This is a genomic window from Bifidobacterium goeldii (assembly GCF_003951095.1).
GTDB lineage: Bacteria > Actinomycetota > Actinomycetes > Actinomycetales > Bifidobacteriaceae > Bifidobacterium > Bifidobacterium goeldii.
Window position 1 is genome coordinate 173,015 of record NZ_QXGL01000004.1, and the last position, 57,671, is coordinate 230,685.

Below are 57,671 nucleotides of genomic sequence, written 5' to 3' on the forward strand. Positions count from 1 at the left end.
ACATTGCGGCATATGCTACGTGCCGCGCTTTGGGATGCTGCTCGCGGATAGTTTCCACGAACGCGAGCGCATCATCGAGCGTGCCTACATGGCAAGCGTCGGCAATGAACTCTGACTTCTTCTCGACGAGCGTGTCATGCGCTGGAGCGTCAGGCGGATCGAGGATGGTCTTCATGTGCCGCAAGTCTAATGCGTGGACGATACGATTGCGCCGGATGTAATAATCGCGGTTGTTTTTTGTAGACCACAGACACAACTACGTAGCCAGTACGATGAGGTGATACGAACACCGCGAGCAGTCCACCGTCTCACATAGCGGACAGACACGCCGACGATTATGCACCATATACCCCCATAACCACGTTTCCACTCGATGTGATCGATAATGTCGTGGCGCAATTAGCCTTCCAAGGGTAGAATTGCCACGGAGACGGACGGACAATGGCGTACCTCCGGCTCCCTTGCTTAACTCTTACGCTGTACGTTGCAAGGGGGCCTCGCCATCAGCCCAGCATTATGAGTGTGTGCAGCTCTAGCAACCGTATTGCAATACAAAAAAGGTTTTGAGCGAACGCTCAAAACCCTTGTCGGCGGAGTCAGAGGGATTCGAACCCTCGAGCCGCGGAAAGCGACTAACACCTTAGCAGGGTGCCCCTATCGGCCACTCAGGCATGACTCCACGTTGCACACAACCGAAGCTGTATTGCGCAACAGCATGTTATCTTACCATCCGCCCCCGGACTACGCGACACGCGACACACGCGTACGCTATTTCGCTGGATTCGTATCCCCTGAGAACGTAATCACCACAGCCACAATCACCAGCGCAACACCAATCAAATCCCACACTGTTGGAATCTCACCAAACAGCAAGCCAATAAACACCGCAACCGCAGGATTAATCGATTGCATCACCGAGAACGCGCCAGAAGTTGTGCGGCGCATAATCACCTGGTCAATCACATACGGCATAAACGATGCAAATACTGCCACCACCAGCAGCAAACCCACCAGCTTCAACGCGCCAGCCGGCCCAACCGCCCATGTAGCTCCAGCTTTCGGCGCAATCGTATGACGCACAGCAGGCACCGCCAATACGAGCGATTGCAACACCCAACCAGCCAGCATGCCAACGCTGAGATTATCCAGCGAATTGCCACGCGCTGCCACGCGCCTGCCCATCACAATGTACACGCCCCACATTGAGCCGCCGATAAGAATCGCAATCAGGCCAATCAAAAAACGGCTACCGGTCGGAGCTGCCAGCGACATGCCAGCCAACAACAGCACGCCAGCCGCGGCCACAGCAATACCCAGTCGTTCACGCCACGATCGCCCAGCAATCACCGCGACTGTCAGCGGCCCCACGAATTCGATCGCTACCGCAATACCGACGTTCATATTGCTAATCGCCACGTAAAACATCGTGTTCATCAGCATAATCGACACACCGCATGCCACTACTACAACCCAATCGCGCACAGTATGCGGCAATCCAGCACGCTTATCAGCCCGCCACGGCCGGCGCCATGCAATGAGCAGCAATGCGGTAAACCCTACGCGATACCAAACCGCGTACAACGGATCCAACTGAGTGAACGCCAATTTGGCGACCAACGTGGCCGCATACATGAATATTGCCTCGCCCACAACAATGAGGAACACCGGCACACGATTGAGAACATCAAGCACAACTTTCTTCACACTCGCCACGCTAGCACCCATGTTCGGCCGTGAACGCACTGCGGCGCGGCGCAAACCGACTTGTACGCGCACCCGCACGAACATCATGATGCGCGTTTACGATGGTGGTATGAGCACCGCACCAAGACTGGCCGCCGCCAAACGCGATTGGGGGCATGATGAGACCGGTTGCACGGTGCTGCATATTGATATGGACGCGTTTTATGCGTCGCTAGAAGTCGCGCGTCACCCTGAACTGAAAGGCAAACCGGTTATTATCGGCACTGGCCCGCGTTCGGTAGTATCAGCGGCCAGCTATGAGGCCCGCCGCTACGGTATTAACTCAGCAATGCCCAGTGCGCGTGCACATCAGTTATGCCCTAACGGCGTATTTCTGCCGGTTGACATGACTTATTACCGCATGATGTCGCAGCGGATTTTTCGCGAGGTGTTCTCACAAATCACCAATCGTATTGAGAAAGTCTCGGTAGACGAATGCTATATGGACGTGTCTGGAGCACTCCTGCACTGGGATCGGCCGAGTGCGATCGGCGCGTGGATTCGCGCGGAGGTTGCTAGCCGCTATCATGTGACCTGCTCAGTTGGTATTGCCGCAAACAAACTCGTCGCAAAAATGGCGTCAACAAACGCAAAACCAGATGGCATGCTGTTAATTCCACTCGACCGTCATGCTGAGTTTGTACAAATGATGCCATTGCGCGGCATTCCTGGCATCGGGCCCGCACTGGAAAAACGCCTGCTTGCGTGGGGTGCCAATTCGGTAGCTGACTTGGCTGCGATGGATGAGGCATCACTGACTCGTGCTTGTGGTTCAGCAACGCTCGCACACGGATTATACTTAGCCTCGCGTGGGCAAGATACACGCGCAGTAACGCCATATACGCCTGAAAAATCGATTGGTGCAGAACGTACATTTTCGCAAGATACGCGCGATATGCGGCGTGTATGCGGATTGCTGCGATGGGCGTGCGATGATGTCGCATCATCGTTGCGGCGCAGAGGTTTACTTGCGCGTACCGTTACCGTAAAACTGCGGTTCGCTGACCTGACGTATATGACCAAAGCGCACACGATGGAACGCCCAGTGGATACTGCGAGCGCCCTGTATCCGCAATGTGTGACGCTGTTGCGCGCCATGCTCGGGGTTGCGCCGTCTGCCAGTGAGGATAGCGCGTTGCCGCGTGAGATTCGACTTGCTGGTATGAGCGCAAGCGGACTCGTGGAAGCTGCCGGCGCGGTGATTCAGCCTACGCTTGACGATTTGCTCGAGGAGACTGGCGCTTCTTCAGGTACTCAAGCGAGCACCCCAGCTGGCACTCATGCAGGCACTCAGGCAGGAGCAGCCGCCGCCCCTGCTCCTGCTACGAAAGCAACCCGCTTGCGCGAAGCTGAACAGGCGTTAGATGCAGTGCGCAGAAAATATGGCCATAAAGCCGCGAGTCTTGGATTGTGACCGGCGGCTGTATGGAACCTGCGGCTCTAACCAATGCGCACGCAGATTGTTAATGGGCTAAGCGCTCAGCAGCGTCGGCAATGGCCTGATCGGAGGCTGTCGCCGAGAAGCGCAGATATTCGGGCGCGCCGTAGAATTCACCGGGGCTTGCGATAATACCGATTTCAGCGAGCGCTGCCATATCTTTCCAGCAGTCGCCGGACTTGGCGCGAACCCACACGTAGAGTGCACCATCAGGCATGTTCGTTGCGTATCCGTAAGCGCGCAGAGCACTGACGAGTACACCAAGACGTTCACGATACCGATCATGCTGAGTGCGAGTAGCCTGCCGATCGCGCAAGCCTGCCGCCATTGCTGCTTGGACTGGGCCAGGGATTATTTGCCCGATCTGCTTACGATAGTCAGCCATCGGGTGGATCAACGCTGCATCGCCTGCAATAAACGCGGTGCGATACCCCGCCATATTGCTCTGCTTGCTCAGCGAATACAGAACCAACACGCCATCGGCTGTTCCACCGCATACGCGAGCGTCGAGCGCGCATGGCGCTGGGGTTGCCGGCGCATTCCAAGTCATCAGCGCATAGCATTCGTCAGATAGCACGACAGCGCCAATGTCGCGCGCAGCAGCGACGATACCGGCCATTTGTTCCACTGACAGCATGTCACCGGTCGGATTGCATGGCGAATTCACCCACACAGCCTTGACGCCTGGCATATTGCGCCATGAATCAACGTCGGCAACATCGGCAACTTTGAGCACGCGCGCGCCGGCTAGCTGCGTACCAATTTCATACGTCGGATAGGAGATCGCTGGCTGCACAATCACATCACCTTCGCCAAAGTGCAATAGCGAAGCCATCAGCGCAACCGCTTCTTTTGAACCGACCGTTGGCACAACAGCAGCATTGATTGCAGCAAGATCAACGCCACGCGAATCGCAGAACCATTCAGCAATCGCCGCTTGCAGGTCAGCAGTGCCAACGGTAGTTGGGTATCCGTATGCGTTCGGATCGTTCGCAGCGTTGGCAAGCGCGCTGCGTACCGACTCAGGGACCGGATCAACCGGGGAGCCAACTGACAGGTCGATCATGCCGCCGAACGCAGCTTTAGCAGTGCGCTTATAGCTCGCGATACGCGACCAGTCATATGGTGAGGCAAACGTGTGGAAACCCATGAATGCTCCTTGTGTTCCTGTAATGCGACTCAATACGACAATGGCCGCCGCGTGTGGCGACGGCCATGAGTTCAAGCGTCAAACTTGAATTGACTCACTGGTTTTGTGGGGGCAGTGCAGCTACCTGCTCAGGATCCTTACCGATCGGACCGTGTGCAGAAGCGCCGCCGAAATCGCCAACTTCAGCGAAGAAGTTAGCAGCAGCGTCCTTGTACCACGCCCACTCATCCGGCAGATCATCCTCGTAGAAGATGGCCTCGGTGGGGCACACCGGCTCGCATGCGCCGCAGTCGACGCACTCGTTCGGATTGATGTACAGCGAACGGGAACCCTCGTAAATGCAGTCAACGGGGCACTCGTCCACGCAAGCCTTGTCCTTGACATCCACGCAAGGCTGAGCAACAACGTATGGCATGGTGTTCTCCTTACTTTGAGCTCATTCAAGCCTAGTCCACAGTTCGGACGCGTGCCGCGCGCTCTCGTTCGCTGTACAGGCGGCTGATGTCGCTATGCTTTAACGGCGCTGTTGGCTTTGGCGAGCTCGTCGTCCAGCTCTTTATCCAGCTCGCCGGTACCGAGGCGTGCGTGGCGGTAGCTGTAGCCGAAGTACACGCAGAAGCCGACGATCAGCCACACGACGAAACGAATCCACGTGAGCACCGACAGGTTAAGCATGAGCCACAGGTTAGCCAGTGCGATCAGGATCGGCACCCACGGGTTGCCGGGCATCTTGAACGCGCGCGGCAGCTCCGGGCGCTTCTTGCGCATAATCGGCACAGACAATGCCACGAGCGTGAACGCGGACAGCGTGCCGATGTTCACCATGTCGCTCAGCACGCCGATGTCGAACAATGCGGCGACGAGTGCGACCACGACGCCCACGCAGATCTGCAGTGCGGCCGGCGTGCCGTGCTTGCCGGTCTTCGAGAGCCCTCGCGGCAGCAAGCCATCGCGGCTCATGGCGAACACCACGCGCGTCAAGCCCAGCAGCAGCACCATAACCACGGTGGCCAAGCCCAGCACGATACCGAAGCTGATGATTTTCGCGGCCCAGTTTGCGCCGACCAGCTCGAACGCGGTAGCCAGTGACGGGCTATCTTGTGCAGCGAGATCCTTGTAGGAGACCATGCCAGTGGTGACGATTGCGACGAGCATGTACATGACGATGATGAGCGCCATGCCTACGCCAATGCCGAGCGGCACGTTCTTCTTCGGGTTGATCGTTTCCTCAGATGCGGTGGCGACCACGTCGAAGCCGATGAAGGCGAAGAACACGAGCGCCGCGCCAGACAGGATGCCCGGCACACCGTAAATGCTCGGCGTCATGCCGGTGAAGAACTGCCACAGCGGCTGGGTCATTTCGCCCGTAACCATTGAGCCAGCGACAGCGGATGCTGGTTCGCTCGGCGGAACGAACGGCGTGAAGTTCGAGGCTTTCACGTAGAAGAAGCCCACAATCACTACGAAGAACACGATCGCGATCTTGAGTACGGTCATCGCGCCGTCAACGCGCGCGCCAATCTTCGTACCAAATACGAGCAACGTAGTGAAGAATGCGACGATAATAATCGGCGCAATATCAATATGGAATGAACCAAAGGTCAGGTTCGTGTTGAGTCCCCAGCCCATGAGGCGCATGAAATCGTTGAGATATACGCCCCAGTATTTCGAGATGACTGAGCCGGCCATCAACATTTCAAGAATCAAATCCCAGCCGATCACCCATGCCATGATCTCGCCGACCGTGGTGTAGGTGAACGTGTAGGCGGAGCCTGCAACCGGGATCATGGATGCGAATTCGGCGTAGCACATGACGGCCGCGCCGCACACGATGCCGGCGATCAAGAAGCTGATGATTACCGCGGGGCCAGCATGGAATGCAGCTGCCTGCGCACCAACGGAGAAGATGCCGGCGCCGACCGCGACGGCCACGCCCATGATGGACAAATCCCACCACGTAAGGTTGCGTTTGAGTGAGCGTCCCTCTTCGCCAGTCTCGGCGATGGTCTGCTCAACTGATTTTGTTCGGAATATGTGCATGGACATAGGCTTCGTCTTCTCTTGATTCGGCTGATTATCAACCATCGAGCATAGGCGAAGCGTGTTACATCACGCAAGAGAGCGAGACACGGACCGAGACAGGCACATGTTGTACTGCGATTCGCACCTCGCTCTTGTGATGGTATTGACGCTGCTGCAGCGGCAATTGTTAGCGCAAATCGATGCCAATAACTACCGGTTCAGGAATCAGTCGAACACCAAACGCCTGTTCAACACCGTCTTGTACCGTTTTGGCAAGAGCAGCCACGTCAGCAGCGCTCGCTCCCCCGCGGTTGGTCAGCGCGAGCGTGTGCAAAGTAGACAGTCCAGCACGCGCATCTGCCGTGACTGTAAATCCCTTGTGGAAGCCTGCATGATCGATGAGCCACGCAGCAGAAGTTTTTACCCCTAGCGTGCCGTCTGGCAAAGTTGCATCGAAGCGCGGCGCATCTGCTGGCAGCGTGGCAGCAGCTTCAAGCGTCAGAATTGGATTCATGAAGAAGCTGCCGCAGCTGTGGCGATTGTAGTCAGGTGTGAGTGCTGCTAGTTCTTCGCGCTCATCACTGGGCGTTGAGGATGCGCTAGCCGCGTTCTGCTGTGCAGCCTGCGCGCGCTGTGCAATCGCAACCTGGTCAGTGCGCTTAGTACCAGCCATTGCAGGCGTGGCATAACGACCAGCGTCCTCAAGCATGCCTTTCGCTGCGCGCACTTTCAATACAGCATTGCGAATTGTCTGTGTTTCCATGCGATCGCCAACTTCAACGCCCAGCGCTTTTGCCAGCTGACCGTAGCCGACAGTGCCGGTAGCACTGTGGCGCAGCGCAAAAGTAACGGAGAGCACTACGTAACGCGGGGTTGGGAAGAAGTCTGCGGCTGGCGTTGCCGGTGCCGTGTACATGCTGGCTTTGAGTTTGCTCATGCGGTAGCCGAAGCCCATGTCAGCTGCGGCGATCTCAAGCGTTTTTTTATCTTTGCGATCCCATACTTCAACAGTTTCGACAGTTGAAGCGACTTCCTGACCGTATGCGCCAATGTTTTGCACTACCGATGCGCCAACGGTTCCTGGAATACCAGAAAGGCCTTCAACACCTTCGAGACCGAGCTCGACGGTGAATGCGACGAAATCATCCCAATTGCAGCCGGCTTCCGCGTTGATGTGAACAGTGCGTTCGCCATTTTCAACCGGTGCAGCTTCATCCGGTACGGTGATACGGCGGCGCGCATCGCGAATGACTACGCCATTGAATGGTTCATCAGCAACGAGCATATTGGAACCGCCACCGATCACGCATAAAGGCAAGCCTTTTGCATCCGCGTCTTCAACGGCTTCAATAACGCCAACGCGTGAGGTAGGTTCGAGAAAACGTGCAATATGGCCGCCAACGCCAATAGTGGTGATATCCGCAAAAGAAGTCATGATTGTCAGCATAAACAAAAAACCCGACCGAATTGGTCGGGTTTACAAGCTTTAATTGATCCGGCTCAGCGGGTCTCGCGGTGCACGGTCTGCTTGCCGCAGCGGGGGCAGAACTTCTTGAGCTCAAGACGATCCGGCGTGTTGCGACGGTTCTTCGTCGTGATGTAGTTACGCTCCTTGCACTCGGTGCATGCCAGCGTGATGCCCGGACGGATGTCGGCGCTCTTGCTTGCCATTGGGTTCACCTCTTGTGTTCGTTGACTGCCGACTTCCTGTCGGCGTTTGTAGCGAGAAAGAGACTCGAACTCTTGACCTTACGATTATGAGTCGTACGCTCTAGCCAGCTGAGCTATCCCGCCAGAGAGCCCCGAGTGAGAATTGGACTCACGACCTCTTCCTTACCAAGGAAGTGCTCTACCACTGAGCTATCGGGGCGTGGCGGATAGTGGATTCGAACCACTGAAGCACGAGGCGACTGATTTACAGTCAGTTCCCTTTGACCGCTTGGGAAATCCGCCGTGTTACCTCAAGCGACCTAAGCCGTAATTGGCAACTCGAATAATATGCCATGAGTTGAGCGACTTCGCAAGTTCGGTGCTGTTACGGCGTGTCTCGTTGCAATTCTTGGGTTTTGTGGTGGTGAGCGTGCAGGTGACCTCCGATCGATCTTTGTTCTTTTGCTGTTTTTGCTGCTGATTATGCTGCTACATACGCCGTCTTAGCGACGCGGGGAACAGACGACGGCGCAGACGAACGAATGGCGGTTGCATGGTTCCGATTCGCGCAAACAGCGCGTGTACTGTAGCTAGGTCATCGCCGAGCTTGTTTGCCGGAGCACCATCCAATGCGCCGAAGGAGATTGCAACAATTTGATCTGCGATACGGCAAATGATCTGGTATACAGCGTCTCTTGCCCTATCCCCCGTGGGATCGGGAGCACTATCAGCTGCGATGTCACTGGCAGAGTTCTCGTCGGCTGCACTATCAGGCAGCTCATCGGAGATATGCGTGAGATCATCGTTCAAAGCAATAGCGTCCCTGTCCGGCTTGCTCAACGCATCGGCGATAATCCATGCGATAGCGCGTTCAGTGTCTGAACTGTTCCATCGCACGCCATAATCCCATGCGGTATCGCAAAGTTCTTGCCACGCTGCGAACCATGCGCGCGTAGTATTCGCTGAGTTATCTTCGGGCGTATTGTCTTCTGCTGCCGCCGTAGCGATCGCGGTTAGTCGACGGCGACGCCGACGTTGACGAATCAGCGAAGGCGTGGCGAGCAACGCGCATAATATCGCTGCTGCGAGTACGAGCCACATAAGCACTTGCGCCCATAGTGGCAAAGCAACCGCAGCAACGGATGTATTCGCACCATTGGTTTGCTGGCGTTTGCTGGTGTCATTACCAGTTTCAGTGTTGCTTTGATCTTCGTTCTGCGTGGTATCAGACTGAGTTTGATCTTGCTGCGTATCGTTATTCTGCGCGGAATCTTGCTGCTGCGGAGAAGAATCGCTGTTTTGATCCTGCGTAGCGTTGCTGTCCGTATTCGCTGCTGTTTGGCTCTCAGCACTGCCGTTATCGACGCTGGCGGGTGTCACATCGAATGGAATCCAGCCGATTCCGCTGATATATGCTTCAACCCACGAATGCAATTGCTTGGCCGCAACATCATATTCACCGTCAGCATTGGCCGCCCCAACGCCCTTGTTGTAGCCGAGCACCATGCGCGTGGGCACACCCATTGCACGGCCGAGCACGGCGAGCGCTGAGGCGTAGTGCGCACAGTAGCCCGCCTTCGATTCGAGGAACCGCCCGATCATCTCCATGTTGTCGCGTCCGTTGCCGTCCGGCGCGTCAAGCGAATAGGTGAACCCGTTGTCTTCGTTAGTGAAGTAGTCGACCAGCCATCGCATCGCGGCAACCTGATCCTCGTATCCGCTGCCGGTGACGTTCACGCCGGCAGCCTTGGCCTGTGCGACGATGTCGGTAACCTCCTTCGGCAGCTCGTCGGGCAGGGCGAGGTAACGGCTGCGCACGGCTTTGTCGTTTTGGGCGACGCTTTGGGTCAACTCATCGGCCACTTCGGTATAGCCGAAACTGTTGACCATCGAGCTCACCGACAGTCCTCCGGCGCTCAATCCGAGTGCGTTGCAGACGCTCGACATGTCCTGCGTGGCCGCATCGAGATAGGTGTTCATGCCGTAGGCGGCCATATCGCCGTTCGCATTCTGCTCGGCGGCGATGCCGGAGTACACCGCTTCCGGGTTTTCGACGGACAGGATCAGCGTGCTGTTGCCTTGCTTGTCGGCGGCGACGCCGTACATGTCGTCGTCGCTCAACGCAACGCGTTTTTTGAAATCGTCCGAGAATGATCCCAAATCGTATGCGGTGTTTGCTTTGCCGTCCTTATCGGTATAGATTCCGTCGACCTGCGCGGTGCCAACCTCTTCGCCGTTACTGTCGACGAAGCGGTAACCATCGATCAGCTGAAGGGGGATCATCAGCCAGTTGCCGTGGATATCGCCGGCGCCGTTGTGAGCCAGTTGTTTGCGCAGCTTGGTGCGATCGTTCCACTGTTCGGTAGTAGCCTGCGCCTGCTGGATAAGCGTTTCACGCATCGTTTCGATATTGCTGATTTGTTGGAATCCAGCATCACTGGAGATTGGGTCGAGGTATATGCCTTGCGAGCCGTATTGCATGTCCGGCGTGGTGGTATCGGTGCGGTTATACACCGTGCCATCCTCGTATTGAATCCACCCGGAGGTGGCGCCAGTTACGTTATAGGGAATGCCTGCTACCGGCAGGAAGCGCGAGCTCAATGTGCCGATAATAGCCCGCATAGACGCTCCATAAGTACTGTCTGAAGAATAGCCGGCAGAATAGCCGTCTGGCATGATGCCCATCAGACTCATGTAGGCAACCATCGGGTTGGCTGTCATGCTGTCAATATATTGGCGCCATGATGAGGCACTGAAACGACCATATTGCCTACCGCTGCTGTTGTTATCGTCCGCATTGCGCCCGAGTTGGATGCCAGAGCCGTAGAATCCGCCATCTTTAGCAAGGTCCTCGTCGAAACTCCATGTATCACCGTCGAACCCGTCCAGCGTAGTCATGCGCAAATATCGGCGTTCTCGCGACTCGTAGCTCATCACAATCGAATCAGATCCGCCTTCCAGCGAACGTTTGAGATCCACCATTGGATTAATGGTGTTAGCTGAGAGCAGTCCTTTCGATTCGCCAATCGATAATGGCACTGCATACGCGAAGCTCACAGCAGCAGGTGTTAATGCCAACACCATTGCAGTGACGACTACTGAGGCAGTCACTGGTACTACTGGCAATATGCGTTCTGTATGAATTGCCCATAGTGATAGCAGGAATGCGACGATCAATACACCGATTTGCCACCACTGCGATTGCGTACCAACTAGTGCAAAACTTGCTGCAAGCGTGGCGAGCGGGAGCAATGCGAGTATCGGCGTAATACGACGCCACACCAGCAAGCAACGCATCACAATCGCTACAACCGCAACAACCGCTACCAGTAGTACGTCGCCCAACGCATTCACCTTCACTGGCGGCAGTTGAACAATAAGCGCATCAAAACTGCGAGAGAACACCAAATCGAGGTAATCCCATACGGATGGCAACACTACTGTTCCATTCGCAACCCCATCAGATGATGCCGTTTGCGCATCTGGAATATGAAACAGCCATACGCCAGTAAGTTCATGAATACGAATAATGGTGAGCACCGCACATGTCATCAATATCCCACAGATGACTCCCACCATGCGTATGACTTCGCGCTTGGGCGTTTTAGGTGGAATATTCGCTTCAACGCTAATACCCGCGAGCGCAGCAGCCGCAAACCAGAGCCACCAGTTAACAGAAATAATGCTGGTTAATGCTTGTAATGTCACGCCGAAGAACACCAATAAGCACAACGTGTTCAACACGCACGATAGTGGAACAGCAGTTTTTGCGTATGCCGCATTGCGATACGGTTTGGCGTCCACAACAGGCTGATGGAATACTGCATCATGGAATACGCGATTTTGCGCTGAACTGGCATTCACCGTACGCTGCACACGCAGTCGATCGCCAACTGTGCTCGCACGTAATGCTTGCGCGTACGAGCTGTGTGGATTTGGCGTAAGTAACAGTACGCTTACGACGCCTTGTTGTTCTGCAGCCAGTTGCGAAACCGCATCCGCGCGGCTAGATGCCGAAGACCACGCCGACGACACTGACGAAGACGCTGACGCTGACGAAGACGATTGCGTGGCAGCAACAACACTGGTGAGTTTCACTGCTGTACTCGCTGCAGCAGCATCGTGCTCGTCTTTGCCATGCGCAGTGTCGGCAGTATCAGTCGGTGTGATTGGTCGGCATGCGGCAAGCAATCGCATCGCATCGGTTGTGTCGTAGCCAATGCGCACACCGTCTGTTACGACTATTCGCCGCTCTCCGCCATTGGTGGGCTGACGCAATAGTGACCATGCGGCGAGTACTTCAGCGTTAACATCCTCATCGCTTATCACGTTTGTGCCTGCTACCTCGTTTGCCTCACTCGACAACGTGCGCAGATCATCGCTGAGCGCTGGGTCATTGTCGTCATTGCGCGTATCAAGCACGATAATGACGGTGGATCGCACGTCGCGTCCGGTTTCGCGAGTCATCAGCGTCCCGCGATGCGCAGTTTGCTTCCATGAGATCAGTTTGGGTGGGTCTCCGGGCTGATAGGCGCGTACACTGCCAGCGTTTTCAGTTTGTGATTGCCCTTGTAGCCGCTCATCAATGGCTCTCATGCCATTCGATGAGTCGTCAGCCTGTTCTGGCAGAACGATCGCTTCACCATCGTCAGTAAATACTCGTCGTAGTGCAAACAAGTTAAACGGTTCATGCCATCGCGCCACGACAGACAAGCAGCGATACCATCCGCGGCATTGCGGCAATGCTCCACTGAGACGGTCAACAACCCGCCCATCTTGATCCAACTGTTCAAACTGCCGGCGGAATTGCACGCTCGCCGGCAGTAGGATGCGTTGAATCCGCGAAGCAACAGCAATCGGCGCTACGAAATCTACTCTGCTGCCACGCTGCTGATGATACGCACGTAACCGCCCCAACAGTCGTATACACGCGCCGCGAATGCCATGCGCTATCGATTGATCAGTATTATCTCTGCTGCTGGTACGGCTCTCATTGCGTTCAGGCGTTACCCATTCGCTATGTTGCGCAAGCGCATTCGGGCGCATCAGCGCCCACTGTGCAATTGCTAACAGTAACGCCACGCCCCAAATAATTGTTAGGGTAAGCGCCGCAGCCATAAGCGCACGATCATCAAGCAGCAAGCCCGCATACCAAGCAATCGCAGCAAACACTGCAACAGTGATGCCACCTACTGTAGGTCGAATACAACCATGGCGAATCCAATAACGATGCGCCGCGTCTCGCCTATCAGTCACACGCATAATCCTGTTATGCCAGCGCACAGCAGGCGCAGCAGATTGCCGAACAGCTGTCTTGCTCTTCGCTGTATGTACTCTGCGCGTATGCCTTGCTGGTGACATGATCGTCTACTATCTCACCGCAGATGCGCGCGCTGCATCTGCTCGCGGCACTGGTGTACGGTCAACGATGTCGTCAATCACTGCTCGCGCATGTTCCATTGACGATAAACCGTATCCTGTCTCGCTGAGTACCAGTCGATGTGCCAACACTGGCACGGCCACCGCTTGCACATCGTCAGCCATTACAAACCCGCGCCCCTCAGCTAATGCTCTCGCGCGAGCCAAAGCTGCAATATTGAGGCTGCCTCGCGGAGAAGCACCATATCGCACACCATCATGATCGCGAGTCGCCGTCACCAAGGCGACGATGTAATCCGCCAGCGGGCTAGCCAACATCACTTTGCGGCATTCAGCGCGCAGCCATCGAATCTGTTCAATCGTGCACACTTGGCGCAGTGTTGCCAATGGTTCAAACGTGTGCTCGCCAGTAAGCATTGCCGCTTCCGCAGACGCACTTGGATAGCCAAAACTCATACACGTCATAAAACGATCCAATTGTGCTTCCGGCAGCGGATACGTGCCTTCAAGCTCAATCGGGTTCTGCGTGGCAACAACAAAATACGGGTCAGGCAAGTCGTACGTATTGCCGTCAACGCTAATGCGCCGCTCCCCCATTGCTTCAAGCATGGCAGACTGTGCTTTCGGATTAGCACGATTCACCTCATCAGCAATCACAATATTGGCAAACAGTGGGCCTGGGTGAAAATCAAAACAGCCCGTAGCCTGTGAGTACACACTCACACCCGTCAGGTCGCTTGGCAGCAAATCCGGCGTGAACTGAATACGATGCGAAGAGCCGCCAATCGCAATACTCAGTGCACGAGCCAGTGTGGTTTTACCCACGCCTGGCACGTCTTCAAGCAGCAGATGACCACCTGCAACGAATGTGGCAACAGCCAGCTCAATCACATCGCGCGAACATGACAGGACTGCCGCAAGAGCATCCACAATCGTGGTAATAGATTCTTCCGGGCGGGCATGATCAGTGCTAAAGGTATGAGCATTCGCGATGTCGTCCATCATGTCCCCCTGCATTTGCGACTCTGCAACTATTGCCAGTATACCGCGATGGGATTACCCATTCTGCTATGCGCTTGAACATGAAACGGCGTGTTGCCTACGGTACCGCCTACTGCGCGGCGTGTACTACTGTACGTTTTCACCATGTTGCACACCATACAGTTGTGCAACATACACGAAGGCCTCCAGCTCTTATGAGCCAGAGGCCTTCGTACGCAATCAATCAGTCGACAAGACTGACATCAGCCAAGAATGGCGAGCACGTCACGAGAGGAAACGATCAGGTAGTCCTCACCCTCGTAGTGCACTTCAGTGCCGCCGTACTTGGAGTACAGCACCTTGTCGCCAACCTTGACATCCATCGGGATGCGCTCGCCCTTGTCGTCGCGACGGCCCGGGCCAACAGCCAGCACTTCACCCTGCTGCGGCTTCTCCTTGGCGTTGTCCGGAATGAACAGACCGGAAGCGGTCTGGGTTTCGGCAGCGGCCTGCTTGACGATGATCTTATCTTCCAACGGTGTGAGCTTGATCGACACTGTGGATCACCTCGTGTTTCTAGATATCATTCGAATGGTTCCGCGCCGGGACATTGCTGTTCAGAGGCTGACGATCACTTCGGGCGACATCCCTTCGCGCTGGTACACATCGTAGCGCGATTATTAGCACTCTGCCAACTCGAGTGCTAACGCTGTGAGAGAAAACCGCTACACCGAGCCTCTTGTCAGGCGGAACGCCGTGCGAGGATCGCTTCCAAACCGGTACCCAACGAGTCAGAAGTTGCTGCCGGCGCGTCCACTGAGGATGCCATTTCGGTCTCGTGGAATGCAGCCGTATCGTTGACCATCTCATTCGAGGCCATCAATGCAGCACCAGTCGCATCCGCGCTGTTCTCATCAGACGCCTCAGCAGCATCCTGTGCTTCACTCTGTGCTTCCGCTGGTACAGCTTCAGCCTGATCTGCCGCAACCGTCGACGTATCATGCGCCACCGCATCATCAGCAGTATCCACAGCTGCCGGTTCAGCAACCGGCACAGCCTTAGCTACCTGCTTCGTTGACTTGATTTCCAAGCTTTCCGGTTCAGCAGCACGATGTTCAACACCATTGCGCGGCGCGCCCAGCGAGAAGGAAATAAGATCCTGCGAAGCTGCCACTTCAAAAGCGTCCAAAGCCGCAGCCGGGTGCACCTGATGCAGTTCAGTAGTCAAATCACCAGTACGCTCAGCGCCGTCAACCACTACCACTTCAGCAGAAGCATCAGCACTATCCGCAGCATTCACCGCAGAACCGGCGGAATCACCCGCTGCCACATCAACGGTCTGCTGCGGCATGGCATCCGCAGGCTGCTGGGCTACAGCCGAGACTTCAGCAGAATCGCGGGCCCCTTCAGCATCCACAATCTGCGGCTCACTTGCAGAGGCAGCCTCAGTTTCAGCTCGAGCTGCAGCCTCCTGCTGTGCACGTTCATTCCTGCGCGCTTCGCGTGCTGCGAGTGCACGCTGTTGTTCCATTTCAGCTCGGCGCAAAGCCTGGCGGATCTCCCGCCCTTCCATCACATCGGTTTTGACTCCGGTAGCATCGGCATGGTCGCTTTCTGCAGGGGCAGCAGACGCTGTCTGACTCACCTGAGGGCGTCGCGTAGCCGAGGCGGCGGCCGCATCACGCTGTGCGCGCGTACGCAAACGTCGTGCTCGAGCAACTTCCTGCTCCCAAGCACGCGCATGACGAGACGCACGAACGCCGAATGCCAACACCAGCGCCAATGCAGCACCAGGAATCAGCGCAAACAGCGCGCTAAAATGCAACGTTACTGCCAGCACCACAACCAGCAGCGTAACCGCCAATAATGCACCCACTAGAATCCTGCGACGACGGAACGCTGCGCGACGCAGCTGGCGAATATGCGCCACCTTCGAAGGCGAAAGCTTCGCCGTGTCCGTCTGCACCGGCTGCATAATTGCCCCTTTCGACCGCGGCGTACGCTCGTCGGAGAATCGCGTACCACTCGACGCATCTACCAGATGCAGCGATGATGAATACCGATCCTCGCGGTGCTCGACCACTCGTTTCATGCCGTTGACCGTTCGCCTGGGCAACCAGCCAACTGCGATAATCACCAGAATCACCAGCACGATGATGGTGCTTAGTGACTCATAATCCATGTCCTTAAGAATAGGAGACACCCCTAACCATTGCACTGATTACGGCATGGCGTGTCGAGCCATAAAACGCCGTGTGAATCCACCATCAGCATCTTCTGCGAGCAGACTGTACGTTTCATGATCACGCCAGCGCCCGTTAACAAACATATAACGGTGTCGAATGCCTTCATATCGCGCACCAACTTTGAGCGCCACACTGCGTGAACGCTCATTTTCTGGCAGCAGTGCAATCTCAAGCCGATGCAGGTGCAGTCCGTTTGGATCGAGCATTGCCCAGTCGGCAAGTAAACACACTGCCATCGGCGCAAAACCATGACCTGCCTGGCATTGATCCACCCAGTAGCCGATGATGCCAGTGCGCATTGAGCCAAGATTGATTGCTCCTAGCGAGATTTGGCCGACAATGCGCGAGCGATGTTCCATCACAAACACAACGCCGCGCCCCTCTTGCTCATTGCGACGTTGGCGTTGCATCCACTGGTTGTACGACAAGCCTGGGCCGTGCATTGGGTCGCCGGATTCCCAGGGGCGCAACCAATCATCATTGCGCCATCGCACTTCATTCCATTCCTCTTCATCGTCTGGAGTAATTGGACGCAATGCAAGCGGGCACTCAGGCATAGCAATGCGGCGCGGGACGCGGATGGCGTTCGCGCTCGACGATGTTAGCGCTGCTCGCAGTGATTGGAAAACAGACACTCCCCCATTGTGCCATTGCGGCACATGTTGGATACCTTGCCGTGTTAGAACGTGACTATGACGTTTTTTTCCGCGCAAGAACACGATCCAGAGCATGACCAGCATCTCAGTGATACTGTCGCCTCCCGCAAGCGCCCACTGCGTAAAGCGGCTATAGCACGGCGTAAAGCAGTACCTGCCGATGATCGCGCAACTGCCGCGGCTGCGCTGGCAAACGCAGCACAATCATTAATCGACGAATTACTGCACGCCGCCTGCGAAAGCGAACAAGACGATGCTGCGCCAAACTGTGCGCCTACAGTTGCTGCGTATGTGTCAATGGGCAGCGAAATTGCGATGGATGGACTGCTGCGCGTACTGCTGGACGCCGGTTGCCGTGTGCTTGTGCCGCGCCTGGGAACTGGACTTGATGTTGGCTGGAGCGAGCTCAATGACATGGATACGCTGCGCGATGTGCCAGCTGTACCAGCGGGCAACGTGAGCGGGGCGAATGCCGAGCCGCAGCAAAGCACTGCTTCTGCTGTTGGCACGCATGTTTCGCACCGCCCGCAGGAACCCGATACTGAAGTGTTGGGGCCGCAAGCACTGGCACAAGCTGACTTGGTGATTGTGCCCGCTTTGGCAGTGGATGCGCTCGGCGTACGACTTGGCCGTGGCGGCGGCTGGTATGACCGCGCGCTGGCGTTCCGCAGAGACGGTGTACGCGTAATTGCCGTGTGCTGGCCGTGGGAGACGCTATGTGACCCGCTGCCACGAGAAGATCATGATGTTCCAGTGGATGGCGTACTTACGCCAGAAGGATATTCGCCGAGGCCACTGTGTCAGGGCAATGACTAGGATATGAACGGACTTGAATGCGTATGCCACTTTGTATGCGCGAATGCCAAGAGACTATAGCTTTGTTGGAGGAACCGTTGCCTACCTATCATTACCGCTGCAAGAACTGCGGATACGATTTCACTGAGCACCAGTCGTTTGATGACGCCCCGATTACTGTGTGCCCTGAGTGCCACGAGGAGCAGGTGCGTAAGGTGTACTCGGCCGTGCCGATCGAGTTCAAGGGTCATGGCTTCTACCGTACGGATGGAGGCAGTGGCTCGTCCACCAAGTGAGACGATCCCGCGGAATATTCACTGTAGGGTTGGGGTTGCATCTGCGTGCTGTGATTCACATATGCGCATATGTGACACGCCCATATTGTGGATAACTCCTGAGCCTTCGACCACATACCCCGTTTCAGCTTGCACCGCTGTACTATCTGAGGTCACCATAGCGATATGGTGACCTTTTCTTTATCTAACCTCACTTGGCGAGGCACACTCCGCCAACGGCGTGGATTGGCGTTGGCGAGGCGCCTTGCGATCGCTTGCTGCGCTGGAACGGCGGTATTTGCGGCATTGCAATGCATTGTGGCCGGTGTTGGCACGCAACCAGTTGTGGTGGCGGCACGCGCTATTGAACGTGGGGCTGCGCTCACTGGCAGCGATGTTCGCATCGTAGAGATTCCTGCTTCTGCCATATGGTCTGGCTCATTATCTCGCGTTGATCAAGCTTCTGGGCAGATTGCACAAGTGCCGTTGGCACGTGGGCAACCCGTATTGGCATCGATGATTGCCCTGCAACCGGTGATACCAGATGGATATACGACGATTGACGTGAGCTTAGCAAGCTCATCCGGCGAACTGATTGCTGGCGACATTGTCGATTTAGTAACTAATCTCGATTGTTCCACTGCGGATAGTGAATCTGCTGACAGTGATGATAGCGGTGCCGACAGCGATGCTGCTGATGACGCTGATACTACGAGTCCAGCCGAGTCAGGCAGCACGCAAAACACCAATACTGACGATGACAATGCCAGCAATGACGCTGGCAATAACGCAAGTAGTACTACCGGCAATGAAGCCGCACAACAAATGGAACTCACTGGGCAGGAAGGAGAACAACAAACAGCCATTGAACCTAACAATCACACACTGAATCCATCAACTGAGCCCAGTGGATCAGAAGCAGGGCAAGCTGTACAGCCTCAGGTAACGCAATCTCCAGCAGCGCGTTCTTCAGCAACGCATACTCAATTAGCATCGCCTACAACGGTGCCAGTGGCGAACAGTGATGACACGGTGCCGACTGCACGTCAACCGTGCACGCTGGCATCAGCAGCGCTTGCTATGGCTGCTCCTCGTCACAATGACCTTACTGGCGGCACTGTATTATCGCTTGCTATGCCTCCCGAGGATGCGTTAGCAGTTATGGCCGCTCAAGAAACCAACGCCATCATGGCCGTCACCGTCGCTCGCTGAACATGCCCACTGGGTTGTGTTCAGCGCCGCTCGCTGAACACTGCCCAGTGAGGCGGCAGTTCGCCGAGGATGCGTTGGTCGTCGTCAGCGTCGCGCTGTTGTTCGGTGCGCATATCGCTTGGCTCGAGTTTGACGCCATCAGCGTCGAACCGTTCAGTGCCAGTCATTACTACACGGCGATGGCGGCGCGGCGTGCGGCGGGTTGCAGAGTACGGTCGTGTTTCAGCAGTGTGCGCGGCAGCAGTGTCACCACCTTCAGCAGTGGCACTGCTACTCGCCATATTGCTAGCGTTTTCGGTATCGCTCATTGCTGGAATCACCGGCCTTCACCGTAGATTTCGCTAATGCGCGAGACGATTTGGTCGACTTCTTTATCCGGGTTGACGAAGGCGCCAACGCTCCACACGGTCATTACTGACCAGCCGAGTGAAGACAGGTCTTGCATCATCACACGGTGGCGTTCACGAGTGGATTGCACGCTCATGAATTGCGAATCATCGGTAAGCACAGCAAGGGCATACGGCTTGTCTCCCACCCCGACAACCAGTGGGATGCGCAGTCCCTTGTCGAAACCATATTCGACAGCCACGTTGAGTCCGCGAGCGCGAATACGTTCCGCAAGGTCGTTGAAGAGCACGTTCTGCGAACGCTCAACGAGTTCTGGACGTACCACAGTGTCGTCAACTTGCTCAACCCAACGCAACATGGTCTTGAGCAGCTTGGGGCCAGGCTGGTGCAGGCGTTCGTCGTCCAAGTCGTCGGAACCGAATGCGGACACGATGTCGAGATGACGATCAGCGAGTGCAAGCGCGTCGAGCAGCATGCCTCGGCCGCCTTCGCTTTCGAGCAGGCCGAACTGTTGGAGCAGACGACCGTGCACGGTTTTGGCATAGCACAGCGAAAGGATGACATCCGTTGCTTGAGCGCCGGCAACTTCGTTAATGCTGATAAGGCGAACGTGGCGTAGGAATTTGCCCATTGCCTCGTTGCGTACTGCCAGTGATTTGAGTTCAGCACCAAGGCGAGCGCGGAAGACTTCCGTCAAGGTGACAACGCCAAGCGTGTAACTGATTGGTACGACGCTGAATCCGGCGGCGCGTTCGGTAATGAGGCGAACGACTTCGTCGATTTCCTGCTGACTGCTTTCTACCAGTCCGGTAGCCATTACTGGAGTACCGTTAGCGTCTTCGACCTTGTGGAAGTGGACTTTGCCTTGCGAACCGTCAGTAGTGACGTCGTAGCTGATCTCGCCGTAGCCGTGCGATTCGAGGAATGCGGATAGGCGTGGTGAGCGGCGTACCGAATGCGTGCGCACGTGTACGCATGGCAGCAGCTCGATCAGTGCGGCAACGCTTGGTGAGGTTACGGTATCTTTGTGCGCGAGCACGACGACTTGGCGTGCACGGCACACGATGGTGAGTAGTTGGATGGCAGGCAAGTGTGCTGCAGCATCGATAATTACCACGTCGGTCAGCGTTGATGGCTCAGTTAGCGCGGCAAGTGTTGCAGGTGTTGCTACGATAATCGGCTTTGCAGCAGCAAGGATTTCGGGATGGTCCTTGCGAATACGGCTCAGCGGAATACGCGTTTTGCTAGCCAGTGCAGTGTGCAGCTGGTTCGCTTCCTGCGTGCGTGAGAACAGCATGTCACATAGGCGACGCATAGACTCTTGTGCGACCATCGGGCCGATCGAACGCACATGTTCGACATCCACTTGTGCGAAACGGTCTGCGGCAGTTTGCAATGCTGAACCGTCTTGGTTGGAGATGATCGCAGAAGCGCGCACAATGTTCTCAAAAACGGTAGTCCACCATGCAAGTTGCAGCTCACCGTCTACTGCGTCAACAGCTACGCGACGCGTATGCAGATCGTCAACAAGCTCGTTAAGTCCCGCAGTAGCAAATTCCTGTTCCAAACGGCAGCGTTCCGGCAACGTGTCGAGCGCAATATGGTCGTCAAACAGTGCTTTGAGACGCTCTTCAACTTTGACAAAGTCGAGCGTTTCCAGATTGCCACCCTGCACCGTGGTTGCCAACACTGCGTCGAGTGCGGTCAGATCACGGGCGAGTTCCTCTTGCGTGGCGATAATATCGTCCAGCTTAGGCGGCAACACTGGCCAGCCACCATGCGGCACAAACATGCGCCACTGGGCAGCCTGCTTAGCAACGACTTGCAGCGCATCATGCAGGTTTTCAACCTGTGCGCCCACGCGCAGCAGGCTCTTCGCTTCCTTAACGTGACGGCGACGCTCCCAGAAGCCAATCGTCGTGCCTTCAGCCTTGCGATCAGCTTTGGATTTGCTTGCTTCGATCATTGAATCAATGTCACGCTCGAAGATCTCCGGCTGGAACACGTCCAATACGCGGCGCAGATTCTTGAGCACCATGACTTGGCGCCCCCACTCTTGCGCAGTGTTAGGGATCGGGAAGCCGCATGCTTGTACGGTGGAGGCAACCTGTTCGCGAGTGAGCGGCAGCAGTTTGCGCAGCAGATCAACCACGCGCTGGTATACGGTTACAGCTTCCTCTTCGGAGGTAATGGAAGCTTTGAACCATGCAGTATCTTCAGGGCCAAGCGTGTATTCGCCAAGTTCGCCAGCACGGCGCAACTTACCAGACCATTCTTCGAGGTTGCCATTTAACGCGCGAGCAGCCTGCTGGCTTAACCGCACACGCGTTGCCGGATGTGTTGGCAATGTGGCAATGCTCGCCAAGTTTTGAATGGTTTGGTAGGCGGAAACACCCCATTGCTTGTCAACAGAATGCAAATCGCCCAAATAGCGCGTCAGTCGCGAACGAACGCCAACAAGCTCGTCTGCAAGCTGATCAAAACGAGAGCTTGCAACGCCCGGCTGGAAACTGACAGCGGCGATAAGCTGACGATCAATATTAGCGTTGCCCCGCTCATCAGCCACGTCCAAGACTTGGCCGGAAAGCTCATTAGCATTGATCGCCTGGCGGAAACGTCGCTTTTGATCAGCCACGCACGGCACATACAGCACACTGCGACCGTTCATCACACAGCGTGAAGCAATAGCGGCAGCCTGATCGGCAGTATCACGGCCGGACGTAACGTCTACAGCCACCGAGTGGCCGGCAGCAGCGATTTCAGCAGCATAACGAACCGTGTTGTCGACATCACCGACTTCAAATTCACTGTGCGGGTCAGCATCAAACGGACTGTACGCGGGCGTATTGCCATCTTTGAGCGCAGCCGCAGCATCTGTATTGCCTGCGAGCGCATCAAGCACAGTGTTACCAGTCGGGCCGTCTTTGAGTTGGTCGATAATATGCTGGCTTTCCGCCAAAATCAGCGAATCAGGCGACATAAAGCAGCCGAGCATAATCTGACGTTCAATAGCGAAATCAGGGAATGCTTCAGATGCGAGCCGACCAATCGCCGCGAATACAGCGGATGTTTCTGGCGTGCCGCTCTCATAGTTGGCGCCATTGAACAGCTCATGCTCGTCGATAGCAACATGCTGGCCATGCATCGCGGAAACAAACGCCGGATTCAAGCGCACGTGCCCGATAAAGCGGATTGTCGCAGCAGTCCCATCATCGCTGCCAGGCTGAACGGCAACCGGATACAGCAGTACCGGCATGGAATTATCCGTCCACGTGGCTACGCCAACAATGAGCGACAATTCTGCCACGCCGCTAATACGCAGTTTCGCTGCCTGATCGTCCAGTACGCGTTCAAGTCGACGATTGGCAGCGCGCAGCATGCCATTGTCGCGGAAGAGCAGATCCAGCGACGCGTGACCGCCTGCGAACAGTTGCGCAATACCAGACGGATGCGCGTGAGTCAGGTCGAGTTTGGCGCCAAGCTGGTTAATGTCTTCCAATGGCGACGGCACAAGACCACTGCGATATTGCTCATGCCACTGCCGCATGCGCTCAAGCGAACCGTTCGCCTGCTGAGTGCTCTCGCTCATGAATTCGACTCACTTCCCTACCGCATTGCGGTAATCCCTGTATCCCGCATTTCGTTCAAGTGCTGCATCAATGTCCGCGTTGCCTTGTGCTGCAAGCCAAGCGTACAAATCATCGTACAGCGATGGATTCATGGCTAAGAATGGCAGCAACTGCGGGTGGCGGGCGATTTCAAACTGTTCAGTAAAGTCCGAGGTGCGCTTAGCATCATCGGAGGTGAATCCGCCTGCTTCAATACGCTGTTCGCTGCGGCGGAACTCCCCCTTGGAAACACGTTCGAACACTGACCCTGGTTCGAATATTGGCTTGAATGTTTCGGTTTCATCCGGCTGTACAGACGGCTCAGCGAATCGACGATGTTCTTCGGGAATATCGGCGCGTTCTGCGGCAGCAGTCTGCCCAGCAACCTGCTCGCCGATCAGTGACTGTGCAGTGGTGCTCGCAGCAGATTCGACTGCAGTGTTTGTGTCGCCCGTATTGGCGATATCAGAGTGACCGGCTTGTACGTCGACCGTGACTGTCTGCTCATCGACGGCGGTCGTATTGCCTGACGCAGTAACGTTTTCTTCAACAGCTGTTTCGACAGTTTCAACTGTTTCGGCGCCCGCCACATCATGTTGTGCAGCTTCACCTTGCGCCGGCGCTGCGCTTTCTACTTGTGGCTCGGTAGATGCCTGCTCGGCACTTGCATCATTTGCATCGCCCGTATCAGCCGATGTAGCAACACTTTCCTCAACGTGTGCTTGAGTCGGCACTTCTGCTGGCTCTTCAGCAGACTCAGTAGGTTCAGCCGACGACGGCTCACCGTCAGCATCGTCAGCCAACGCGTCAGCGAACAGATCGCGCGGTGATGCTGGTTTAGGCGTCTCGCCTGGCACATGAATCGGCATTGAGTCAGGCATCGAATCCTCATCATCGTCTGCACCGGCTAAGCCGTTCAGTCCATGCAATCCATTATTCAGATCGCGCACACGGCGGCGCACAGTGTCTGCGCTGAACGCGGCAGTCGGCTCGCCAGCACGCAAATCAAGAATGTCATCTACTGACATTTCAGCAGCATCAGGCTCCTGCTGTTCCTGCTTCACCGTGTCAAGCGCATAACCGAACAGGTCCGGCACGGTGAACGTCTCGCTGACCGGCTTAGCAACGCGAATAAAGTCAACTGGCACATCACCGAACTGCATACGAATCGGCGAGGTTGGCAGCAGAAAATCAGACTGCACTGGCAGTCGCATCAAGTCGCCATTGCCGCGCACCACGTAAGAACCGTTGGTGGAACCGAGATCACGGAGAGTGCCGCTGCCTGCTCCACTGACAGTAAACAGCGCGTGCCGCTTTGACATGGAACGGGTGCCATCGCTCACTTCGAGACGCTGATGACCGTCGTCAGGCAAAGGGCGCAGCGGCTTACGACCGATTTCAATACTTTCGCCCGGCTTCACGCTTATCTGGTCGACGCCGTTGATCCTAATCGTCCACTGCTGCGTCGTCCGCTGTTCACCGTTCACGTGCCGCTCTTCCTTTCACGTCTCCCGTACGTTCGCACACTATCAGCCATTGTGTCATGGTTCCCTGTGTTTTCACGCATTACAGGCTTACGAATTGCAACATTATCGCATTGCCCCGCGCGTCGCACGCTGTAACGCGTTCCGCAAGTCACTTACGTATCACGTACTAGCCACCTAGTGGGCAGATAAGTAGGCGTGTACACCTTGCTGATACGTGTGCACCTTGCTGATATAACGCGAGAACCCCGCGCCGCAGAACGGCAACGGGGTTCTCGAACAGCTTCGAACGCTGGTAATGTGCGGGCTTCACTCCCGCGATCATTACTTGAGCTCGACGGTGGCGCCAGCCTCTTCCAGCTGAGCCTTAGCCTTCTCGGCGTCTTCCTTCTTAGCCTTCTCGAGGATGGCCTTCGGAGCGCCGTCCACCAGAGCCTTGGCCTCAGCCAGGCCAGCGTTGGTGATGGCCTTGACAGCCTTGATGACCTGGATCTTCTTGTCGCCGACAGCGGTCAGCACGACGTCGAACTCGGTCTTCTCTTCTTCCTCAGCGCCAGCGCCAGCAGCCGGAGCGGCAACAGCGACAGCAGCCGGGGCAGCAGCCTCGACGTCGAACTTCTCTTCGAAGGCCTTCACGAACTCAGAGAGCTCGACGAGGGTCATTTCACCGAAAGCTTCCAGGAGCTCTTCGTTGGTGTACTTAGCCATGATGGCTTCCTTTCATTCTGGCAGCGGTATGCAATCTCGCACGTGCCCGCTACCTCAATGTGTGTTTGTTTTCCGAATGAGTTCATGCGGCAAGCCGCATGGGGATCAAGCTGCCTTTTCCTGCTTCTCGCGCAGAGCGTCGATCGTACGCACAGCCTTGGTCGGCAGGGCGGTGAACAGGTACGCGGCCTTGGCGGTCGTGGCCTTGAGGTCGCCAGCGAACTTGGACAGCAGCTGCGGGCGAGACATCATGTCCGCCAGCTTCTTTGCACCCTCGCCATCGTAGACGGTGCCATCAGCATAGCCGCCGGAGATAACAAGAGCCTTGTTGGTCTTGGCAAAGTCACGCAGCGTCTTTGCAGCCTCAATGAAGTCGCCCTTCACGAAGGTGATGGCGGTCGGGCCCTTGAGCAGGTCGTCAAGACCCTCAATGCCCGCTTCCTTGGCAGCAATACGCGCCAGCGTGTTCTTAGCCACAGTGTAGGAAGTATCGCGGCCTAGCTTTTCGCGCAGTTCGGAAACCTGCGGAACGGTAAGCCCGCGGTACTCGGTCAGGTAGACAGCGTCAGCGTTACGGAACTGCTCCGTAAGCTGAGCGACCACCGCTTCCTTTTCGGGCCTCTTCATGGCGTTCCTTCCTAGATCGGCCGTTGATCTTTCAGCTGGAACAGCATGCCAAACAGAGCAATAAAAAAGCCCTGCACACAGGCAGAGCAACACACACCGCGTTTGTCTTATCGACTTGCGGCAACCCGCGACGGGGCACATATTTCTCAACCTGCGCTGGCTTGGCGAACCAAACTTCGTGAGGCATACGCCTCCAACCAACGGTCTGTGGTTTACGAATGAATAAAATACGCCCGGGCACTGACTTTCGTCAATCCCGGGCGTGTCGCACACGATATATCCCAGCCTCACGCGATCACGTGGACTAGAAGATCAAAGCTGTAACAATCACAGCTCGTAATCCTTGTCCTTGCTTTCCTTGATCAGGAACAGAGCAACCAGTGCCAGCGCAGCCATCACAGCCATGTACCAGCCGACGGACATAACGCCGTGGGTCTCCACCAACCAAGTAGCCAGAGACGGAGCGAATGCGCCACCAAAGATTGCAGCGAGGTTGTAGCTCAAGCCAGCGCCAGAGTAACGCACGTTAGTCGGGAACAGCTCAGGCAGGTATGCGCCGCACGGTCCGAACAAACCACCCATGAACACGAAGCCCACGCACAGGAAGAGCATGATCGTCACCGGGTTGTGCTGCAGCAGAGCCGGAGCAAAGAAGCTGAAGATCAGCGTGCCTGCAGTGAAGACGATCAGCGTCTTCTTACGGCCGTATTTATCAGCAGCAAGGCAGCCAACCACGATGAACGCGGCGAAGAAGAACACGGAGATCATCTGCATACCCAAGTACTGCGGCTGCGTGAAGTTCAGGCCAGCCACACCATAGCTAAGGGACCAAGTGCCGAGGATGTAGAACAGCGTGTAAGTGATACCCATGGCAACCGTGCCCAGCAGCACTTCCTTCCAGTACGGAAGCAGATCAGCGAGCGGGTGCTTGGAAGTGCGCTTTTCAGCAGCAGCCTTCGCGAAGATCGGGGTTTCACTCATGCGAGCACGCACGTACAGGCCGATGATCACCAGCACTGCAGAAAGCAGGAACGGGATACGCCAACCGAAAGCGATCATCTGCTCCTTGCTGAAGCTCGTGGTCAGCAGCAGGTTGATGCCGTATGCGCAGAAGAAGCCGATCGGAGCGCCGAGGTTCGGGAAGGAGCCGAACAGTGCGCGCTTGTTAGCCGGAGCGTTTTCGGTAGCGACCAGTGCCGCACCGGACCACTCACCAGCCAAGCCCACGCCCTGGCAGGCGCGGCAGATGCACAGGATCACAACAGACCATGCGCCGATCTGCTCATAGCCAGGCAGCAGGCCAACGACGAACGTGGAGATACCCATCGTCATCAGCGCGATCACCAGCGTCTTCTTGCGGCCCATCTTGTCACCGAAATGACCGAACAGCAGCGAGCCGAACGGGCGAGCCAGGAACGAAACAGCGAACGTGACGAATGCCATCAGCGTGGCGAGTGCCGGGTTCGACTTAGCGACGGAAGTGAAGAAGATCGTGCCGAAGTAGCTTGCGGCAGCGATCGAATAGCAGTAGTTATCGTAAAACTCGATGGCTGTACCGACCATCGACGCGGCGATGATTTCCGCCACGGAATCTTTTTTAGCGTGTTCAGTAGTAGACGCGACAGCAGTAGCCGACATGGCGTCTTCCCTCTCTATTGATTTCACTTACTCAGGTTTGTGTTATCGCCGAATACGGGCTAACCGTGGTATGCCATAAGCCCATTCGACGATCAGCGGAAGATGCGTCACGCGCTTGCTTTTGGCTCAGCGGTGACGCACACCGCTGTGCCTAAGTCCGATAGTGTGGTCTTCCAAGGATGGAAAGGGAAGAAAAATGTCACATAGTGAACGCTGATGTCGCAATACCTCGTAATACGTAATACCAATACAAACGCGGTCTCGCTGATTGCTCAACGAGACCGCGTGTACATATGCAAACCGCGTAATCGCGTTCAGCGCAGCTGTATTACTGCAGGAACGCCATCAGGATGAAGTCGAGTATGAACAGGGTAGCCACGGTCCAAATGATCGGGTGCACCTTGTTCGGCTTCTTCTTGCAGGTCATCACGATGCAGTAGGTAATGAAGCCGCCGGCGATGCCGTAGGAGATGGAGTAAGAGAACGCCATAAACACAGCAGCGAAGAAGGCCGGGATTGCTTCTTCGATGTCGCTCCATTCGATTTCCTTCAAGCTGGCAGCCATCATGCAGCCAACGATCACCAGCACGCCAGCAGTCGCAGCGGACGGCACAGCGGAGATGACGGGCGCGAGGAAAGCGGACAGTGCGAAGCAGATCGCCACGACCACGGAGGTCAGGCCAGTGCGACCGCCCGCAGCGATACCAGCAGAAGACTCGACGTAGGTGGTGGTGTTCGACGTACCGCAGATAGCACCGATCGAAGTAGCGATGGAGTCAGCGAACAGAGCGCGGTCCATCTTGGAGGAGAAGCCGTGGCCGTTCTCGAGCGCCTTCTCGTCTTCTTCAGAGAAGATGCCTGTGCGGCGACCGGTACCAATGAACGTGCCGATCGTGTCGAACGTGTCGGACATGGAGAACGCGAAGATCGTCACCAGCACCAGCGGAATACGCGCCGGGTTGGAGAACAGTGCCGGGAAGCCTTGCGCAGTGAAGATCGCACCGAAAGTTTGCGGCAGCTGTGCGAAGGTTTCGGAGACGGAGACGGACTGGCCAAGGTTGGTGACACCGAACGGGATGCCGACCACCGTGGTAACGGCGATAGCGATGAGCAGGCCAGCCTTAACCTTGAGAATGGTGAGCACGATAGCCAGCAGCAAGCCGATGAGGAACACCCACAGCACCGGCTTGTTCATCGTGGCAAGACCAGGCGTTGCAGTGGTAGCAAGACCCTTGCCGGCAGCCTTGGTGTCGCCGGGAGTGAAGGTGATGAAGCCGACGTTGAGCATGCCCACGTAGGCCACGAACAGACCGATACCGCCGCCGATTGCGTGCTGCAGCACGAGCGGAATCGATTCGATGATCATCTTACGAATAGAAGTCACGGTGATCACAATGTTGATCAAACCGCACAGGAACACCATGCACAGGGTCTCCTGCCAAGTAAAGCCCAAACCGAAGCACACTGTGTACGTGAAGAACGCGTTGAGGCCCATGCCTGCAGCCTGCGCGTACGGCACGTTGGCGAACAAGCCCATGACGAGCGTGCCGATGATAGCCGCGATGATCGTGGCGAGGAACACGCCACCCCACGGCATATCGGTTTTGCTCAGGATCTGAGGGTTAACGACGATGATGTAGCTCATCGCAAAGAATGTGGTCAGACCAGCGGTAATCTCGGTGGACACGCTGGTGTTGTTCTCCTTGAGATGGAAGAACTTCTCCATATGGTTCCCTGCTCTCTATCTTTCTAGGTTGTTAGGGGTTGTATAGCGCTCTGTTCAGCACATCTGCAGCCCCGGCGAGAATCGCAACTCGCCTGCGCTCAGTTTTGCCAAGCGGACTCACCATAGCACCCGTAGAAGTCATGGAGATTATCGGGGGTAACACGATCACCATCAGCATTCACTACGAGTCATGCTCGACACACAAGTTATCAACATATCCACACGTTGTAGCAAAACTTCACTCTGCACCAGCCATATTGACTATCGTGTTCATATGGATCAGCTCACGCTCACCGGTACTCTTGCCGAACGCAAACGCGACGTCACCCAGCGTTGCGCACAAGCCTCTGCTCGAGTGGGAGGTAACCCAATACTTTTCGGCATGACTACTGCGCTCGAGCTGCAAGAGATTGCACTACCTACTCGCTATTCCGCGTCTGATACGGTTCTTCACACCGTGGCCAGTACCCCGTCGCGACGAATTGTGACGGTTGATGGCACACTGTGCGCACACGTGTGGAAGCCAATTTCGACAGATGCTACTGCGGTGGTGTATATCAACCGAACCGTTTGCGCTTTGCACCCATTCCATGTTTGGGCTCAGCTTGCACGGCATCTGGCGCTGGACGAGCTGATCACGTTAGGAGATTCAGTACTCTCAGCATGTGCACAGCCTCCATCTGTTTTAGCTGAATTTATCAATAAAATCCGTGGTTTTGCGGGCCGAACTGCATGTTTGCAAGCTTTACCGCACATACGCGCGGGCGTGGCCTCACCTATGGAATCCCGAGCACGTCTTGCAGTAACACAGCATGGGATTCCTAATCCTGAGATCAACTACATCGTGCGTGGTGAAAAGTTTGCATCCGGCGCAAATATGACCCTAGATTTAGCTTGGCCACATTGCCGTGTAGCTGTGGAATACGATGGAGATCATCATCGCACCGATAAGACACAATGGCGTAGAGATCAAGAGAAACGTGAACGTTTACGCAGTCATGGATGGATTGTCATCATTATTACTGCGGATGATCTCTGCGATAACGCGCATCGAGCAGAATTCGCATTCCGCGTAGCGCGATATCTCATAGAACGTGGCGCTCAATTCCAATTTCACCCAGTCGCTACACCTTTAGAGTCGAAGGTCCCACATTCTCGACTGATTACGCTATAAATCGCAAATATTGTGAACGCGCAGTATTGATAGTGCAGCACATGACTATGCATTCATGTGATCTCATCAGCACGCTCTTTATGGTGCATCGCATGCGATGGACATCAAGCGTTTGACATCCATCGCGTGTACGCACCACTGCGCATCATCCACGCACGCGATGGAATTTTGATGCGATTTACCATCGCGTGCAGAAGCATATTCGCATGAGATGGAGTTTTTAGTGCGATATACCATCGTGTGCCCACATAATCATGAAGATTTCCTGCACAGGATGGAATTGAGGCAGAAAATGCCGTCGCGTGCGAATCAGCTTTCGCATGCGATGGAAAATAACACTGCATTTACCATCTCATGCCCTCAATTACGGGGCACAAGATGGTATAAACACGTTGATTTTCCATCCTGTGCGAATTCTCTCTGCACGAGATGGAAAATCAACAGAAAATGCCATCGCGTGCAGAGATTAGCAATAAAAAAAGCCCCGCGGGGGCGGGGCTTGATTGCTTGACGGCACAAGCCGTCGCGCGGATAGAGGAGCTTCGCGCTGCCATATTGCCCGACTTTCGTCGGGACCTCGCCTACGGACAGTCCACTGGGCTGTCCGCTTAACGGCTCGGCAGCTACGTCGCTGATCGGTATGCAAAGACCCCGCCAAAGCGGGGCCTTTGCATACCGATCAGCCAAAACGACCGGAGATGTAGCGCTCGGCTTCGGCGTTTTGCGGGTTGTTGAACATCGTCGTGGTGTCGGCGAAGTACTCAAGGTGGCCAGGCTCACCAACGGCCTTCAGGTTGAAGAAGGCGGTGTAGTCGGCGATACGAGCAGCCTGCTGCATGTTGTGGGTGACGATCACGATCGTGTAATCGCCCTTGAGCTCGTTGATCAGATCCTCGACGGCCAGCGTCGAAATCGGGTCCAGAGCGGAGCACGGCTCATCCATCAGCAGCACCTGCGGGTGCACAGCAACAGCACGCGCAATGCACAGACGCTGCTGCTGACCACCAGACAGGTCAATGCCCGGGTTGTCAAGACGATCCTTCACCTCGTCCCACAGGTTGGCACCCTTCAGCGCCCACTCAACCAGGTCATCAGCGTCAGACTTGGAAATGTGGCGGTTGTTCAGGCGAACACCAGCGAGCACGTTCTCACGAATCGACATCGTCGGGAACGGGTTCGGGCGCTGGAACACCATGCCAACGTCGCGGCGCACGGAGACCGGGTCCACGTCCTTGTCGTACAGGTTCTTGCCTTCGAGCAGCACTTCACCCTTGACGTGAGCGCCAGGAATGATCTCATGCATACGGTCGAGGGTGCGCAGCACGGTGGACTTACCGCAGCCAGACGGTCCAATGAACGCGGTGACCTTGTTGGGTTCGATGTTGATGTTGACATCTTCAACGGCAAGGAAGTTACCGTAGTAGATGTTCAGATGATTGACGTCAATGCGTTGTCCCATGTGAATTTCCTTTGTTTACTAAAGCTCTAAGCTTGTCAGCAATACGAGCCACAAGCGCTTACCGGTCGGACTTGACGGCGAAGACCTTCGCCACCCAGCGGCCGATGAGGTTGAGGATGAGAACGATGAGGATCAGCACCAGTGCGGCAGCCCAAGAACGTTCCATCGGAATGTCCGGCACGCAAGTACCGTTCGCACCTGGAGGGCAGTTGGCGGAAAGCTTCGAGTACTCCTGGTAGACGAACACAGGCAGCGTGGTCATCTGGCCGGAGAACAGGTTCACGTTCGTGGAAGCGATGTAACCGGCGGTCATGAGCAGCGGAGCAGTTTCACCAATAACACGTGCGATAGCAAGGATCACACCAGAAACAATACCCGGCAGAGCGGTACGCAGCACAATCTTGGTGATCGTGCGCTGCTTGGACACACCCAGTGCGTAGGAAGCTTCACGCAGATCGTTCGGCACAACCTTGAGCATTTCCTCACTGGTTTTCACCACAGTCGGGATCATGAGCAGCGACAAAGCCACAGAACCTTCGAAACCGTTGATGGTACCAGGGCCAGCGACGATGGTGAACATCGAGAATGCGAACAAACCAGCGACGATGGACGGAATACCACTCATCACGTCGACCAGAAGGCTGACAGACTTGGCGAGCTTGCTGCGACGATCAGCGTATTCAACAAGGTACACAGCGCACATCAAACCAATCGGCACAGAGATAATCATTGCACCCAACGTGATTTCCAGCGTACCGATGATGGCGTGAAGCACACCACCGTAGCCGCCAGACGGGGTTTGGTTACCACCGACCACGCCGGTCATGTTATAGCTCAAGAAGTTCAAGTTCAGACGCTTGAAGCCGTTGACGATGGTCGCCCACAACACAGAGACCAACGGGATGCAGGCGATGATGAAGGCCAGAATAATCAGACCGTTCATGAACCGATCCTTGCCCTTACGCGATGCAGCGTAGGAGCGGGTGGTCTTGAACTTGTCAAAGTCAATATCCGGCAGGTTCTTGCCAGTCTTTTTCACAGTTGCGGATGCGTTAGATGCACTCATCATGCGCTCGCTTTCTCAGTGATCTTACGGGCGATGAAGTTCACGAGGAACGTGATCACGAACAGCACAAGACCAGTTCCAATCAGCGTGGACACACCCAGCTCGTTAGCTTCCGGGTACTGAGCCGCAATGTTGGCTGCAATGGTCTGGTTTTGCGAAGCCTGCAGCAGCTTGAACGAGTACGTCAAGCCTGGCGACAGGATCATCAACACGGCCATCGTCTCACCAAGTGCACGGCCCAAGCCCAGCATGGAAGCGGAGATAATACCGGACTTGCCGAACGGCAGCACTGCGAGCTTAATCATTTCCCACTTCGTAGCGCCCAAGCCAATGGCTGCTTCTTCTTGCAGGCGCGGAGTCTGCAGGAAGATATCACGCGACACAGAGGTGATAATCGGCAGGATCATGACTGCTAGCACTACAGCGACCGTAGCAACGGTACGTGCAGGAGAGGCAGCCGGGCCTTCGAAGATCGGGATCCAACCTAAGTACTTTGCTACCCAGTTCCAGAACGGTCCGATGGCCGGCACGAGGATCAAACCGCCCCACAGACCGTAAATAACGGAAGGAATTGCAGCGAGCAGATCGACGACGGAGCTGAGCACAACAGCGAGCTTCTTCGGCGAGTAGTGAGAGATGAACAGCGCGATTCCAATAGAAATAAAGAATGCGATGATCAACGACAGCGCTGAGACCAGCACAGTACCGAACAGCAGCGGACCAACATACTGCCAGAAGTTGTGTGCTTTGCCACCAGTGAACGATTCAACTGTTTGAGTGTTGGCGGCCTGATCGCCACCAATAAGAGGCCACGCGCGGAACAGCAGGAAAATAAACACTGCCGCGAGTGTCACGAGGATGAGTATACCTGCGGCGTAGGCGATCGTCTTGAAGACAATGTCGCCGGTTTTGCCAGTGTTAGCCTGACGCGCCGCGTTGTCTTGCGAACTCACAGGTTCTCCTTGTCTTGAACCGACGGAAGCCGCAGACGCCAGATGGGTTGTTTGGCGATCTGCGGCATCCTTGGTCTATCGGGATTCGATCCGGTGCTTACCGCGGATCACTTGGTCTGGATGGCGTTGATCGAAGCGTCGATCTTGTCCTTCAGGCTGGACGGCAGCGGAGCGGAACCGGCGGCAGAAGCGGCGGTCTGCTGGCCTTCGTCGCTGGTCACGTAGGTGAGCCAGGACTTGACGAACTTAGCGGTGTTGGCGTCCTTGTAAGCCGGGCATGCGATGTCGTAGGAGACAAGCACGATCGGGTAAGCGCCCTCAGCCTCGGTGGAGTGGTTGATCTTGACGACCACGCGGTTCTCACCCTTGGCGGAATCGTCGAGCTTGGAGTCAGCGATCACCTTAGAGCCAGCGTCAGCGGAGATCTCGGAGTACTTGGAGCCAACCTTGATGGCTGCGGTGCCCAGGTCGCCGACCTGCGAGAAGTCAGCGTAACCGATGGTGCCATCAGCCTGCTTGACGGTGGAGATCACGCCAGAAGTACCCTTAGCGCCCTGGCCAACCTCGTTCGGCCAGTTCTCGGACAGGTCGTAAGGCCATGCGTCAGGAGCAACATCCTTGAAGTAGCTCACGAAGTTCTGCGTGGTGCCGGACTTATCGGAACGGTGCACAACGGTGATCGCGGTGTCAGGGAGCTTCAGGTCCTTGTTCTGATCAGCGATAGCCGGATCGTTCCACTTGGTGATCTTGCCGTCGAAGATCTTGGCAGCGGTATCAGCGTCGAGGTTGATGTGCTTGCCAGCGTCAGAGACGCCCTTCAGGTTGAAGACGATAGCGATCGGGGAGATGTACACCGGCACATCGAAAGCGGTGCCAGAAGCGCACACAGCCTTGGACTGCTCAACTTCGTCATCGGCAAGAGCCTTATCAGAGCCAGCCCATGCGGTAGCACCGGTCAGGAAGGTGCTCACGCCTGCGCCAGAACCAGACGGGTTGTAGGCAACCTTAGCGTCGGAGTTAGCGCTTTCGTAACCGGCGATCCAAGCTTCAACAGCAGCCTGCTGAGAAGAAGCGCCAGCACCAGAGAACTGACCGGAGATCTTCTCGGTAGTGGTGGTGTCGCTGCTGGAACCGGAGTTGTTGGAAGAAGAAGCCGAGGTGTTGTCACCGCAGGCCGCGAGCGAAGCAAGCATCGCGATGCCGGAAATTGCGGCGATCGAACGAATAAGAACATTGTTGCGCATTATTTTTCCCTCTATCAACGTCATCGCGGCAAGTGCCGCGTTCATTCATGACATCTTCAAGGTTATGGGCGTGCAGCAGGAGCTTCGACCGAAATCGGTGAACGGAAGATGAACACTTGCCGATACTTGCTGCCATCTTCCGTGCTGCCGCTGTGCTGCACGCCCAGTCGCGAATTGCATGCGCAATGCATTCGCTGTGTTGTACTGCTGCGATAGCGCGCTGATAATGCGCTTATTGCAACGGTTTTATTGCAATGGTTACTGCAATGGATTATCGATTTTGTAGCCGAGACCGCGCACAGTGGTCAGGTACTTAGGATGCGCGGGGTCAACTTCGATTTTGGAGCGCACGCGCTTGACGTGCACGTCAAGCGTTTTGGTGTCGCCAACGTAATCGGAGCCCCAAATACGGTCGATGAGCTGATGGCGAGTCATGACTCGGCCCTTGTTTTGCATCAAATATTCGAGCAGTTCGAATTCTTTGAGTGGGAAGAATACGTTCTCACCGCGCACAGTGACTTGGTGCTGGCCGACTTGCATGGAGATATCGCCGCATACGAGCGGAATTTCATCTTCGACAGAGCCGGCAGATTCGGCGACGACTTGGTTGCGGCGCAGTACGGCGCGGATGCGAGCGAGCAGTTCGCGGAACGAGTACGGCTTCGTGACGTAATCGTCAGCGCCGATTTCGAGGCCGACGACTTTATCGATTTCTGCGCTTTTCGCGGTGAGCATGATAATCGGCACGCGGCTTTGCTCGCGGATACGGCGGCACAATGCAGTGCCGTCAATACCGGGCAGCATCAGGTCGAGTAGCACCAGGTCGATGCCACCTTTGGTGAATAATTCGAGACCTTCTTCGCCACTTGCAGCAGCGGATACCTCGTAGCCTTCGCGCGTCAGCTGGTAGACCAGTGGCTCCCGGTACGATTCCTCGTCTTCAACGATGAGAATGCGCGTCATTTTTGCCTTTCACACGATTTGTTCATACTGCGTTCAAACCTCATTACCGTCACCATCGTAGCGTGCTACCTGCAAACGTTTCCCCATTTCGGCATACTACGTTGCTATTGCGTTCAGCAACGTCTTTTGCACCTACGTTTGATCAGCACGCCCCAGCGGCCGATGCTCCATCCGATTCAGCAGCAGCATCCGGCGCCACTGGCAGCTCAATCGTAAACGTCGAGCCTTCCCCTTCACGTGACCATACAGAAATCGTGCCGCCACTCTCCTGCACGCAATGCTTGGTAATCGCCAAGCCTAATCCTGAGCCTCCGGTAGCCCGCGAGCGCGCTGGGTCTACGCGGTAGAAGCGTTCGAACACGCGGTCAAGCGAAGCGGCGGGAATACCAATGCCCTGATCGACTACGTGAATCGTCACTTTGCCGCGCTTAGCATCACGCGATACGCCTACTACTACCGTTGTTTTCTCCGGCGAATAGCGGATCGCGTTTTCGACAAGGTTTTTTACAGCGGTGGTAATCGTCTCACGGTTTGCAACAATCGCAACGTCGGTAGCGTTGTCAATACTCTCGGTATCGCTAGCGTCAGTATCGTTCTGCGCTGGCACTTCTAGCGGCTGCGAATGGCCGTTGAACGAGAGTCGTATGGCAATATGCTTGGCGTTGGCTTGCACGATGTTTTCGCTAATCGCTTCGCGCGCGACTGACATGGTAGAAATTCGCTTCGCGTCGAGCATCGTGTTGGTATTTTGCGCGCGCTGCAATTCGATTAAGTGCTTTACCAGTTCGGTTAAACGCGCAGATTCTTTGGTGACTCGCCCCGCAAAATAGCGTACGGCTTGCGGATCATCGCTCGCATCGGCGATTGTCTCCGCAAGCAGGGAGATGGCGCCGGCCGGGGTTTTCAATTCGTGAGAAACGTTGGTGACGAAGTCGCGGCGCATTTCTTCAAAGCGACGCTGTTCGGTGACATCGTTGAGGAAAACGGCGTACAGGCCGCCGCTAATACCACCGATACGTACGCGCAGGTAGCGGTCGGAGGGAGCAGCAGCACCGGCGGTAATACCGCGCCCGGTGATCACGTCGGAGACGCGTGTCAGATCGAGACTGACTCGGATTTCACGTTCGCGAATCTCCCCGTCAGCGTCAACGAGTTGCAGAATGTCGAGTATTTCTTGGTTGACAATGCGCCCAGCGTCCACGAGGTCAGTGTCTTCGGGCCTGCTGGTGGCGCCGCGCACGCGTCCAACATGATCGCATACGATTACCGCATCTGGGCCTGCGTCGAGAATTCCTTGCTCAATGTCGGCGGGATCTACGTCGTCGCCAAACGCTGAATGTGGGCCTTCCTCTTCGGCAGCTTGCCGCCCTTCAAGCTCGCCTGTTTTACGCCCGCACATGTAGGCCAGAGGCATTGCTGCAGCCAATACCACGAGCGCGACGACAATGACACTCACGATTTGCCACGTCATTTCATCACCGTCCTTCGCCTTGCACCGAATGGTTCCACACTATCGGCAGGCGGAGTCGAACACAGCCAGCTACGTTGCGAGTTCGCTGTCTGTTCACGCAAGCGTTGCACCCGCGTAAACGTGCGGCCGCGCGATCTTCCACGCGCGGCCGCATATGCTACATGCGTTTGAGAATATCAACGGCGAGCGCTGCCGCAGTATTCGCATATTCGGAGATATCGAAGTCTTTGAACTCTTCGTAGTCAGTGTCCGCGTTGTCGCTCAGCGCGCGAATAACCAGTGCAGGCACATTGTTGCGCGCTGCTACGTGCGCTACTGCAGCGCCTTCCATTTCGACAGCGTCGGCGCCAGTGTCGCGAATAGTTTTGGCGACTTGCTCTGGCGTGTCTACGAAATAGTTGCCGGAAGCGATGATGCCGGTGATATGCGTGATGCCCATGCTGCTCAGCGCTTCGTCGGCGAGCGCGATCAGATGATCGTCAGAGTGGAATTCTTCCACGGGTGCTGCTTCGCTGCCGGGCGTCCACTGGCCGACGAGTCGCATGTCGGTGTCGAGGTAGCGTAGTGTGCCGCCGAGTACTACATCGTTGATGTGCAGGTGCGTGTTGAGATTGCCGGCGATACCAGAGAAGATGACTGCGTCCGGCTGGTAGGCGTCAATCAGATGCTGCGTAGTTGCGGCCGCGTTCACCAAGCCCATGCCGCCGACGGTAGCTGCAACAGTGATAGTGCTACCAGCGTTTGTGGTGATGGTGCCGCGCGTAATGTCAAGACTGGCGGCGTGATCGTGTGCAACGTTGTCGAGTGAGCTGGCGATCAGCGCAACTTCTTCGCTGAGCGCTCCGATAATAGCGATGGTGGTCATGTGCGTTCCTTTCTGTCACTTCCAGCTCGGTCACTTCCAGCGGCGTGCGGAAACCGCTTCGGCCAGTTCGTAGAGTAACTGTTCGGTATCGTCCCAACTGATGCAACGGTCGGTGATCGACTTGCCGTAGATGAGCTGGTCGAGCGGTGCGGCAGGCTGGTTACCGCCTTCGATAAAGCTTTCCATCATGATGCCAGTGATGCCCGGCTCGCCGGCGGCGATACGGCTGGCAATATTGCGTACGACTTGCGCCTGCTTGTGCTCGTCTTTACCGGAGTTGCCGTGCGAGCAGTCGATAATCAGCCCGTGGGCGGCAGCTGATTCGGCGGGCATCATCGCGCGCACATCATCCATTGCGCGGCGCACTGACTCAGCGTCATAATTCGGCCCGTGGATTGAACCGCGCAGTACAACATGGCAGTCGGGATTGCCGAGGGTTTCGACTGCGCACGCGCGACCCATATGGTCGATGCCGAAGAACGTGTGCTGTTGCGCGGAAGCAAAGCAGCCGTTGACTGCTGCCTTGACGGACCCGTCGGTAGCGTTTTTGAAACCGATCGGCATTGACATGCCGGAAGCAAGCTGACGATGCACTTGGCTTTCCGTGTTACGCGCGCCGATCGCACCCCAGCTCACCGCGTCGGAAATAAACTGCGGGCTGGTCGGCTCCAAGAATTCGGTTGCTGCCGCCAAGCCTTCGCCCAGCACGCCGAGCAGTGTTTTGCGCGCGAGCAGCAAGCCTTTTTTAATGTTGTGACTACCGTCGATGTCCGGGTCGTTAATCAAACCCTTCCAGCCGACAGTCGTGCGCGGCTTTTCAAAATACACGCGCATCACAATCAGCAGCTCGCCTTCAGTTTTTTTCATGACTTTGGCGAGTCGATGCGCATAGTCAAGTGCTGCTTTGGGATCATGCACTGAGCATGGGCCGACAATCACCAGTAGACGATCATCCTGGCCGTACAGGCAGGCGCGAATTTCATCGCGCGAATAGGCGACGATCTCTTGCGCAGCCTTGTCAAGCGGCAGTTCGCTTAACACTTGTGCTGGCGTGGGCAGTGGCTCAAGTTCAAGAATGCGCCGGTTGATAATACGGCTTACGCCTACCTGGTCTTCCCAACGTGGCACGTCGGTGGCAATCAGCGGATTTTTGCCTTCATCCATCGCTTGACGGATGGCACGCAGTTCTTCAGGCGTATTCAACGGCCGCATGTGGTCGTCTTGTTGTTGCATCGCTCTCTCCTTGGAATTCACTGCTCCCAAGGATACCTAATAGCGAGCCTTCCTGACAGTTTGGCTGATAGGAAGGCTCGTTCTTGATTCCTGTGCGATGATACTGCGACTGCTGTTTCAGCTGCTGCTGCGACTATTTTGCGGCAGCACGGCGAGCGTCGACAGCGTCGGCCAGCGTGTGCAGCAGCTGCTCAGTACGCTCCCACGGCACGCAAGCATCAGTCACCGACTGACCGTACACCAGCTGGTCAAGCGGAGCAGGCTTCTGATGACCGCCCTTCAAGAAGCTTTCCATCATCACGCCAAGAATGCCCGGTTCGCCAGCGGCCACACGAGCAGCAATATTCTCGATGACCTGCGCTTCAACGTTTTCATCCTTGCCGCAATTGCCGTGCGCAGCGTCGATAATCAAACCGTGTTCGCTCGGACCGCTTGCCTTTGACGCTTTCAGCGCGGCGAGCGCTTTCGCTACCGATTCAGCATCGTAATTCGGGCCCGTGTTCGAGCCGCGCAAAATCAGATGGCAATCCGGGTTGCCCTTAGTTTCAGCGGAAATCACGCGACCGTCGAGGTTAATCGACAGGAAGTGATGTTCGTATGCGGCAGCAAAACAGGAGTCAGCAGCCGGCTTAATCGAGCCGTCGGTCGCATTCTTGAAACCGATCGGCATCGACATGCCAGAGGCGAGTTCGCGGTGCACTTGGCTTTCCGTATTACGCGCGCCAATCGCACCCCAGCTGATCAGATCGCAAATATACTGCGGCGTGATCGGGTCAAGCCATTCGGTAGCTGTTGGCAAGCCAAGGCTCAACACGTCAGTGAGTACTTTGCGCGCCAGCCACATGCCTTTACGAATATCGAAACGACCGTCAAGATCAGGATCGTTAATCAAACCCTTCCAGCCGATCGTCGTACGCGGCTTTTCAAAATACACGCGCATGACAATGACCAGTCGATCGTCAAGTTCTTTCTTGACTGCAGCAAGCTTAGAAGCGTACTCGTGCGCGGCTTTTGGATCATGAATTGAACACGGGCCAACGATAGTGAGCAGACGGTCATCCCTGCCATGCAACACGTCGCGAATCTCTTGGCGCGAGCGCAGCACAAGGTCGCTCATCTCATCAGTGAGAGGCAGTTCCTTCAGGAAATAGCGCGGAGCTGGAATCGGGTCGAGCTGGCGAATGTTCACGTCAACTGTTTCAGGGAACACTGCGTTCCTGCTCAGACGACGCTCATCCTCAGAACTATCCGGACCACGAAGACCTGCCATACCAACTCTCCTCTCCCTGCCCCATGCTAGGCGCAAACATACAGAGGCGCTAGTTTACCTGCGCGCGGGTAGATATGAAAACGGTCGACCGTCTGATGGGACAGTCGACCGCTTTTTGAGGCTAGTGTTTGGCCGTGTTGGGCGGTAGGACGCTCCCCCAGTCGGCCTACGGCCGCCAGCCCCCCTCAGCCGAGGGGGCCAAGGCTACCGCATCCGTGATATTGACGTGTGAGGTTCAATCCGGCCTTCGGACTGTCACCTCAGGCGCACTAGCCTTTCAGGCAGCCGGCCTATCGGCCGGGGAACCGGGAAAACAACCCACTGGGTTGTTTTCTATTTCCGGTTCCGCGCTCTTGCGTGACTGTTGTCACGCAAGAGCGCCCATTGGATCCCATGCGGGCAGCATGGTGGCGGGTTCATTGAGGGCGGCCTGGTATTCGGCGGGGAGGAGTGCCTTCGGGACGGCGACTTCGTAGACGTACTCGGTGAACCAGTCGTCGCTCATCGTGAAGTAGCCCTTGTCGGCGATCTTGTCGCCCCAAGAGTTCTCCACACGCCAACGGCGAGTAGTCTTGCCGTCGTCGGCTACGTCCACGCCAACGAACGCCATTGCGTGGTTCATTGCGGAATCGCAGAAGCGCACGCGCTCTTCCTTATCCATATCGAAGTCCACGCCGTACACGCTGCCATACTCGAACAGGTCAGTTGCCCAAGCGCCGGACTCACGGTCCATGAACGGGCCGCAGTCAGCACCAAACCACACCGGAATACCCTGCTCAGACAGGATTTCACGCACGCAATCCTTCATGAACTGGTTCGGCACGTTGAGGTACTCGGTCGGGTCGCCGCCGGCCACGTTGCCCAGGTGCTCGATGCCGATCTTCTTGCCCTTAGCGTGCTCCTTGCGCGGATCGTCCACGAGGCACACGTAGCTTTCCAGATCAGCCGGGCCCACATACTTCTGCCAGAACTCCACTGGGGTCAGTTCGCCATCGCGGTGGAATTCGCCATCCTTGTCGGTCCACTCCCAGTCGAAGCTCTTCGGCGGTTCGCCCAAGTGGATCGTCAGCATACGGTGGCCAGCAGCGGTCGCTTCAGAAACAATCTCAGCAGTCTTCGCCTCGTCGCCCTTAGCTGCGAACAGGTGCGCAACCGCCGTGTGCAGCATGTGGCGCAGCTGCGTGTTCATCGGGCCAGTGTTCTTCGAAGACTCAGTCTCCGGGAACAGGTCCTTCGGCACTGCACCGTACTTCTTGTACACGTTCATAGCCATCGTCCACTGGCCGCCGTCGCCCATCACATCGTCAAGCAGGTGCTTGATCAGGCGGGAGTCAGCCGACTCGCCAGCAGCTACCAGTGCGGCCACATCCTTGAGGAAGTAGTTGATGCGCTCGAGCTTGTCGTAGTACATCGCATAGTTCTGAGAGAACTCGAACTCCTTCAAGTTCATGTTCTTCTTCGCGATGAAACGCGCAACGTTCAGCGAGCTGAACAGCCAGCAACGTCCGGAATGATCCTGATGAGTGACCGTGCCGTTATCAACGGTCACAGAGAAGCGACGCTGCAGGCGGCGTGCGCGATCATAGTTCAGGGCTGCCTTGTTGATGCCGGACGTGGTAACGGCGTTCATGGCAAGACGGTTCGTCGGGTTAGCGTCAAACGCTTCAACCATCTTGTCGAGCGCTTCACTGGACAATGGCGTGATTTCAGTCATGCTGCTCCTTTTATCCATGTTGTCGATCGTTATGCGATCGCATCACACGCGACTATTCGGCGTTTGGCCAAATGCCGCACGATATGCACAAAGCATTCATGCGGCAGTCTACCGTCGAGGGGAGATACTCTCCAATCCACGCGATTTACCCGCCAATAACGCACAACGGCCGCGGAACGTATCGGTTCCACGGCCGTTGTAGCACAGTATTATGTGCAGCTATGTGCGATTATTGGCGATCTGCGCGTCCGCAAGATCAGTGCTCGCCTTCACCATGCTGAGTCTCAGCAGCATGTTCGCTATCGGCACTGTCAGCACCCTGTGCGTGCTCATGAGACTGTGCAGACTGTGCAGACTGTGCGGACTGTGCAGACTGCGCAGCTTCTGGCGCATTGCCATCCTGCTCGCCGGCTGCTTGTGCGCCACCGTTTTCAGCCATGAAGGCGAAACCGCTGAACGCTTGCGTGAACATCGAGCGCAGCTCGGAAACGCGCTGCGTGATCGCGGCTTCACGCGACTGCAGTTCGGCAATATGCGTGTTGAGTCCTTCAAGCTCGCTTTGTGCAGCCTTGCGACGGGTTTCGATCTGCTGCGCGGCTTCCTCGCTTGCCTTCTTCAAGATTGCAGCTGCCTGATCGTCAGCTTCCTTGCGCTTGCTTGCCGCATACGTGTCAGCATCCTCGCGCACAACCTTGGCCTGGCCAACCAGCTCGTCAGCTTCCTTCTTCGCAGCAACGCGACGCTCCTCGAGCGAGTCAAGCAGCTCGCTCACCTTCTTCGTCGCCTCATCCTGCTGGGCAGCAATATCGGTACGAATCTGCTCAACTTCAGCGTTCACCTGGCTCATCGTCTTCGTACGATGCACTTCAGCATCGTCACGAATCTCCTGCGCGCGCGCCTTAGCAGCGTCAATGATTTCGCCAGCCTTGCGCTGTGCATCGGCCATCATCTTCGAGACTTGTTCGCGCACATCAGACAGCTTCTTATTCGCTTCCGCGAGCGCAGCCTGAATCTGATCGTTGGACTCAGACTTGAGCTTGGCGATCTCCTCATTGGCAGCCTTGCGCTGCTGAGCAACCTGCTGAGTGGCTTCTGCCTTCATGTCAGAGATTTCACGCTCTTGCTTTGCGCGCTCGGAAGCAAGACGCTTATCGTGCTCTTCACGCGAATTCGTGAGCTCAAGATCCGTGGACTGACGCTGTTCAGTAACGATTCGAGCGGTTTCCGCACGCAGCTGGGCAGCATCCTGCTGCGCCGTGGTCGTGATGGTTTGCGCCTGATTCGTAGCCGTTTCGGTAATTGTGTGTGCTTTCGCCTTGGCGTCGTCGACGATGTGCTGGGCATCGAGTTTGGCGTTGTTAATCAAGGTTTCTGCCTGTGCTTGTGCGGAAACGCGCGTAGCGGCAGCATCCTGCTTGGCACGTTCAAGCAGTTCAGTACTGGTTTGTTCGGCCGAGGCGAGCATTTGCTGAGCGTTGGCGCCGAGGGAAGCGAACGAGTTACCCTTTGACGACTGCCTGTTGCGCTCTTCCTGCAGCTTAGCCTGCAGTTGCAGCACACGATCGCCATCCTGCTTGATCTGCGCCCTGAGCGCGTTCAACGTGGACTGTGCCGCCGCAAACGCCTTGTCGACCTGCTCTTTATCGTATCCACGAAGGACAATCGGGAACTGGTCCGCCATGTTCGGTTCCTTTCGCCATAACCCTGCACACTTGTTTGACAACCACACAAGACTGTAGCCCATCATCGCGCGGAGAAGCGCCGGCCATGTCAAGCATTTTGTGAACGTACACACATGAGCGTGTCAGCGGGTTGAGCGTGGCTCATTACGCGATCAAAATATCGCGTGAAGACGGCTGCAAATAGTAGCGAACTGCTTCGCGCACTACGTCACGGCCCGCGAGCACCAGCTGGTCGAGTGATAATCCATGCTGCCGGTGACTCGTACCGTTTACCAGTGGGAAGCTCACGAAGCCTGCGAGCACACGATCTTGTGTGCTTGCCCAGTTGAGCAGATGGTAGAACAGTGAGTTGCACACGAAGGTGCCTGCATCAGAACTGAGGGTGGCTGGAATGGCATCATGTGCGAAATCGTTGATAATCGCGCGCAATGGTAGACGCGTCCAATAGGCGGCAGGACCGTCGGGAATAATCGACTCGAATCGTGGCAACGCATTATCTGCGTCGGGTTTGGCTGCGTTCATGAGGTTTGTCGCGCAGCGTTCGAGCGCGACACTGTGCGCTGCGTGCTTGAGACCAGTGGCGATCACAATGTTTGGTCGGGTGGCGTCAATGGCTTCGCGCAGAGTCGGCCACGCGTTCGCAAAGCTGACTGGCAGACTGACTGCGCTGATCGATACGTCAACATCATGCAGTGGATCGTCAATGTCAGCGATCTCGCCTAATCCTTGTTTGGCGAGCGCGTTGGGCACTTCGAACGAGGGGTTCACGTCAACGCCCTCGTATTGATCGAATCCAGAAATCACGACATTGAGCTGCTGCATACGCCCCAGTGTAACGGCCGCGGCGGATGGTACCAGGCTCATAGCGGCCGAGTCTTGTAGCCAGCGAGCGTCAACGGCCCATGCGAGAGGCGGCTTGCGCGAAAATCGCATGCATGCGCGCTTTGGCTTCTTCACGCGTCATATGCGACATGTTTGCAGGCGCTCCCGTTACCGGGTCAACCGGTCCCATGGGCGCTCCGGTAGCTTCAGGGCCAAACGCGTTCGACACGGTGGCAGACGTCATAGCTGGCAGCCCGAGTCGCTGTGCGGCAATCCGTTCAGCGGCTGGAATATCAGCCATCGTAGTGATTTTCAAATTCGATTCGCTGCCGTCAACAACGGCAACCGCTGAATCAGGCATGTAGTCAACGACGACGCGCGTATCGTCAGTGGGGTGGAATCCGGGGTCGGCCGAGGCGAGCTCGTACGCGTGACGAATCGTGTCGAAACGGAATGCTTGCGGCGTTTGCGCGCGGAACGTGTGCGGGCGATCGGGAACCTGGCGTACTACCTTGCGTCCGTCGCGGAATTCAGTCAACAGTACCGTGTCCGTGCTCGCGTACGCTACGGTGGCAGCGTCGAGTTCGTCAAGCGCGTCGATGCAACCGTCAATCGAACGCTGTTCAACGAAGGGGCGCACAGCATCGTGAATCAGAATCTTCGCGTTCGCGGGAATGCCTGCGTCGGCGAGTGCGGTGAGCGCAGCCGCAGTGCTATCAACACGTTCGCGGCCACCGTTAATAATCATGCGCACTTTCGGGTAGCCGGCTTCGTCGATTAAGCGTTCTACTTCGCCGCGTACCTGCGGGTTGACGACGACGATAATGTCACTGACGCGCGCATTGGTTTCGAATGCTTCGATGCTCCAGCATACGATTGGCTTGCCACCAACGGAGACAAGCTGCTTGGGATTATTCGGGTCGAATCGAGTACCAAAGCCGGCTGCGAGTACTACGGCCACAACGGGCACGGTTTGCGGTTTTGCAGGTGCGGATTCAGCGGCGTTTTCAGGCATGTGATTCTCTTGCTCTTGTTCTGATTCTCTCTCGGTCATACTGTGTTCCACCGTAGAGCGCATGCTCACTGGCTGTAGTCAGCATGCGCCCATCTGCACGGAATATGCGGAAAACTGTGCAATCCGCGCGCGCAGTATGCGATGTTGCGTGTGTTGCGTGGCGTACTGTTGAGCGCCTTAGTGCCGCACGATAAGGGCGAGCATACGACCTTCATGCGTTTTGCCAGCGAGCGATGCGCGGCGATGCGAATACCACAGCGGATTTTCCAGCGTGCACATACTGTGCTGGATGACTTCCAAGCGCTCATGCAGCGATGGGCCTTCACTGTCGGCGCGGCACAGCTCGTCAAGTTCAAGATCGTGGTCGAGATACTCGGTGGCTGCGTGAACGCGTGGCATTGAATCGACGACTTTGCTCACGCCAGCGAATGCGAGGTCGATCATCGCAGCTTCGGCAATATCGATGCCGGCACCGCCGAAGCGCGTGGTGGTTTTGGTGAGGGGGAAGCGCTTTTCGAACTTGTCAGCGATGTCGTCGCCAACTTCGTAGCAGTCGCCGCAAATACGCGGGCCGAGTGTGGCTACAATGCGCGACGGTTCAGCGCCTTTGAGTTTCATCAATTCAACGGTTGCGCTGATTACGCCCTTCTCGAGTCCGCGGCGGCCGCAGTGGCATGCGCCGATAATGCCGGTTTCGGGGTCGGCAAGCAGTACGGGCAGGCAGTCGGCAGCGAACATGCCGAGAGCAATACCGGCTTGGCTGGTGACTTGACCGTCAGCTTCTTTCACCACTGGAGCTGCGGCTGAATCATCGCCTTCTACTCCCCTTGTTCCGGAGACATCGAAGCCGAACGGCGTGTTGATTTCGAACGAATCATCAACGTCTACGGCAACACCGGAGTGCACTTGTGAAATCAGCGACAGCCGTGCTCCTACCGCCTGAGCGAGCGCGACACGATTGGATAGTACGGCGGTTGGATCGTCGCCGGATTTACCGCCGAGGTTACAGTTGCCGAAATCACCGGTGCTTAAACCGCCGAGGCGCGTTGTATATACGGCGGTGATACCGGGAGCGAGTGCGATCGGGATCGTTACCGGAATCGGGTTACCGTCCCGATCGGTCGAGCTGATCTTGTTGCTGTCAAGAATCTCGTCATCATACTGCTCATTGCTCATGCCGACTACTGTAGCGTGATCGGAGCATTTCTCCTAAGTGTGCAAATCCGGACCATTCCCACACCTGCAATGTGTACCTATTCGGATCATTTCCACAGTTGTGTGCATATCCGGTCTATTGCCACACCCTCAATGTGTACCTATCCAGATCATTTGCGTCGTTGTGTGCATATCCGGTCTATCTACAACCCTAAGGGGGTATTCAAATAGTCCGAATATGCACACAACGGTGCGAATAGTCCGAATATGCACACTTACACAGAGAAGCGCCTAAAAAAGCGCCTAGAGAGAGTCCAGGGTCAGGCAGATTGAGAGCTAGGCAGCCTTGAGGGTCGCCTGCTTTGTGCGCGAACGGATTGCAGCGTTCACCGGCACCTCGTGCGGACATGGCATCGAGAACACATGGGCGGGGTTATTGATCGACTCAACCCACTGACCATCAGCATCGCGGAAGCCACCACCGGGCACCGTGTACGCCAGCGGCTCGCGACCTGGCAGCAAGAATTCAACCTCTTGGCCAGCTTCGATCTTGTTGCGGCTCATAATCGTGACGCGCCCGCCCTCTTCCGGGCTCCAGCTGAGCACTTCGCCAACCACCAGCCACGAGCGGAAGTACGCGGAACGATTGGTGTTCTGCGTCACCTTATGCTCGGGATAGTAGAAGCCCGTGGAATAATCGCGGTGCGCAACCTTATCCGGCTCTTCCAGCAGCCACTCGGGCAATGTGATCGGATCCGCCGGGCGAACTTTGGCATGATACCAACCCTCGGGCAGCACTTCCTGAGCAGTATTCGACTTACGACGAGCGCTACGAGCGCGATAGCTCAGATTATCAAGTTGAGCGCCGCCAGCAGACCGAGCCGCCGCATCTTCAACAACAGCCGGCTTTTCAACGGATGACTGAGTATCACCACCGAATTCGAGCCCCATATCACCACCGGGCATGCCAGCGAATGCTTGATCAGCATGACGCTCGATTGCATCCGGCGCTGCCGTAATCGACGCCTCGTAATCCGGGTCGCCTTCGCGAATCACGCGATCATGGAATGGCTGCAACACCGCGCCAGAGCGATCCTCAAAACCGCGTTGCACCATATACTCATCCACAGCAATCTTGTACGCGTTGGTCATCGCCGCAATGTAATACGCAGACTTGGAGCGGCCTTCAATCTTGAGGCTTGTCGCACCCGAGTCAATCAGATCAGCGATATGCGGCAGCATATTCATATCCTGCGAGTTAAACAGGTATGCACCTTCCGAGGTTTGTTCGATGGGGAAATATTGGCCGGGGCGCTTCTCTTCCACAATCGAATACTTCCAGCGGCAGGGCTGTGCACATTCGCCATGATTACCATCGCGGCCGGTCAGATAGTTCGAAAACAGGCAGCGGCCAGAGAATGCCATGCACATAGCACCGTGCACAAAGCATTCAATATCCATATCGTCGGGAATACGCGCGCGAATATCGCGTACCGCTTGCAAATCCATTTCGCGAGCAAGCACAACACGTCGAGCACCGAACTCGTACAGTGCTTGTGCAGCGCCATAGTTAGTGACGCCAGCCTGCGTGGAAACATGCAGTTCCACGTTAGGAGCGATTTGGTGTGCCATCATCATGACACCGATATCAGTGACGATCATTGCGTCAATGCCCGTGTCTTTGAGCTGGCCAATGTATTCGCGCATTGCTTCAACTTCGTTATTGCGCGGCAACACATTGAGCGTCACGTATACGCGAGCACCACGCTCGTGAGCATATCGTGCGCCTTCTTCAAAGTCGGCAAGGCTGAGGTTTTTCGGAGCAGAGCGCATGCCAAACGCTTTACCACCGCAGTATACGGCGTCCGCGCCGTAATCGACCGCGGCTTTTAACCCACGCAAATTACCTGCAGGCGCGAGTACTTCTGGCTTGCGGCGACGCGGCAGAACAATCTCATGAGCCGCAGCGGCCGAAGCTGTTGGGGTAGGGTTCACAGTCATGGAAACAGTCGATTCGTCAATAAGCACCAGACCAGTGTAGTCGAGCGCCAGTACGGCTTCAGGGGCGCGGCGGCGGCTTACAGTACGGCAAGCGCGAAATCAGCGAGAAGCTTAATGCCGTAGAGGGTGATGACGCCGCCGCACACGCGGTTGAGCACGTCGATAATGCGTGGGCTGAACTTGTGTGCAAACGCGTTGACCAGCAGTGTAATGGTCAGGAACCACAGTATGGATGCAGTTTCGACGCCGGTAATAAACGGGGTTGATTGTTGCGCGCTGAGCGTTGCACTGAACGCGCCGAGCATGAGCGTGCCGTCGATAATGGCTTGCGGGTTAAACCAGGTGACGGCGCAGGCGGTGCCGATCGTGTCAAGCAGACCGCGCAAGCCGAGGCGCTTGGCAGGGGTGGATACAGTTGCCGCCGCAGATGGAGACGGTGCTGTAGTCGGAGACGACGTTGCCAGGTCGGTTTGAGAAGTATTCTTGCGACGCTTCGGCAGCACTAATCCCATGCCGATTTTCACTACTACTAGGCCGCCAAGCCCAAGCACAATGGTTTCGAGCCAAGGGTGCGACTGCATAAGCGCGCCCACGCCGAAGAAGCAGGACAGCGACAATGCCATGTCGAAGCAGATGACAATCAGCGCAGTAATCAGTGCGTTACGACGCGTACGAGTGAGCGCGGAGTTGATCACGAAGAGGTTCTGCATACCAATCGGCGCGATATATGCCAAACCCATTGTGAGCCCTTGCAGGTAGAACCCCATATTTACTCTCCTCCACGCCGCTCAGCCAGCTGGCATTTGCAGTATCACTCAGCCAATTCAGTTTGGTTGGATAACAGTCACCCAACCAAATCAGCCAAATCAAATTAGCGTCACCTGGAAAAACCTAGGTAAAACCACTGATTTCATCACATCCTCCATGTATTCTACGAATGTGACACCAGTCATCAACCAGCCAAATATGTAGTAGTAGCCCCAACCAAACGCAATTACACATTCCACCGAATCGAGCCGCATATGCCACGCACTACCCCCATCACTATTAGCTGGAAGCCCAATCGCAACGCGGCTACGCCAGTCACTGAGCAAATCGTGGACTATATGTGCCGCCAAATCTCGTCTGGCACATGGCCAATCGGCTCACGACTGCCTTCACAGCGCGCACTAGCCGAGGCATTCGGCGTGAATCGCTCTACGGTGATCGCAGCAATCACCGAGCTTGCCGACTATGGCATTGTCGAAGGATTACATGGTGCCGGCACGCGCATTGTCAGCAACACATGGTCACTGATGTTGCCGGGCGCCCCCGATTGGGCCGACTACGTGTCGTCAGGATTTTTCCGCGCGAATAATGCAACCATTCAAACCATTAATCGCATGGAGTTTGCGCATGGTATTACACGACTTGGCACTGGCGAACTTGACCCACGACTGTTTCCACGCGCAATGTGGCAGCGCATAGCCGGCGAAGCAGCAGCAGAAATTGACGCAATCGGATACCCAGCCCCCGAGGGAATGCCAATGTTGCGCGAAGCGATCGCCGCACACATGTGCGCTACCGGCATCAACTGCACTCCGGAACAAATTTTGATTACCTCTGGCGCTTTACAAGCACTGCAAATGATTTCAGTAAGTTTGCTATCAGCAGGCTCGACAGTGATAGCGGAGGCGCCGAGCTATATCAAATCACTGCAAGTGTTTCAATCCGCGGGGATGAAACTCGCCGGCGTACCAATGGATAGCGAAGGACTCGACGTCACCGCATTGCAATCCCTGTTGCAAGGCGGCAATAGTGCACCGGGCACCAGCGATATCACTACTCCACCCGCACTACCTTCGTTAACCACACGCCACACAACTAACAATGCGGTGCTGTATACGATTCCCACGAATCACAATCCCACTGGCATCACCATGTCGGAGTCGCGACGCCACACGCTTATCGATTGTTGCGTAGCGAATCGTTTGCCAATTATCGAAGACGGCGCATATCAAGATTTGTATTTCGGTAGCGCGAGCACCAACGGCAGTTCCAGCGCGAATTCCAGCACCGCAGTCTCCCCCACGCCGCTGAAGTCGCTCGATCAAACCGGCATGGTTATTACGCTTGGTAGCGCGTCGAAAGCGCTCGCGCCCGGACTGCGCATCGGTTGGATTGTGGCTGATCGTTCGATTGTGCATCGACTCGCTGATGTGAAAATGCAAATGGATTACGGCGCGAGCGTGCTCAGCCAGTGGGTGTACGCGCGATTCTTAACCAGCGGACTCTACGACGAGTACCTGGTTACGTTGAAGCGCGAGTTGAAGCGACGCCACGACGCTGCTATCGAAACATTGGAACACTTATTCAGCGGGATGGCGCACTGGACGGTGCCGCAAGGAGGATTCTATATTTGGCTCACGTTCGACCAGCCAGTAAAGATCGGACGACTCTTCCAACTGGCCTTAGACCATGGCGTACTACTCAATCCAGGCGATATTTACGATTTTGAAAGTGATAATTCCTTACGTTTGAGCTACTCGTACATCACGCCTGAAGAATTCGCACGAGCGGCAAACATATTGGCTGCCATCGTTCGCACAATCGCTGCATAAACTGCACGCCCCCAAAAGCACCCCTCCCATGGTGTAGGGATCTACACATGGTGTAGGGACTCATACATGGTGTAGGGATGCAAAATGGCGCAATTCCAAGGTTTTCGCAAAACCTGCCACACCCCAATCCCTACACCATGCGCAAATCCCTACACCATGTAAACGGAGTAAACGGATTATGGTTGTATAACCTGCAAACCTATAGGCAATCAGCCGAGCTTAGCGAAATCCTCGTCGTCAAGCTCAAGCTCGCCAGCCTTGAGCGAATCGAGAATCGTTTCAGGGCGATGCGCGCCAGGAATCACAAACATGTGGTCACCCTTAGCAAGCTCCCACGCGAGCACTACCTGCTGGTAAGACACACCATGCTTGGCCGCAACCTCACGGAATGGGTCGAACTTCGATTCGTCATACGGGTGGCGGTAGCCGCCGAGCGGACTCCAGCACACGAACGCGAGACCGAGCTTGGCGCAATAATCCAACGTGTCCTGCGTATCCAAGTGAATCGGCGAATACTGGTTCTGCACAGCGATCAGCTTGTCACCCAAAATGCCGCGCGCAATGTCCAGCTGCTCAATCGTCACATTGGAAACGCCCGCGTACTGTGCCACGCCCTCATCAACAAGCTGCTTCAACGCTTCAATGGACTCGTTGTACGGCACTTCCGGATCGTGACGGTGCATGTACAGCAGGTCGATCGTGTCCACACCGAGCGCCATCGCAGACTCCTTGCCGTAGCGCAGCAGGTGTTCCGGCTTGCCATCACGCGGCCACACCGGCTTGCCATCTTCCCACGCGCGGCGCAAACCAATCTTGGTGGCAACCAGCACTTCTTCGCGCGGCCCCTTCCATGTCTCTAGGGCTTCGCGCACGAGCTTTTCACCAGTCTGCTCTTCTTCGCCAGGCGTGTAGTACGCCCACGCGGTATCAATGTGACGGCAGCCAGCGTCAAGCGACGCGTGCAGCGTTTCGATACCAACATCATGACCGCGATTATTTTCGATAGTCAGCGGCATTTCACCGTGGCCCACAGCGGTGGTGTTGAACGGGCCGAGATTGCGGTGCAGCAGAGTCATAAACGCTCCTTTGTTGTAATGTTCCGCGCGCGCACGCACAGTGGCATCCACGCAGATTGCTCCATACACCACGATACGACCCCCACGCGCCGCCACCCAGCGACGCGCCACAACGCGTTGCCACAGCCATATTGTGACTATCGCCACATTCACGCAGCTTCTTCGATTGCGCCCATCGCCCAGCAACCGCAGAAAATCAACGAAACACTATATCTAGTGTCAGCAATGCGTGCGCGACACAACCAATAGTGTTCTTGACTGTGCTCCACATCCATGTAATCTTGCCAATCGCGAGGGGCGCTACCGCAGCGCCAAACCAATACTTCAAGGGGAGCGATCATGACTGTCACCGTGTTCACCAAACCGTACTGCCCTCAGTGCGACGCGACCAAGCGACAGCTCACCAAGCTGGGCGTTGACTTCGAAACGGTCGATCTTTCCGAGAACCCCTCCACGCTCGAACAGTTGCAGGCAGCCGGATTCCAGCAGGCTCCCGTGGTGATTACGCCTGATTCCTCATGGACCGGTTACCGCCCGGATTTGATTCGTGCGCTGGCCAAGGCGCGCGCCACCGCCCAGGCACAACCGGTGCTCGCATGACCGATACATCAGCCAGCACGAAGAAAGCCTTGCATATCAGCGCGTCACCGCTCAGCCCGGCACCAACCGCAGCCAACGCATCCGATCGGCCAAAATCCGTGCCGCTCATGGGCCAGACCACGCCAACTGCTGACAATACGCGCCCAAGCGAGCCTGAAACAGCAGCGCGCACGGAAACTATCGGCGCGCTCGTATACTTCTCCTCTGCCTCGGAGAACACTGCCCGTTTTGTGAGCAGCTGTGCGTTGGGCGAGCGCGGTATCAACGTGTACCGCATTCCGCTCAAGCCCGGCGCTCCCGCACTCAATGTGCGCGAACCATATGTGCTGATGGTGCCAACATACGGCGGTGGCGACGCGCGCAAAGCGGTACCAATGCAAGTCAAGCGGTTCCTTAACAACCCAGCCAATCGCGCGTGGATTCGCGGAGTGATCGCCTCCGGCAACACGAATTTTGGCTCCGCTTATTGTGCAGCCGGCGATATTATCGCAGCCAAATGCCACGTGCCGTTCTTGTACCGCTTCGAGCTGATGGGTACGCGTGAAGATACGCGCAAGGTGCGCGATGGTCTCGTCAAATTCTTCCGCGAGCGCGCCGGCGCCTGACAGTTAGGCCGCCTAGGTCACCTAGAAGCACCACACCACTCACTGACTGATTGCATGCCGGCTACCCCACCGGCAGAGTTCAGTGCGCCCTTTTTGTACTCGTTTCAACTGTTTTCAACGATTATTGAGGATTATTATGACCGATTTCAGCAATACCGGCCTGCCGCTTGACCGCACCGCCGACACTGATGCCGAGCGTCAAGACCCTGCGCACGACTATCACGCGCTCAACGCAATGCTCAACTTGTACGATGCGAACGGGCTTATCCAGTTTGACAAAGATAAGGCCGCCGAACGCGAATACGTGACCGGCCATGTTGCCGCCAACACCGTGACTTTCGCGTCCACTGCGGAGCGCCTGCGCCAGCTCATTGATGGCAAATACTACGATCCAACCGTATTTGAACGTTACACGCCTGAATTCCTTGACCGTTTCTATGAGCGGGCAGAGTCTTCCGGTTTTGAATTCGGCACGTTCCTTGGCGCTTTCAAGTTCTATACGTCGTATGCGCTGAAAAGCTTTGATGGCAAGCATTATCTTGAGAGCTTCCCGCAGCGTTGTGTCGCGGTCGCACTCGACTTGGCAGCTGGCGACGAGCAGGCTGCTGAACGCTACTTGGAAGAAATGCTTTCCGGTCGCTTCCAGCCTGCTACGCCAACGTTCTTGAATCTTGGTAAAGCGCAGCGCGGCGAGCCGGTCAGCTGCTTCCTGGTACGTATCGAAGACAATATGGAGTCGATTTCACGCGGCATTAATGCAGCATTGCAGCTGTCTAAGCGTGGCGGCGGCGTCGCCCTTCTGTTGAGCAATCTGCGCGAGCTGGGCGCGCCGATCAAGCACATCGAAAACCAGTCGAGCGGTGTCATCCCCGTCATGAAACTGCTCGAAGACTCATTCTCCTACGCGAACCAGTTGGGCGCGCGTCAAGGCGCAGGCGCAGTGTATTTGAACGCTCACCACCCTGATATTCTGCGATTCCTTGACACCAAGCGCGAGAACGCGGACGAGAAAATCCGCATCAAATCGCTTGCCCTTGGCGTTGTTGTACCAGACATCACGTTCGAACTGGCCAAGCAGAAAGCAAAAATGGCACTGTTTAGCCCCTACGATGTTGAACGCGTCTACGGCAAACCATTCGCCGACATTTCCGTCACCGAACATTACGATGACATGGTTGCTGACGAGCGTATTCGCAAAACCTATATTGACGCCCGCCAATTCTTCACCACGCTCGCCGAACTGCAATTCGAATCCGGCTACCCATACATTGTGTTCGAAGACACCGTTAACCGCGCAAACCCGATCGACGGCCGCGTCATCATGTCGAACCTGTGCTCGGAAATCCTCCAAGTGCAAGAGCCGAGCGCATACAACGAGGATTTGAGCTACGCGCACGTTGGCCGCGACATCTCCTGCAACCTCGGCTCGCTCAACATTGCGAAAGCCATGGACGGCGATCTTGGCGCCACGGTTGAAACTGCTATCCGCGCGCTTACCGCCGTCGCAGAACACACCAGCATCAACGCCGTACCGTCTATTCGCCGTGCCAACGAAGAAGGCCACGCGATCGGCCTCGGCCAAATGAACCTGCACGGCTTCCTCGCCCACGAGCGCATCCAGTACGGCAGTGAGGAAGCGCTCGACTTCACCGACATGTACTTCATGACCGTCGCCTACCATGCGTACCGTGCTTCGCATGATCTCGCAGTTGAGCGCGGACACGCATTCGTCGGCTTCGAACGTTCTGCTTACGCGAAGCCAGCCGGCCAGGGGAACTATTTCGACAAGTACACGGATGGCCGCCGCTCGCTGACCCCGCGCACCGAACGCGTACGCGCCCTGTTCGCACAGTATGGCATTGCGATTCCGACCGCCGAAGACTGGGCTGCATTGCGCGATGCGATCCTGCGTGATGGTATTTACAACCAGAACCTGCAAGCGGTACCGCCCACCGGCTCGATCTCATACATTAATCACAGCACGTCGTCGATTCACCCGATTGCTTCCAAGATTGAAATCCGTAAGGAAGGCAAAATCGGCCGCGTCTACTATCCGGCCGCGTACATGACGAACGACAATCTTGAGTATTATCGCGACGCGTACGAAATCGGCTGGAAGGCTATTGTTGACACGTACGCTGAAGCAACGCAGCATGTCGATCAGGGACTTTCGCTCACCTTGTTCTTCCCGGACACTGCGACCACACGCGACGTAAACAAAGCGCAGATCTACGCGTGGCGCAAGGGCATTAAAACCTTGTACTACATTCGCATCCGCCAACAAGCCCTAGAAGGCACCGAAGTCCAAGGCTGCGTCTCCTGCATGCTCTAGTCCTTCACACGCTAATGAGGTGACGCCCTCACTGCTACGTTCCGATCCCACTGCCGCGTTGGAGGGGTGGGGTGTGTCGCTCGACACGCTCCGGGCCGCTCAGGCCAAGTCTTTACGGTCTCGCAACACACCCCACCCCTCCACCGCTCCGCAAAAACCACCTAGCCTCGGCCCCCTCGGCTGAGAGGCGCGCGTAGCGCGACTGGGGGAGCGTCACCACAATCAACGCAACTTCACCTCGTCAATGAAACAACCGCAAAGGAACTCAAATGTCGAAAACCGTGTATCGCTTCCTCCTCCGCCTCACCGCCCCTGAGGAGTTCGTTGACCGCGCTAATCCCAGCACCTCCGAGCACATCGCCGAGTAAGCAATAGAAAAAAGAACTGTCAAGGCAAACGGAGCGGATTCTGCCGGCATATATTGCTCGACCGTAGGCTTGGCCGAACGGCCTTGAGTGTGTCGAGCAATATATGCCGGCAGAATCCGCGGCCACACGGGCAACTCACGCTGATAGCAACACCAATACAACACCTGTACTACTCATCATCCACACAACAACTCACACAAAGGAACTCACTCATGGCACCGATTTCTATTCCGCGCAAACCCCTGAAGCTTATCGATCGTGTGAGCGCGATTAATTGGAACAAGCTTGAAGATGAAAAGGATCTTGAGGTTTGGGAT

At 56.1% G+C, this 57,671-nt stretch carries 46 protein-coding genes and 4 tRNA genes (2 of these 50 running past the window's edge); 10 read left to right on the plus strand and 40 right to left on the minus strand.

Annotation, left to right across the window (positions count from 1 at the left end):
* From D2E25_RS07430 to D2E25_RS07440, 3 genes are all read right to left on the minus strand, one after another.
* Positions 1-175 carry the 5' end (the start) of an IMPACT family protein gene (locus D2E25_RS07430; RefSeq protein ID WP_125981395.1) on the minus strand. 470 nt of this gene lie to the left of the window's left edge, so only the first 175 of its 645 coding nucleotides appear in the window; its start codon is at positions 173-175; the stop codon falls past the left edge of the window.
* A 416-nt stretch (positions 176-591) separates the two neighbouring features.
* Positions 592-679, minus strand: a tRNA-Ser gene (locus D2E25_RS07435).
* Positions 680-768: 89 nt separating this feature from the next.
* Positions 769-1,704, minus strand: a complete 936-nt coding sequence (locus D2E25_RS07440) for an EamA family transporter (RefSeq protein WP_164514768.1) — start codon at positions 1,702-1,704, stop codon at positions 769-771.
* Between the two features lie 109 nt (positions 1,705-1,813).
* Between D2E25_RS07440 and dinB the strand changes: the two genes are divergently transcribed.
* The gene (gene dinB / locus D2E25_RS07445; protein ID WP_125981396.1) at positions 1,814-3,157 is read left to right on the plus strand and encodes a DNA polymerase IV; all 1,344 of its coding nucleotides are present in this window, start codon (positions 1,814-1,816) and stop codon (positions 3,155-3,157) included.
* Positions 3,158-3,206: 49 nt separating this feature from the next.
* On the opposite strand, the gene dapC is transcribed toward dinB, so the two are convergent.
* The 13 genes from dapC to D2E25_RS07510 form a co-directional block, all read right to left on the minus strand.
* Positions 3,207-4,331 (minus strand): succinyldiaminopimelate transaminase, encoded by a 1,125-nt coding sequence (dapC, locus tag D2E25_RS07450; RefSeq protein ID WP_125981398.1) that lies wholly within the window; start codon positions 4,329-4,331, stop codon positions 3,207-3,209.
* A 94-nt stretch (positions 4,332-4,425) separates the two neighbouring features.
* Entirely contained in the window at positions 4,426-4,746 is a 321-nt protein-coding gene (gene fdxA / locus D2E25_RS07455) for a ferredoxin (RefSeq protein ID WP_094666703.1), read from the minus strand.
* A gap of 92 nt (positions 4,747-4,838) precedes the next feature.
* Complete coding sequence (locus D2E25_RS07460; protein ID WP_125981525.1) at positions 4,839-6,371, minus strand: amino acid permease; 1,533 nt, start codon at positions 6,369-6,371, stop codon at positions 4,839-4,841.
* A gap of 169 nt (positions 6,372-6,540) precedes the next feature.
* Positions 6,541-7,788 (minus strand): UDP-N-acetylmuramate dehydrogenase, encoded by a 1,248-nt coding sequence (locus D2E25_RS07465; RefSeq protein WP_125981401.1) that lies wholly within the window; start codon positions 7,786-7,788, stop codon positions 6,541-6,543.
* 65 nt (positions 7,789-7,853) lie between these two features.
* Entirely contained in the window at positions 7,854-8,024 is a 171-nt protein-coding gene (rpmG, locus tag D2E25_RS07470; RefSeq protein ID WP_003814458.1) for a 50S ribosomal protein L33, read from the minus strand.
* Between the two features lie 49 nt (positions 8,025-8,073).
* A tRNA-Met gene (locus D2E25_RS07475) sits at positions 8,074-8,147 on the minus strand.
* Between the two features lie 4 nt (positions 8,148-8,151).
* Positions 8,152-8,223, minus strand: a tRNA-Thr gene (locus D2E25_RS07480).
* Between the two features lies 1 nt (position 8,224).
* Positions 8,225-8,306, minus strand: a tRNA-Tyr gene (locus D2E25_RS07485).
* Positions 8,307-8,492: 186 nt separating this feature from the next.
* Positions 8,493-13,259, minus strand: coding sequence for a transglutaminaseTgpA domain-containing protein (locus tag D2E25_RS07490; RefSeq protein ID WP_164514765.1), 4,767 nt, complete (start codon positions 13,257-13,259; stop codon positions 8,493-8,495).
* A gap of 114 nt (positions 13,260-13,373) precedes the next feature.
* Complete coding sequence (locus D2E25_RS07495; RefSeq protein WP_241217092.1) at positions 13,374-14,387, minus strand: AAA family ATPase; 1,014 nt, start codon at positions 14,385-14,387, stop codon at positions 13,374-13,376.
* 239 nt (positions 14,388-14,626) lie between these two features.
* Positions 14,627-14,920 (minus strand): co-chaperone GroES, encoded by a 294-nt coding sequence (gene groES, locus D2E25_RS07500; protein ID WP_003814450.1) that lies wholly within the window; start codon positions 14,918-14,920, stop codon positions 14,627-14,629.
* 185 nt (positions 14,921-15,105) lie between these two features.
* Positions 15,106-16,545, minus strand: coding sequence for a hypothetical protein (locus tag D2E25_RS07505; protein ID WP_125981406.1), 1,440 nt, complete (start codon positions 16,543-16,545; stop codon positions 15,106-15,108).
* Between the two features lie 39 nt (positions 16,546-16,584).
* The gene (locus D2E25_RS07510) at positions 16,585-17,244 is read right to left on the minus strand and encodes a GNAT family N-acetyltransferase (protein WP_125981408.1); all 660 of its coding nucleotides are present in this window, start codon (positions 17,242-17,244) and stop codon (positions 16,585-16,587) included.
* A gap of 57 nt (positions 17,245-17,301) precedes the next feature.
* Here D2E25_RS07510 and D2E25_RS07515 point away from each other — a divergent pair, with 57 nt between their 5' ends.
* The 3 genes from D2E25_RS07515 (at position 17,302) to D2E25_RS07525 (ending at position 19,547) form a co-directional block, all read left to right on the plus strand.
* Positions 17,302-18,081 carry a 5-formyltetrahydrofolate cyclo-ligase gene (locus D2E25_RS07515; RefSeq protein ID WP_125981411.1) on the plus strand — a complete coding sequence of 260 codons (780 nt, stop codon included), beginning with the start codon at positions 17,302-17,304 and terminating at the stop codon, positions 18,079-18,081.
* Between the two features lie 77 nt (positions 18,082-18,158).
* On the plus strand, positions 18,159-18,356 hold the full coding sequence (locus D2E25_RS07520; protein ID WP_125981413.1) for an FmdB family zinc ribbon protein: 198 nt from the start codon (positions 18,159-18,161) through the stop codon (positions 18,354-18,356).
* 165 nt (positions 18,357-18,521) lie between these two features.
* Positions 18,522-19,547: an SAF domain-containing protein gene (locus D2E25_RS07525; RefSeq protein WP_125981415.1), complete on the plus strand. Its 1,026-nt coding sequence runs from the start codon at positions 18,522-18,524 to the stop codon at positions 19,545-19,547.
* A gap of 20 nt (positions 19,548-19,567) precedes the next feature.
* Here the strand turns inward: D2E25_RS07525 and D2E25_RS10915 are convergent, their stop codons facing one another.
* From D2E25_RS10915 to D2E25_RS07565, 7 genes are all read right to left on the minus strand, one after another.
* The gene (locus D2E25_RS10915) at positions 19,568-19,714 is read right to left on the minus strand and encodes a BAG family molecular chaperone regulator 5 (protein ID WP_206430757.1); all 147 of its coding nucleotides are present in this window, start codon (positions 19,712-19,714) and stop codon (positions 19,568-19,570) included.
* A 149-nt stretch (positions 19,715-19,863) separates the two neighbouring features.
* Positions 19,864-23,484 (minus strand): helicase, encoded by a 3,621-nt coding sequence (locus D2E25_RS07535; protein WP_125981417.1) that lies wholly within the window; start codon positions 23,482-23,484, stop codon positions 19,864-19,866.
* Between the two features lie 9 nt (positions 23,485-23,493).
* On the minus strand, positions 23,494-24,990 hold the full coding sequence (locus D2E25_RS07540; protein ID WP_125981419.1) for a variant leucine-rich repeat-containing protein: 1,497 nt from the start codon (positions 24,988-24,990) through the stop codon (positions 23,494-23,496).
* Between the two features lie 321 nt (positions 24,991-25,311).
* On the minus strand, positions 25,312-25,695 hold the full coding sequence (rplL, locus tag D2E25_RS07545; protein ID WP_125981421.1) for a 50S ribosomal protein L7/L12: 384 nt from the start codon (positions 25,693-25,695) through the stop codon (positions 25,312-25,314).
* Between the two features lie 105 nt (positions 25,696-25,800).
* The gene (gene rplJ / locus D2E25_RS07550) at positions 25,801-26,322 is read right to left on the minus strand and encodes a 50S ribosomal protein L10 (RefSeq protein ID WP_125981423.1); all 522 of its coding nucleotides are present in this window, start codon (positions 26,320-26,322) and stop codon (positions 25,801-25,803) included.
* 327 nt (positions 26,323-26,649) lie between these two features.
* Positions 26,650-27,960: an MFS transporter gene (locus D2E25_RS07560; protein WP_125981425.1), complete on the minus strand. Its 1,311-nt coding sequence runs from the start codon at positions 27,958-27,960 to the stop codon at positions 26,650-26,652.
* A gap of 328 nt (positions 27,961-28,288) precedes the next feature.
* A complete protein-coding gene (locus D2E25_RS07565; protein ID WP_125981427.1) occupies positions 28,289-29,686 on the minus strand; it encodes an NCS2 family permease in 1,398 nt (465 codons plus the stop codon).
* 274 nt (positions 29,687-29,960) lie between these two features.
* On the opposite strand from D2E25_RS07565, the gene D2E25_RS07570 reads away from it, so the two are divergent.
* A complete protein-coding gene (locus tag D2E25_RS07570; protein WP_125981429.1) occupies positions 29,961-30,860 on the plus strand; it encodes an endonuclease domain-containing protein in 900 nt (299 codons plus the stop codon).
* Between the two features lie 679 nt (positions 30,861-31,539).
* Here the strand turns inward: D2E25_RS07570 and pstB are convergent.
* From pstB to D2E25_RS07650, 16 genes are all read right to left on the minus strand, one after another.
* Positions 31,540-32,319 (minus strand): phosphate ABC transporter ATP-binding protein PstB, encoded by a 780-nt coding sequence (gene pstB / locus D2E25_RS07575; RefSeq protein ID WP_125981431.1) that lies wholly within the window; start codon positions 32,317-32,319, stop codon positions 31,540-31,542.
* A 58-nt stretch (positions 32,320-32,377) separates the two neighbouring features.
* Positions 32,378-33,388, minus strand: coding sequence for a phosphate ABC transporter permease PstA (gene pstA, locus D2E25_RS07580; protein ID WP_125981433.1), 1,011 nt, complete (start codon positions 33,386-33,388; stop codon positions 32,378-32,380).
* Complete coding sequence (gene pstC / locus D2E25_RS07585; RefSeq protein WP_125981435.1) at positions 33,385-34,338, minus strand: phosphate ABC transporter permease subunit PstC; 954 nt, start codon at positions 34,336-34,338, stop codon at positions 33,385-33,387. The genes pstA and pstC overlap by 4 nt, the downstream gene beginning before the upstream one ends.
* A 107-nt stretch (positions 34,339-34,445) precedes the next feature.
* On the minus strand, positions 34,446-35,582 hold the full coding sequence (gene pstS / locus D2E25_RS07590) for a phosphate ABC transporter substrate-binding protein PstS (protein ID WP_125981437.1): 1,137 nt from the start codon (positions 35,580-35,582) through the stop codon (positions 34,446-34,448).
* Positions 35,583-35,840: 258 nt separating this feature from the next.
* Positions 35,841-36,545, minus strand: a complete 705-nt coding sequence (locus D2E25_RS07595; RefSeq protein WP_125981439.1) for a response regulator transcription factor — start codon at positions 36,543-36,545, stop codon at positions 35,841-35,843.
* Positions 36,546-36,687: 142 nt separating this feature from the next.
* The gene (locus D2E25_RS07600; RefSeq protein ID WP_125981441.1) at positions 36,688-38,016 is read right to left on the minus strand and encodes a sensor histidine kinase; all 1,329 of its coding nucleotides are present in this window, start codon (positions 38,014-38,016) and stop codon (positions 36,688-36,690) included.
* Between the two features lie 157 nt (positions 38,017-38,173).
* On the minus strand, positions 38,174-38,881 hold the full coding sequence (gene mtnN / locus D2E25_RS07605; protein ID WP_125981443.1) for a 5'-methylthioadenosine/S-adenosylhomocysteine nucleosidase: 708 nt from the start codon (positions 38,879-38,881) through the stop codon (positions 38,174-38,176).
* Between the two features lie 30 nt (positions 38,882-38,911).
* Positions 38,912-40,114 carry a 3-deoxy-7-phosphoheptulonate synthase gene (locus D2E25_RS07610; protein WP_125981445.1) on the minus strand — a complete coding sequence of 401 codons (1,203 nt, stop codon included), beginning with the start codon at positions 40,112-40,114 and terminating at the stop codon, positions 38,912-38,914.
* Positions 40,115-40,247: 133 nt separating this feature from the next.
* Entirely contained in the window at positions 40,248-41,384 is a 1,137-nt protein-coding gene (locus D2E25_RS07615) for a 3-deoxy-7-phosphoheptulonate synthase (protein ID WP_125981447.1), read from the minus strand.
* Between the two features lie 367 nt (positions 41,385-41,751).
* The gene (locus D2E25_RS07620; protein WP_125981450.1) at positions 41,752-43,098 is read right to left on the minus strand and encodes a C1 family peptidase; all 1,347 of its coding nucleotides are present in this window, start codon (positions 43,096-43,098) and stop codon (positions 41,752-41,754) included.
* Positions 43,099-43,354: 256 nt separating this feature from the next.
* Positions 43,355-44,779 carry a DivIVA domain-containing protein gene (locus tag D2E25_RS07625; protein WP_125981453.1) on the minus strand — a complete coding sequence of 475 codons (1,425 nt, stop codon included), beginning with the start codon at positions 44,777-44,779 and terminating at the stop codon, positions 43,355-43,357.
* 145 nt (positions 44,780-44,924) lie between these two features.
* Entirely contained in the window at positions 44,925-45,602 is a 678-nt protein-coding gene (locus D2E25_RS07630) for a pyroglutamyl-peptidase I (RefSeq protein ID WP_125981455.1), read from the minus strand.
* Positions 45,603-45,672: 70 nt separating this feature from the next.
* Positions 45,673-46,656 carry an IspD/TarI family cytidylyltransferase gene (locus tag D2E25_RS07635; RefSeq protein ID WP_125981457.1) on the minus strand — a complete coding sequence of 328 codons (984 nt, stop codon included), beginning with the start codon at positions 46,654-46,656 and terminating at the stop codon, positions 45,673-45,675.
* A gap of 138 nt (positions 46,657-46,794) precedes the next feature.
* Positions 46,795-47,793: a purine nucleoside phosphorylase YfiH/LACC1 family protein gene (locus D2E25_RS07640; RefSeq protein WP_125981459.1), complete on the minus strand. Its 999-nt coding sequence runs from the start codon at positions 47,791-47,793 to the stop codon at positions 46,795-46,797.
* Positions 47,794-48,108: 315 nt separating this feature from the next.
* The gene (locus D2E25_RS07645; protein ID WP_206430759.1) at positions 48,109-49,725 is read right to left on the minus strand and encodes a peptidase U32 family protein; all 1,617 of its coding nucleotides are present in this window, start codon (positions 49,723-49,725) and stop codon (positions 48,109-48,111) included.
* A 125-nt stretch (positions 49,726-49,850) separates the two neighbouring features.
* Positions 49,851-50,540, minus strand: a complete 690-nt coding sequence (locus D2E25_RS07650) for a LysE/ArgO family amino acid transporter (protein WP_125981461.1) — start codon at positions 50,538-50,540, stop codon at positions 49,851-49,853.
* Between the two features lie 255 nt (positions 50,541-50,795).
* Here D2E25_RS07650 and D2E25_RS07655 point away from each other — a divergent pair, with 255 nt between their 5' ends.
* Positions 50,796-52,373 carry an aminotransferase-like domain-containing protein gene (locus tag D2E25_RS07655; protein WP_125981464.1) on the plus strand — a complete coding sequence of 526 codons (1,578 nt, stop codon included), beginning with the start codon at positions 50,796-50,798 and terminating at the stop codon, positions 52,371-52,373.
* Between the two features lie 209 nt (positions 52,374-52,582).
* On the opposite strand, the gene D2E25_RS07660 is transcribed toward D2E25_RS07655, so the two are convergent.
* The gene (locus tag D2E25_RS07660; protein ID WP_125981466.1) at positions 52,583-53,449 is read right to left on the minus strand and encodes an aldo/keto reductase; all 867 of its coding nucleotides are present in this window, start codon (positions 53,447-53,449) and stop codon (positions 52,583-52,585) included.
* Positions 53,450-53,788: 339 nt separating this feature from the next.
* On the opposite strand from D2E25_RS07660, the gene D2E25_RS07665 reads away from it, so the two are divergent.
* The 4 genes from D2E25_RS07665 to nrdF form a co-directional block, all read left to right on the plus strand.
* A complete protein-coding gene (locus D2E25_RS07665; RefSeq protein ID WP_125981468.1) occupies positions 53,789-54,049 on the plus strand; it encodes a glutaredoxin family protein in 261 nt (86 codons plus the stop codon).
* Between the two features lie 107 nt (positions 54,050-54,156).
* A complete protein-coding gene (gene nrdI / locus D2E25_RS07670; RefSeq protein ID WP_125981533.1) occupies positions 54,157-54,654 on the plus strand; it encodes a class Ib ribonucleoside-diphosphate reductase assembly flavoprotein NrdI in 498 nt (165 codons plus the stop codon).
* 136 nt (positions 54,655-54,790) lie between these two features.
* Positions 54,791-56,986 carry a class 1b ribonucleoside-diphosphate reductase subunit alpha gene (gene nrdE / locus D2E25_RS07675; RefSeq protein ID WP_125981470.1) on the plus strand — a complete coding sequence of 732 codons (2,196 nt, stop codon included), beginning with the start codon at positions 54,791-54,793 and terminating at the stop codon, positions 56,984-56,986.
* A gap of 580 nt (positions 56,987-57,566) precedes the next feature.
* Positions 57,567-57,671, plus strand: the 5' end (the start) of a protein-coding gene (nrdF, locus tag D2E25_RS07680; protein ID WP_125981472.1) for a class 1b ribonucleoside-diphosphate reductase subunit beta. Its footprint extends 888 nt past the window's final position; 105 of the gene's 993 nt are visible here — the first part of the coding sequence; it begins with the start codon at positions 57,567-57,569; the stop codon falls past the right edge of the window.

Coding starts and splice junctions, on each gene's coding strand:
- D2E25_RS07535 (WP_125981417.1), bottom strand. CDS start 23,484: ATGAGCGAGAGCACTCAGCAGGCGAACGGTTCGCTTGAGCGCATGCGG.
- D2E25_RS07650 (WP_125981461.1), bottom strand. CDS start 50,540: ATGGGGTTCTACCTGCAAGGGCTCACAATGGGTTTGGCATATATCGCG.
- D2E25_RS07635 (WP_125981457.1), bottom strand. CDS start 46,656: ATGACCGAGAGAGAATCAGAACAAGAGCAAGAGAATCACATGCCTGAA.
- D2E25_RS07560 (WP_125981425.1), bottom strand. CDS start 27,960: ATGTCGGCTACTGCTGTCGCGTCTACTACTGAACACGCTAAAAAAGAT.
- D2E25_RS10915 (WP_206430757.1), bottom strand. CDS start 19,714: ATGACTGGCACTGAACGGTTCGACGCTGATGGCGTCAAACTCGAGCCA.
- rplJ (WP_125981423.1), bottom strand. CDS start 26,322: ATGAAGAGGCCCGAAAAGGAAGCGGTGGTCGCTCAGCTTACGGAGCAG.
- D2E25_RS07625 (WP_125981453.1), bottom strand. CDS start 44,779: ATGGCGGACCAGTTCCCGATTGTCCTTCGTGGATACGATAAAGAGCAG.
- D2E25_RS07640 (WP_125981459.1), bottom strand. CDS start 47,793: ATGAGCAATGAGCAGTATGATGACGAGATTCTTGACAGCAACAAGATC.
- D2E25_RS07525 (WP_125981415.1), top strand. CDS start 18,522: ATGGTGACCTTTTCTTTATCTAACCTCACTTGGCGAGGCACACTCCGC.
- D2E25_RS07620 (WP_125981450.1), bottom strand. CDS start 43,098: ATGACTGAAATCACGCCATTGTCCAGTGAAGCGCTCGACAAGATGGTT.
- pstA (WP_125981433.1), bottom strand. CDS start 33,388: ATGATGAGTGCATCTAACGCATCCGCAACTGTGAAAAAGACTGGCAAG.
- rplL (WP_125981421.1), bottom strand. CDS start 25,695: ATGGCTAAGTACACCAACGAAGAGCTCCTGGAAGCTTTCGGTGAAATG.
- D2E25_RS07495 (WP_241217092.1), bottom strand. CDS start 14,387: ATGATGGACGACATCGCGAATGCTCATACCTTTAGCACTGATCATGCC.
- D2E25_RS07630 (WP_125981455.1), bottom strand. CDS start 45,602: ATGCAGCAGCTCAATGTCGTGATTTCTGGATTCGATCAATACGAGGGC.
- fdxA (WP_094666703.1), bottom strand. CDS start 4,746: ATGCCATACGTTGTTGCTCAGCCTTGCGTGGATGTCAAGGACAAGGCT.
- D2E25_RS07465 (WP_125981401.1), bottom strand. CDS start 7,788: ATGACTTCTTTTGCGGATATCACCACTATTGGCGTTGGCGGCCATATT.
- dinB (WP_125981396.1), top strand. CDS start 1,814: ATGAGCACCGCACCAAGACTGGCCGCCGCCAAACGCGATTGGGGGCAT.
- nrdI (WP_125981533.1), top strand. CDS start 54,157: ATGGGCCAGACCACGCCAACTGCTGACAATACGCGCCCAAGCGAGCCT.
- D2E25_RS07615 (WP_125981447.1), bottom strand. CDS start 41,384: ATGGCAGGTCTTCGTGGTCCGGATAGTTCTGAGGATGAGCGTCGTCTG.
- rpmG (WP_003814458.1), bottom strand. CDS start 8,024: ATGGCAAGCAAGAGCGCCGACATCCGTCCGGGCATCACGCTGGCATGC.
- pstB (WP_125981431.1), bottom strand. CDS start 32,319: ATGGGACAACGCATTGACGTCAATCATCTGAACATCTACTACGGTAAC.
- mtnN (WP_125981443.1), bottom strand. CDS start 38,881: ATGACCACCATCGCTATTATCGGAGCGCTCAGCGAAGAAGTTGCGCTG.
- D2E25_RS07565 (WP_125981427.1), bottom strand. CDS start 29,686: ATGGAGAAGTTCTTCCATCTCAAGGAGAACAACACCAGCGTGTCCACC.
- D2E25_RS07665 (WP_125981468.1), top strand. CDS start 53,789: ATGACTGTCACCGTGTTCACCAAACCGTACTGCCCTCAGTGCGACGCG.
- D2E25_RS07460 (WP_125981525.1), bottom strand. CDS start 6,371: ATGCACATATTCCGAACAAAATCAGTTGAGCAGACCATCGCCGAGACT.
- nrdE (WP_125981470.1), top strand. CDS start 54,791: ATGACCGATTTCAGCAATACCGGCCTGCCGCTTGACCGCACCGCCGAC.
- D2E25_RS07595 (WP_125981439.1), bottom strand. CDS start 36,545: ATGACGCGCATTCTCATCGTTGAAGACGAGGAATCGTACCGGGAGCCA.
- D2E25_RS07600 (WP_125981441.1), bottom strand. CDS start 38,016: ATGACGTGGCAAATCGTGAGTGTCATTGTCGTCGCGCTCGTGGTATTG.
- D2E25_RS07505 (WP_125981406.1), bottom strand. CDS start 16,545: ATGGATTATGAGTCACTAAGCACCATCATCGTGCTGGTGATTCTGGTG.
- D2E25_RS07570 (WP_125981429.1), top strand. CDS start 29,961: ATGGATCAGCTCACGCTCACCGGTACTCTTGCCGAACGCAAACGCGAC.
- D2E25_RS07610 (WP_125981445.1), bottom strand. CDS start 40,114: ATGCAACAACAAGACGACCACATGCGGCCGTTGAATACGCCTGAAGAA.
- D2E25_RS07660 (WP_125981466.1), bottom strand. CDS start 53,449: ATGACTCTGCTGCACCGCAATCTCGGCCCGTTCAACACCACCGCTGTG.
- pstS (WP_125981437.1), bottom strand. CDS start 35,582: ATGCGCAACAATGTTCTTATTCGTTCGATCGCCGCAATTTCCGGCATC.
- dapC (WP_125981398.1), bottom strand. CDS start 4,331: ATGGGTTTCCACACGTTTGCCTCACCATATGACTGGTCGCGTATCGCG.
- D2E25_RS07515 (WP_125981411.1), top strand. CDS start 17,302: ATGACGTTTTTTTCCGCGCAAGAACACGATCCAGAGCATGACCAGCAT.
- D2E25_RS07655 (WP_125981464.1), top strand. CDS start 50,796: ATGCCACGCACTACCCCCATCACTATTAGCTGGAAGCCCAATCGCAAC.